The sequence below is a fragment of the Pedobacter sp. MC2016-24 genome, assembly GCF_015223055.1.
Lineage (GTDB): Bacteria > Bacteroidota > Bacteroidia > Sphingobacteriales > Sphingobacteriaceae > Pedobacter.
In genome coordinates this window covers 461,371-519,041 of sequence record NZ_JADFBX010000003.1, presented here as the reverse complement: position 1 = coordinate 519,041, position 57,671 = coordinate 461,371, and the positions used below count along the sequence as shown (strand labels likewise).

Annotated in this window: 45 protein-coding genes and 2 tRNA genes (2 of these 47 only partly in view); 16 read left to right on the top strand and 31 right to left on the bottom strand. The window is 41.5% G+C overall.

Features of this window, described 5'->3' with window-relative positions:
- The 6 genes from IM797_RS10500 to IM797_RS10475 all read right to left on the bottom strand — a co-directional run.
- Window positions 1–369, bottom strand: partial view of a SusC/RagA family TonB-linked outer membrane protein gene (locus IM797_RS10500; RefSeq protein ID WP_194127060.1) — the 5' end (the start) only. 3,084 nt of this gene lie to the left of the window's left edge; only the first 369 of its 3,453 coding nucleotides appear in the window; its start codon is at window positions 367–369; the stop codon falls past the left edge of the window.
- 97 nt (window positions 370–466) lie between these two features.
- Window positions 467–1,483, bottom strand: a complete 1,017-nt coding sequence (locus tag IM797_RS10495; protein ID WP_194127059.1) for a FecR family protein — start codon at window positions 1,481–1,483, stop codon at window positions 467–469.
- A gap of 96 nt (window positions 1,484–1,579) precedes the next feature.
- Window positions 1,580–2,134 carry a sigma-70 family RNA polymerase sigma factor gene (locus IM797_RS10490; RefSeq protein ID WP_194127058.1) on the bottom strand — a complete coding sequence of 185 codons (555 nt, stop codon included), beginning with the start codon at window positions 2,132–2,134 and terminating at the stop codon, window positions 1,580–1,582.
- Window positions 2,135–2,216: 82 nt separating this feature from the next.
- A complete protein-coding gene (locus IM797_RS10485) occupies window positions 2,217–2,585 on the bottom strand; it encodes a hypothetical protein (protein ID WP_194127057.1) in 369 nt (122 codons plus the stop codon).
- A 142-nt stretch (window positions 2,586–2,727) separates the two neighbouring features.
- A tRNA-Asn gene (locus IM797_RS10480) sits at window positions 2,728–2,801 on the bottom strand.
- A 112-nt stretch (window positions 2,802–2,913) separates the two neighbouring features.
- Window positions 2,914–2,987 (bottom strand) — tRNA-Asn (locus tag IM797_RS10475).
- A 141-nt stretch (window positions 2,988–3,128) separates the two neighbouring features.
- Here IM797_RS10475 and IM797_RS10470 point away from each other — a divergent pair.
- A complete protein-coding gene (locus tag IM797_RS10470; RefSeq protein ID WP_194127056.1) occupies window positions 3,129–4,049 on the top strand; it encodes a PfkB family carbohydrate kinase in 921 nt (306 codons plus the stop codon).
- 78 nt (window positions 4,050–4,127) lie between these two features.
- Here IM797_RS10470 and IM797_RS10465 read toward each other — a convergent pair whose 3' ends face one another.
- From IM797_RS10465 to murB, 3 genes are all read right to left on the bottom strand, one after another.
- Window positions 4,128–4,364, bottom strand: a complete 237-nt coding sequence (locus IM797_RS10465) for a cytochrome b5 domain-containing protein (protein ID WP_194127149.1) — start codon at window positions 4,362–4,364, stop codon at window positions 4,128–4,130.
- A gap of 94 nt (window positions 4,365–4,458) precedes the next feature.
- A complete protein-coding gene (locus IM797_RS10460; RefSeq protein WP_194127055.1) occupies window positions 4,459–4,989 on the bottom strand; it encodes an RNA polymerase sigma factor in 531 nt (176 codons plus the stop codon).
- Window positions 4,990–5,157: 168 nt separating this feature from the next.
- On the bottom strand, window positions 5,158–6,177 hold the full coding sequence (gene murB / locus IM797_RS10455) for a UDP-N-acetylmuramate dehydrogenase (RefSeq protein ID WP_194127054.1): 1,020 nt from the start codon (window positions 6,175–6,177) through the stop codon (window positions 5,158–5,160).
- A 152-nt stretch (window positions 6,178–6,329) separates the two neighbouring features.
- On the opposite strand from murB, the gene IM797_RS10450 reads away from it, so the two are divergent.
- The 5 genes from IM797_RS10450 (at window position 6,330) to IM797_RS10430 (ending at window position 13,282) form a co-directional block, all read left to right on the top strand.
- Window positions 6,330–6,953, top strand: coding sequence for a TetR/AcrR family transcriptional regulator (locus tag IM797_RS10450; protein ID WP_194127053.1), 624 nt, complete (start codon window positions 6,330–6,332; stop codon window positions 6,951–6,953).
- Between the two features lie 102 nt (window positions 6,954–7,055).
- Window positions 7,056–7,667 carry a TetR/AcrR family transcriptional regulator gene (locus tag IM797_RS10445; protein WP_194127052.1) on the top strand — a complete coding sequence of 204 codons (612 nt, stop codon included), beginning with the start codon at window positions 7,056–7,058 and terminating at the stop codon, window positions 7,665–7,667.
- Window positions 7,668–7,673: 6 nt separating this feature from the next.
- Window positions 7,674–9,014 carry a TolC family protein gene (locus IM797_RS10440; protein WP_194127051.1) on the top strand — a complete coding sequence of 447 codons (1,341 nt, stop codon included), beginning with the start codon at window positions 7,674–7,676 and terminating at the stop codon, window positions 9,012–9,014.
- Window positions 9,014–10,081, top strand: a complete 1,068-nt coding sequence (locus IM797_RS10435) for an efflux RND transporter periplasmic adaptor subunit (protein WP_194127050.1) — start codon at window positions 9,014–9,016, stop codon at window positions 10,079–10,081. Before IM797_RS10440 ends, IM797_RS10435 begins: the two co-directional genes overlap by 1 nt.
- A 6-nt stretch (window positions 10,082–10,087) precedes the next feature.
- Complete coding sequence (locus tag IM797_RS10430; protein WP_194127049.1) at window positions 10,088–13,282, top strand: efflux RND transporter permease subunit; 3,195 nt, start codon at window positions 10,088–10,090, stop codon at window positions 13,280–13,282.
- Window positions 13,283–13,354: 72 nt separating this feature from the next.
- On the opposite strand, the gene lpdA is transcribed toward IM797_RS10430, so the two are convergent.
- A complete protein-coding gene (lpdA, locus tag IM797_RS10425; protein WP_194127048.1) occupies window positions 13,355–14,758 on the bottom strand; it encodes a dihydrolipoyl dehydrogenase in 1,404 nt (467 codons plus the stop codon).
- 146 nt (window positions 14,759–14,904) lie between these two features.
- Between lpdA and IM797_RS10420 the strand changes: the two genes are divergently transcribed.
- Entirely contained in the window at window positions 14,905–16,782 is a 1,878-nt protein-coding gene (locus IM797_RS10420) for a CocE/NonD family hydrolase (RefSeq protein ID WP_194127047.1), read from the top strand.
- A 1-nt stretch (window position 16,783) separates the two neighbouring features.
- Window positions 16,784–18,442: a M1 family metallopeptidase gene (locus tag IM797_RS10415; protein WP_194127046.1), complete on the top strand. Its 1,659-nt coding sequence runs from the start codon at window positions 16,784–16,786 to the stop codon at window positions 18,440–18,442.
- On the opposite strand, the gene IM797_RS10410 is transcribed toward IM797_RS10415, so the two are convergent.
- The 5 genes from IM797_RS10410 to IM797_RS10390 all read right to left on the bottom strand — a co-directional run bounded on the left by IM797_RS10410 (window position 18,439) and on the right by IM797_RS10390 (window position 25,692).
- Window positions 18,439–19,149, bottom strand: a complete 711-nt coding sequence (locus tag IM797_RS10410; RefSeq protein WP_228098792.1) for a DUF2490 domain-containing protein — start codon at window positions 19,147–19,149, stop codon at window positions 18,439–18,441. The genes IM797_RS10415 and IM797_RS10410 overlap by 4 nt on opposite strands.
- Before the next feature lie 100 nt (window positions 19,150–19,249).
- Window positions 19,250–20,479 carry a 2-oxoglutarate dehydrogenase complex dihydrolipoyllysine-residue succinyltransferase gene (gene odhB / locus IM797_RS10405; RefSeq protein ID WP_194127045.1) on the bottom strand — a complete coding sequence of 410 codons (1,230 nt, stop codon included), beginning with the start codon at window positions 20,477–20,479 and terminating at the stop codon, window positions 19,250–19,252.
- Between the two features lie 19 nt (window positions 20,480–20,498).
- Window positions 20,499–23,294: a 2-oxoglutarate dehydrogenase E1 component gene (locus IM797_RS10400; RefSeq protein WP_194127147.1), complete on the bottom strand. Its 2,796-nt coding sequence runs from the start codon at window positions 23,292–23,294 to the stop codon at window positions 20,499–20,501.
- Window positions 23,295–23,360: 66 nt separating this feature from the next.
- Window positions 23,361–24,239 (bottom strand): MerR family transcriptional regulator, encoded by an 879-nt coding sequence (locus IM797_RS10395; protein ID WP_370583076.1) that lies wholly within the window; start codon window positions 24,237–24,239, stop codon window positions 23,361–23,363.
- 160 nt (window positions 24,240–24,399) lie between these two features.
- Window positions 24,400–25,692, bottom strand: coding sequence for a DASH family cryptochrome (locus IM797_RS10390; protein WP_194127044.1), 1,293 nt, complete (start codon window positions 25,690–25,692; stop codon window positions 24,400–24,402).
- Between the two features lie 192 nt (window positions 25,693–25,884).
- Here IM797_RS10390 and IM797_RS10385 point away from each other — a divergent pair, with 192 nt between their 5' ends.
- Both IM797_RS10385 and IM797_RS10380 read left to right on the top strand, forming a co-directional pair.
- Window positions 25,885–26,793, top strand: a complete 909-nt coding sequence (locus IM797_RS10385; RefSeq protein ID WP_194127043.1) for a TIGR01777 family oxidoreductase — start codon at window positions 25,885–25,887, stop codon at window positions 26,791–26,793.
- 31 nt (window positions 26,794–26,824) lie between these two features.
- On the top strand, window positions 26,825–28,129 hold the full coding sequence (locus IM797_RS10380; protein WP_194127042.1) for a deoxyribodipyrimidine photo-lyase: 1,305 nt from the start codon (window positions 26,825–26,827) through the stop codon (window positions 28,127–28,129).
- Window position 28,130: 1 nt separating this feature from the next.
- On the opposite strand, the gene IM797_RS10375 is transcribed toward IM797_RS10380, so the two are convergent.
- From IM797_RS10375 to IM797_RS10335, 9 genes are all read right to left on the bottom strand, one after another.
- Complete coding sequence (locus tag IM797_RS10375) at window positions 28,131–29,066, bottom strand: FKBP-type peptidyl-prolyl cis-trans isomerase (protein WP_194127041.1); 936 nt, start codon at window positions 29,064–29,066, stop codon at window positions 28,131–28,133.
- Window positions 29,059–29,511, bottom strand: coding sequence for an FKBP-type peptidyl-prolyl cis-trans isomerase (locus IM797_RS10370; protein WP_194127040.1), 453 nt, complete (start codon window positions 29,509–29,511; stop codon window positions 29,059–29,061). The genes IM797_RS10375 and IM797_RS10370 overlap by 8 nt, the downstream gene beginning before the upstream one ends.
- A gap of 194 nt (window positions 29,512–29,705) precedes the next feature.
- Window positions 29,706–31,496, bottom strand: a complete 1,791-nt coding sequence (locus tag IM797_RS10365; protein ID WP_194127039.1) for an acyl-CoA dehydrogenase family protein — start codon at window positions 31,494–31,496, stop codon at window positions 29,706–29,708.
- Between the two features lie 4 nt (window positions 31,497–31,500).
- On the bottom strand, window positions 31,501–32,679 hold the full coding sequence (locus tag IM797_RS10360; protein ID WP_194127038.1) for an acetyl-CoA C-acyltransferase: 1,179 nt from the start codon (window positions 32,677–32,679) through the stop codon (window positions 31,501–31,503).
- Window positions 32,680–32,699: 20 nt separating this feature from the next.
- Entirely contained in the window at window positions 32,700–35,060 is a 2,361-nt protein-coding gene (locus tag IM797_RS10355) for a 3-hydroxyacyl-CoA dehydrogenase/enoyl-CoA hydratase family protein (protein WP_194127145.1), read from the bottom strand.
- Window positions 35,041–35,499 carry a MarR family winged helix-turn-helix transcriptional regulator gene (locus tag IM797_RS10350; RefSeq protein ID WP_194127037.1) on the bottom strand — a complete coding sequence of 153 codons (459 nt, stop codon included), beginning with the start codon at window positions 35,497–35,499 and terminating at the stop codon, window positions 35,041–35,043. Before IM797_RS10350 ends, IM797_RS10355 begins: the two co-directional genes overlap by 20 nt.
- Window positions 35,500–35,629: 130 nt before the next feature.
- Window positions 35,630–36,955, bottom strand: coding sequence for an OmpA family protein (locus IM797_RS10345; RefSeq protein ID WP_194127036.1), 1,326 nt, complete (start codon window positions 36,953–36,955; stop codon window positions 35,630–35,632).
- A gap of 127 nt (window positions 36,956–37,082) precedes the next feature.
- Entirely contained in the window at window positions 37,083–38,798 is a 1,716-nt protein-coding gene (gene ggt, locus IM797_RS10340; protein WP_194127035.1) for a gamma-glutamyltransferase, read from the bottom strand.
- Window positions 38,776–40,548: a long-chain fatty acid--CoA ligase gene (locus IM797_RS10335; protein WP_194127034.1), complete on the bottom strand. Its 1,773-nt coding sequence runs from the start codon at window positions 40,546–40,548 to the stop codon at window positions 38,776–38,778. Before IM797_RS10335 ends, ggt begins: the two co-directional genes overlap by 23 nt.
- 220 nt (window positions 40,549–40,768) lie before the next feature.
- Here IM797_RS10335 and IM797_RS10330 point away from each other — a divergent pair, with 220 nt between their 5' ends.
- Window positions 40,769–41,248, top strand: a complete 480-nt coding sequence (locus tag IM797_RS10330; RefSeq protein WP_228098790.1) for a hypothetical protein — start codon at window positions 40,769–40,771, stop codon at window positions 41,246–41,248.
- Window positions 41,249–41,530: 282 nt separating this feature from the next.
- The gene (locus IM797_RS10325; protein ID WP_194127032.1) at window positions 41,531–42,301 is read left to right on the top strand and encodes an NUMOD1 domain-containing DNA-binding protein; all 771 of its coding nucleotides are present in this window, start codon (window positions 41,531–41,533) and stop codon (window positions 42,299–42,301) included.
- 85 nt (window positions 42,302–42,386) lie between these two features.
- Here IM797_RS10325 and IM797_RS10320 read toward each other — a convergent pair whose 3' ends face one another.
- Window positions 42,387–44,162 (bottom strand): M61 family metallopeptidase, encoded by a 1,776-nt coding sequence (locus IM797_RS10320; protein ID WP_194127031.1) that lies wholly within the window; start codon window positions 44,160–44,162, stop codon window positions 42,387–42,389.
- Between the two features lie 450 nt (window positions 44,163–44,612).
- Here IM797_RS10320 and IM797_RS10315 point away from each other — a divergent pair, with 450 nt between their 5' ends.
- From IM797_RS10315 to IM797_RS10300, 4 genes are read left to right on the top strand one after another with little or no spacing between them, the layout of a single operon-like run.
- Window positions 44,613–45,704, top strand: a complete 1,092-nt coding sequence (locus IM797_RS10315) for an efflux RND transporter periplasmic adaptor subunit (protein ID WP_194127030.1) — start codon at window positions 44,613–44,615, stop codon at window positions 45,702–45,704.
- A complete protein-coding gene (locus IM797_RS10310) occupies window positions 45,701–48,805 on the top strand; it encodes an efflux RND transporter permease subunit (protein ID WP_194127029.1) in 3,105 nt (1,034 codons plus the stop codon). The genes IM797_RS10315 and IM797_RS10310 overlap by 4 nt, the downstream gene beginning before the upstream one ends.
- Window positions 48,792–50,102: a TolC family protein gene (locus IM797_RS10305; protein ID WP_194127028.1), complete on the top strand. Its 1,311-nt coding sequence runs from the start codon at window positions 48,792–48,794 to the stop codon at window positions 50,100–50,102. Before IM797_RS10310 ends, IM797_RS10305 begins: the two co-directional genes overlap by 14 nt.
- Before the next feature lie 18 nt (window positions 50,103–50,120).
- Window positions 50,121–50,975 carry an N-acetylglucosamine kinase gene (locus IM797_RS10300; RefSeq protein WP_228098789.1) on the top strand — a complete coding sequence of 285 codons (855 nt, stop codon included), beginning with the start codon at window positions 50,121–50,123 and terminating at the stop codon, window positions 50,973–50,975.
- Here IM797_RS10300 and IM797_RS10295 read toward each other — a convergent pair whose 3' ends face one another.
- From IM797_RS10295 to IM797_RS10270, 6 genes are all read right to left on the bottom strand, one after another.
- Window positions 50,976–51,131: a hypothetical protein gene (locus IM797_RS10295; protein WP_194127027.1), complete on the bottom strand. Its 156-nt coding sequence runs from the start codon at window positions 51,129–51,131 to the stop codon at window positions 50,976–50,978. It lies immediately after the preceding gene.
- On the bottom strand, window positions 51,128–54,214 hold the full coding sequence (locus tag IM797_RS10290; RefSeq protein WP_194127026.1) for a LamG-like jellyroll fold domain-containing protein: 3,087 nt from the start codon (window positions 54,212–54,214) through the stop codon (window positions 51,128–51,130). Before IM797_RS10290 ends, IM797_RS10295 begins: the two co-directional genes overlap by 4 nt.
- Window positions 54,215–54,444: 230 nt before the next feature.
- Window positions 54,445–55,191, bottom strand: coding sequence for a DUF1080 domain-containing protein (locus IM797_RS10285; protein ID WP_194127025.1), 747 nt, complete (start codon window positions 55,189–55,191; stop codon window positions 54,445–54,447).
- 84 nt (window positions 55,192–55,275) lie between these two features.
- Window positions 55,276–55,788: a GAF domain-containing protein gene (locus IM797_RS10280; RefSeq protein WP_194127024.1), complete on the bottom strand. Its 513-nt coding sequence runs from the start codon at window positions 55,786–55,788 to the stop codon at window positions 55,276–55,278.
- 188 nt (window positions 55,789–55,976) lie between these two features.
- A complete protein-coding gene (locus IM797_RS10275) occupies window positions 55,977–56,159 on the bottom strand; it encodes a hypothetical protein (protein WP_194127023.1) in 183 nt (60 codons plus the stop codon).
- A gap of 118 nt (window positions 56,160–56,277) precedes the next feature.
- Window positions 56,278–57,671, bottom strand: partial view of an OmpA family protein gene (locus tag IM797_RS10270; RefSeq protein WP_194127022.1) — the 3' portion only. Its footprint extends 607 nt past the window's final position; only the last 1,394 of its 2,001 coding nucleotides appear in the window; its start codon lies beyond the right edge, outside the window; its stop codon occupies window positions 56,278–56,280.

Below are 57,671 nucleotides of genomic sequence, written 5' to 3'. Positions count from 1 at the left end.
CACACGCATCGCTTTTTTAATGATGACCTGGTTGTTCTGAACCTGGTAAGTGAGTTGAAGAGGAGTCAGTATCCGGTTAAGTAAACTGCTAACCAACTCATTGTCGGCCCTAACCGTTTCAACCTTCCGGTTCAATACCGCGTCGTTGTTGGTGTAAACAAAAGACAGACTGGTTTTCTTTTCGATGTTTTTAAGTAATTCGGTCAGCGTACCATGTTTAAAGCTGAAACTGATCCTGCTGTTCAGATCCTGTGCGTGTACAGGAGAGGCTTGCCCTGTAAAGAGCATCACAGAAATAAAAAAATAGATCAGGGTAAAAAAACGCATTACTTTATAAATTAATTGATTAGTCACTGCGGACTTTTTCATAACTTTGAGTGTTTTAATCATTGATGGGTTAAAATAAAATTGAAATTCTTAGCCGAAAGCGTGCGCCAACATGCTTCGGCTATTTTTGTATAGGTGTCTAATTACATTTACCTCCTTTTATATAAATTGTCTGTTTGTTGATGGTGTAACGGATATCTAAAGTCATTTGAATGGTTTTTAACACTTCATTAATGCTGACGTTATCAAACTTTGCCGTGAGCTTACAAGCTTTAAAAGCCTGATCTGTTACAATCTTAACCCCATAGCGGCGTTCTATCACTTCAAATACGGTTGTTATTGGTGTTTGATCAAAAGTCATTTTGCCTTGCGTCCAACCAATGGCCAGCCGGGCGTCTTCTATATTTTCCAGATGCAGTAGGCCCGATCCTAAATCACAAATACCTTTTTGATTGGGTACAAGATGAATGGCTTTAGACTGTACTCCTGCAGAATCCCTTGATACAGCAACCTTACCTGTAAGTACGGTTACTTCGGGACTGGAATTTTTCCAGGCCCTGATGTTAAAGCTTGTACCCAACACACGGGTCTGGATATTTAAACTCTGAACAATAAAGGGATGTTTTGGATCGCGCTTCACTTTAAAGAAGGCCTCTCCATTTAATTTAACTGTTCTAAAAGATGCCTGCCTGATGTTATCAGGGAAGCTGATACTACTTCCTGCGTTTAACCAAATCTCGGTGCTGTCAGGCAATAGGATATTGGTAATCTTACCGGGATTTGAAGTTTTGGTAATCCAGGTTATCTGATCAACAGGTAAAGCGGTTTGCCTGCTCTTATTCAATACAACAAACATCGCCATTATGGCGATAACGGCCGCTGCAGCCGACCAGATTAAAAATGCCTTATTCTGTCTGGGCTTTTCTGACTGCAGCGAAATCTGAATATGGTCAAAACTCTCTTTCCATTCTTCGCTATCAGGTAGTATAGCTGTTTGTTCCCACAACCTCAATGCCTGATCTAAGTCCTGCTGGTGCTGGGGATCCTTGCGAAGCCAGTCCTGTAAACGCTCCTCCAGATCTGCCAACTCCCTAGCCTTACCTTGCTCCTTTGCAGATAAATAATCGAGTACGAGCTTCCAGGTTTCTTGGTCCATTGTTATATTTCTTTTTTATAACTACAAGACAAGATTCAGGCTGCGATTACGGGTCGGTAAACGTTAAGGTTCTATTAAGAAATGGTTAAGTAAAATTTATCGAAACTCAGCCTCATTTTTCAGGACCCTTTCCTGCAAAAACTGAAACCCTTTAACCAGGTGATCTTCGACTGTGCGAACAGAAATATCCAATAACGCGGCGATTTCCTTGTAGCTGAAACCTTCAATCCTATACATGTAAAAAATGAGACGCCTGCGTTCAGGCATCTGGTCAATCAGATGGTAGAGCATACGTGCTCTGTCTTTATACATATACGTTTGGAAAGGATCAGCACTTACATCTATGACTTCCTGAACTTCATCATCTTCAAGGTGCTGAAAATTTGATCTTGAAATTTTATGATAATTATTAGCACCGTTTTTTACAGCCCGGAACAGGTAAGCTTTTTCATTGATGAGCAGAATCTTATTTTTCCAGATGGCAATAAATACATCATTCAAAATTAGCTGTGCATCTTCAATATCCTTTACCAGATATATTGCATACTTTTTCAGCGTAGGATACATGCGACGGTAAAGATCCTCGAATGCTTTGTCATCGAGTGTACGTACGTCATCTTCGTTAAACCCGGCAGTATTATTTTCGCCCATAAAATATGGAGCAAAATTAGAACCACCACATGACGCATATATTAACAAAGTATTAAATCTACTTTGCCTATTGCCAACGACACTACTGTGATTTTGCTGCCTTCTCAAACAATTCATCATGATCAAGACAGCTGCACCGTTCCTGTAAAATCGGATCTGTTTTTTTCAGATGATTAAACCTGATGACTTCGATGCAATAATCTTCCTTTTTCATCAGACTGGAAAAGTAGATCACTGGTATTGCGAAGATGAAAAAACCAATAATTGCAGGGATCATATACACAAATGATTTAAAGGCGATACCATTCACACTGACGTGTTTACTTCTTTCGATGCCTTTGGCGATGGGTTTTGAAATTTTTCTTCCCCAAAGAAACATCAAATAAGCCCCAATAGGAAGAATAACAATTAAAGAAATGTAGAATAAGATATTAATTGTCGTATGTGTCATTGCCTGATAGATTGATTTGATTTACATCAGCAATAACCTTGCCTTTTACTTTAATCCTCCATCAAAAAATACAGGAATAAAAAACCCCATCTTATTAACTAAGATGGGGTTTTCACATGATTTTCAGACTTGAAAATCTTTGCTCCCTCTGCTGGGCTCGAACCAGCGACCCTCTGATTAACAGTCAGATGCTCTAACCAGCTGAGCTAAGAAGGAGTGCTGGTTTAAAAAATATCGCTTTTTAAATTTAGCGTAAAATAAAGGGCAACACCCTCTACTTTAATAGTAAAGCCTTTCAGCATAGACTGAAAGGCTTTTTGTTACTCTGCTCCCTCTGCTGGGCTCGAACCAGCGACCCTCTGATTAACAGTCAGATGCTCTAACCAGCTGAGCTAAGAAGGAGTACTCGCTACCAAAACGCACTTTTTGAACTCTTAAAGAACATAAAGTCTTGTTCGTTTTGGGAATGCAATATTAGGGCTTTTAATTTATTTATGCAATATTTGCAGTGAAAAAAATTAAAAAAATATTCAAATAAATCATATGAGCCTGATAATCATAGGAACTGTAGCTTTTGACGCTATTGAAACACCTTTCGGAAAAACAGATAAGATCGTTGGCGGAGCCGCGACATACGCAAGTTTGGCTGCTTCTTACTTTTACGATAAGGTAAAAATCGTTGGAGTTGTAGGTGATGACTTCCATAAAGAAGACATTGACACTTTTAACGCACATGGAATTGATACTGAAGGTTTGCAAATCAAAGCCGGAGAAAAATCATTTTTCTGGTCTGGAAAATACCACAACGATATGAACAGCAGGGATACATTGGTTACCGAGCTGAATGTGTTGGCTGATTTCGACCCGATCATTCCGGAAAGTTATCAGGACTGCGAATTCCTGATGTTGGGTAACCTGACGCCAATTGTTCAGCAAACGGTAATTAACAGGCTTCACAAAAGGCCAAAACTGATTGTTTTAGATACCATGAACTTTTGGATGGACATCATGATGCCTGATCTATTGGAAACCATAAAGATGATCGATGTACTAACCATAAATGATGAAGAAGCACGTCAACTATCGGGCGAATATTCATTGGTAAAAGCTGCAAAGAAAATTCTGGCAATGGGTCCGAAATACCTGATCATCAAAAAAGGCGAACACGGCGCCTTGTTGTTTCATGAAGATAAAATATTCTCTGCCCCTGCTTTACCTTTAGCAGAAGTTTTTGATCCAACAGGCGCTGGTGACACTTTTGCAGGTGGTTTTATTGGTTATATGGCCAAAGTAGGAACAGTCAATTTCACCAACATGAAAAACGCAATCATTTTCGGATCAGCATTAGCTTCATTTTGTGTTGAAAAATTTGGAACTGAAAAAATCTTAAACCTCACAACCGAAGAAGTTTCGGCCAGGGTACAGGAATTTGTTAATTTAAGCTCGTTTACCATCGAGGCTTAATTTTAAGGCGTTATTTTACGAATACGATGTCATCCAGCATTGGCTGAGATGGCTTCGTATTTCGCATCAGCAATTCTTTTATATCAATACACCTATTACTGTAAATTTCTCAAAAACGGTCTCCGTATGCGGTGCATCAGCCAGTTCTTCCGTCAGATCTTGTCCAGCCCAGTGTTCATAATGTTTTCCATTACGCCACAAACGGCTTTCCGTCACTTCATAGATCAAACCTTTATACGCTACCCAAATCTGAGGTTTATCCTGGCCATTGCGTAGGGCCAGCTGTTGCTTGGTATAAGTCGTCAGGCTGCTCATCACATCATCTTTAATTGTCCCCAAAATTAGGACTTTAATTCTGCTGTGCAACAAAAAAGGCGCCCTAAGGCGCCTCTCTCTCGGAATAGATGGTTTACATGACCTCTGTACCCAAAATATCTTTAGAATAAGTTTTCAAGTATTTTTTAAGAATCTGGCGTGCAACGTGGATCCTCGTTTTTACTGTACCTATTGGAATTTCAAGCATTTCAGCTATTTCATGATATTTGTAACCCTCAAAATATTTGATAAAAGGCACATAATATTCTGGCTGCAAAGTAGATAAAGCTTTATTGATATCTCCTATAATGAATTTACTGCCACTGGTATTCTCCGATGCACTATAATGAAGATTTGCTGAGGAAATATCTTCAGATTTGGTAATCAGCGCATTCGTTTTTACCAGACGTCTGTAATTGTTGATAAATGTATTTTTCATGATGGTAAATAACCATCCTTTTAAATTGGTACCTTCTTTAAACTTACCATAATAGGTAACAGCCTTTAACATCGTGTCCTGCACCAGATCGTTTGCATCTTCAATGTCTTTGGTAAAATTTAAAGCGAATGACTGTAAAGATACCGAGTGGTCGTGCAGCTGAAGGTTGAACTCATTTTTTGTCATAATGTTTTAAGTTTTAGGGTTAAAAAAAGCAAACAAAAAGCTATCAGAGTGGCGCTCAACAATTTGTTTAATCTTACACACTAAACTCTATACAAGTTATGTACCAAAAAATTGGATTCCATGTTAAGAAATTAATTTTTCAGTCTGAGGGGATTAAAGAACCTTATGTCATAACAAATTTACTTCTCTTTCTAAAATAACGTCAAATTTGGCACGCACAGCTTGAATAATATCTTCTGAAAAACTATACACCTCTTGTCCTGTAGCACCACCATGATTAACCAATACCAGGGCCTGATTTTTCCAGGTACCAGTCTGCCCCACTACCTTCCCCTTGAATCCGCACTGTTCAATCAACCAGCCTGCAGCAAGCTTAACCTGATTACCAGGAACCTCATAATAAACCAGTTCCGGAAATTTAGCGGATACAGCCTCAAACTTTTCTCTATCCACAACCGGGTTTTTAAAAAAGCTCCCGGCATTACCTATTGTTGAGGGGTCAGGCAATTTACTCACCCTGATGGATGACACCACATTCGAAATATCTGCAATTGTTGGCTGCGCAATTCCACGATTTGCCAATTCAGATTGAATGGCCCCATACTGGATATTGGCATTAGCTTCAGTACTCAAATCAAACCTTACTTCAGTAATGATATATTTGCCTTTCAACTCATTTTTAAAAACACTATCCCGATATCCAAATTTACAATCCGCATAAGCAAAGGTTCTCATTTCTCCGGTAGCAATTTCATAAGCACGACAGCTGTGAAAAACATCTTTCAACTCTACACCATAAGCACCAATGTTCTGAATCGGTGAAGCGCCTACCGTACCAGGAATTAAACTCAGATTCTCTACACCAGCAAAACCCTGCTGAACACAATACATCACCAGGTCATTCCAGACTACCCCTGCACCTGCTGTTACCAATACGCGTGTTCCTTGCTGTTCCGCCGAAATACCAGGAATGCTAATTTTAAGCACCAAACCTTCAAAATCTTTAGTAAAAAGCACATTGCTGCCACCGCCCAAAACCAATAGCGGTTGTGCTTTAGCGCTGGCATCCTGAAGTATGGCACCCAAATCTCTTTCTGAAAAAATTTCGGCAAAAAAATGTGCATAAACAGGTATACCAAAAGTATTAAAGGGCTTCAAAGAAGTATGTTCCTGCAGAACTGCTGTCATAAATGATATGGATTAATTGTAGCTACAAAGGTAATTGATCCGAGTTGTAATAAATATGTTAAAAATAATATTTAAAATTTTGACTATTTTTCGGCTCAATTGTTAAACCATATTAAGCAATTTATTTAGTAGCGGGAGAACAGAAATATAGTATGGAAAATCAGGATAAAAAAAAGGTCTTAATTATTGAAGCGGCACTCAAGAGATTTGCGCATTACGGATTGTCAAAAACTACCATGACAGAAATCGCAAAAGACATCTCCTTTTCAAAAGCCCTGCTTTATTATTATTTCCCCGACAAGCTGAGTCTGTACGTCAGTGCCATTGAATATTTGATGCAAATCATTAGCCGTGATCTGGTTAAGTCTATTGAAAAAACCAGCTCATCCACTGAGGGCATCTTTAAACTGCTACAAAAAAGGCAGGCCTTCATTCAGAAGTATTACAATTTATTAGAATCCAGTCAGATTATAGGCAATGAATTGCCAGATGACCTCTACAAAAAATTCAGTAAAGCCAGGGCTTTCGAGACCATCATTATTGGCTCACTATTTAGTCGCGGAGTAACCAGCGGAGAGTTTGAAATGGAAGACAGCAAGCTTGCCACAGAGATATTCATCGATGCCCTTTCGGGAATTCATTTCAACATCATGTCCAAAGACAAAAATATTTTCCCTGGAAAAGAGCAGTTTAAAAAGATCTTTCTCAAAGAAAAAACCTTTGCTGAGATCTTCTTATCAGGATTAAAAACAAAAAAACCAGAACAATTGTCATAAAATTGTAAGTTTAACTAGAATTCTTATGTAAAATTCTTATTGCCGGAATATGGCAGTATTTTTGACCTTGTAAATAAAAAAGTCAGAAAGTAGAAAAGTAGAATGATAGAAACAGATAAAAAAAGAGATGCGATTATAGAGGGGGCGATCAAGCGTTTTATGCATTTTGGAATCAACAAAACCACGATGAATGAGATTGCAGAAGACCTTTCCGTATCCAAACCCTCTTTGTATTATTATTTTCCGGATAAGAATAGCCTGATTCTAGGTGTGATTGATAAAATATTCAATGATTATTTTGATGCCATAGCTAAAGATCAGTTTAACCAAATGCCTTTGGAAACCTGCATGGCGAATTTTGTAGAAATCAGGCATAAGTTTTTTCAAAAGTATTACATGCTTCATTTGTCAAGCGGCAGTCCGGATTCCTCACTGAACTCTGATGAGCTAAAAGCTCATTTCATGAAAATGAAGGATAAAAATATCACGATCCATGCAGAGATATTTGAGAGAGCAATCCAACGGAACGAAATCGCGCCAATGGAAGTCGTAAAAATTACGGAACTGTATCTGGATAGCCTGGCCGGAATTACCTCCCTGTGTATCATGCATGGCAATAAGGAACTTTTCCCAAGTAAGAAAGAAATGAAAAACATATTGGAGAGACAACTCAGCTTATCCACCATATTTATTAGAGGACTAAAACAACAATAACTATATATGAATACTTTAATTAAACAGATAAGAACAATTCCGCTGCTCCTGCTGGGATTACTATTATCCAATACTGTTGGCGCTCAGCAAACGCTTACCTTGAAGGAGGCTTTGAACTATGCCGTGCAAAATAGCACGAAAGTGCGTAAGGCCAGGCTGGATATTGATGGCGGAAAATATAAAACACAAGAGGTAAGAGCCCAGGCATTACCTCAACTTACTGGCAATGCAGGTTTGACCTATAATCCGATTATTGGCCAATTGGTCGCAAATTTCGGAGGTCAGACCCAGTCTATCCAGTTGGGTCAAAACTGGAATTCATCTGCTGGTGTTCAACTTTCACAGCAATTATTCAATCAGCAGGTATTTACTGGTTTACAAGCAGCCAGATCCAGTGAAGAATATTATAATCTTACCGCTCAACTAACTGAAGAGCAAATCATAGAATTGGTTGCCAACAACTATTACCAGGTATTGGTAAACAGGCAACAATTAAATGTGGTAGACAACAACATCAAAAATGTAAAGGTGACTGAAAAGATCATCTCCAATCAGTATGAAAATGGATTGGCTAAAAAAATTGATGTAGACCGGATCAAAGTGAAACTCACCAATTTATTGACACAACGCGAGCAAACTTCAAATGCCATTACCCAATTAGAAAACCAGTTAAAATTTGCAATGGGCATGCCAGTAAGTACGGCCATTGATTTACCAAAAACAGAGCTGACAGAAGTTACCAGGTTACCGGCCCTAGCAGATACCATCGCCTTGGACAGTAGAACGGAGATTAAGATTTTGAACAGTCAGGACAAGTTGTTGGCCTTGCAACGCAAAGCGTATGTTGCTGAATATTACCCAAGCCTGGCCTTAACCGGAAATTACACCTATTCGAGTCAGAGTGGAGGATTCGATTTCCTAAGCTCTAACGCTGCATCTATTGGTTACGGTGCATCCGCCATTGGCTTGACCCTAAAAGTACCCATCTTTAATGGTTTTTTAACCCGTTCAAAAATCCGTCAGGCCGATGTTAACATCAAAAAGGCAAATGAAGACAGAAGAGAATCTACAAACTCTTTAAACATGGCTTACGAGAACGCTAAAATCCAATTAAAAAACAGCTTAAATACAATCACCTCCCAAAAGCAAAATGCACAACTGGCTGAGGAGATCTACAACAGCACACAAAATAATTACAACAACGGTTTAGCAAGCTTAACAGACTTACTGGATACAGAAACTGCATTGACAGAAGCGCAAAACAGCTATAACCAGGCACTATTAAATTATAAAATTGCCGAAATTCAATTAATCAAATCAAACGGAAATATAAAATCACTATTATAATGAAAAGAGGAATAATTATAGCCTTAGTAATCATACTTGCCCTGGCGGGAATCGCTTACGTGCTAAGCAACAACAAGAAGAAAAATGAAGCAAAAACTGCGTTTATCGCAGAAGGCGGTGGTGCTGTTGCAGTTCGTGTTGCAACAGTAGAGAAAAAAGTAGTTGACCTTGATTTCAGTACCAATGGTAACTTTATCCCTAAACAAGAATTGACTTATAAATCAGAAAATGCTGGTCGGGTAAGCAAAATTCTGGTAGAAGAAGGCGACCGCGTAACCAAAGGACAAGTTTTGGCGCGTATTGATGCAGAAATCATCAATACGGACAGAGAAACCGCAGAAGCAAATTATCAGAATGCATTGAGGGATGAAGCAAGATATGCCAGTTCATTCAAAACCGGTGGTGTGACCCAACAACAATTGGATCAGGCCAAACTGGCAACGCAAAACGCAAAATTACGTCTGCAGGCTTCACAAAGAAAATTAAGTGATGCCAACATCAAAGCTCCGATTAACGGAATTATCAATAAAAAGTTCATTGAAGTTGGTGCTTTTGTGAACACCCAGGGAACAGATATGTTCGAAATCGTAGACGTATCCAAGTTGAAACTAAAAGTAAACGTAAACGAATCACAGGTGGCTAACCTTAAAGTAGGTGACAAGTTACAGATTAAATCATCTGTTTTCCCTACAGAAACATTTAACGGAAAAGTAACCTTTATTGCAGCTAAAGCTGACGCAAGTTTAAACTTTCCTATTGAGATTGAAGTAGACAATAACGCTAAAAATGGGCTTAAAGCAGGTATGTATGGAACAGCAGTATTCAACTTCCCTAAACAAGCGCCAAGCATTTTAGTTCCACGTACCTCTTTTGTTGGGAGTGTAAGTAGCAACCAGGTATTTGTTTTAGATCCTGCAAACAACACTTCTAAGCTACGCAAGGTAATTGCAGGTCGTATTTTAGGAGACTCAGTTGAAATTCTTGACGGATTAAAAGAAGGAGAAACTGTAATTACAAGTGGACAGATTAACCTCGCTGAAGGCACTGCCGTTAGCATTGTAAAATAAAGAAAAATGAAGATAACAGACATATCTATAAAACGGCCCTCTTTGGTAATTGTGGTGTTTACCGCACTGACCTTACTGGGGCTATTGAGTTACTTTTCGTTGGGTTATGAGTTATTGCCAAAATTCTCAAACAACGTAGTATCTATTTCAACCATCTATCCCGGTGCTTCACCAGCCGAGGTAGAGAACACCGTAACCAAGAAAATTGAGGATGCGGTGTCTTCCATGGAAAACATCAAGAAAATTAATGCGGTTTCATTTGAGAGCTTATCTACAGTAACCATTACCTTAACGGATAAAGCGAATATTGACATCTCGTTAAATGATGCGCAACGTAAGGTAAATGCCATCCTTTCAGAGTTACCGGAGGATGTTAAAACACCTTCATTGAGTAAATTCTCCCTGGATGACTTACCGGTAATCACCATGTCCGCCTCGGCAAAAATGGATGATGTTACTTTTTACGATTTGATTGATCAGCGGATTGCCCCGGTAATTTCAAGGGTAAGTGGTATCGCACAAGTGAACCTGATCGGTGGTTCTGAAAGAGAAATCCAGGTTTCTCTGGATGCCAATAAATTACAGGGATATAATCTTTCTGTACCTCAGGTACAGCAGATGATCTTAAGTTCCAATCTCGATTTCCCTACCGGAAGCGTTAAAACAGAAAATCAGGACGTTTTAATTCGTTTATCCGGTAAATACAGAAACCTTGACGAATTGAGGAACCTTGTTTTAATAACCTCAAAAGCAGGTGCACAAATCCGTTTGCGTGATGTAGCCGATGTTCAGGATTCTCAGAAAGAAACCGAAAAATTAGCACGTATCGACAGAAAAGGCGCAATCGCCATTCAGATCATTAAACAAAGTGATGCGAACGCGGTAGAAGTAAGTAAAGGTGTTCATAAAATCATTGAAAAACTTAAAACAGAATATGCAGCCAACAATCTGGATATTAAAATCGTAAACGACAGTTCCATCTTTACATTGGAATCGGCAGATGCGGTTATCCACGATTTAATGCTTGCCGTAGTATTGGTGGCATTTGTAATGCTATTCTTCCTGCACAGTTTAAGGAATGCATTAATTGTCATGGTATCTATTCCAGCATCATTGATTGCTACGTTTATTGGTATCAGCTTATTTGGCTTTACCCTGAACTTAATGTCTTTATTGGGTTTATCACTTGTGGTAGGTATCCTTGTGGATGATGCGATTGTGGTACTGGAAAACATACAGCGACACATGGAGATGGGTAAAAATAAAGTGAGAGCAGCATCTGATGCGACCAGGGAAATTGGCTTTACCGTTGTATCCATTACCCTGGTAATTGTGGTGGTGTTCTTCCCTATCGCAGTAAGTACAGGCCTGGTGTCTAACATTTTGAGACAGTTCTGCGTGGTGGTAATCATCGCAACCATGCTTTCATTATTGGCTTCATTTACCATTGTACCGCTACTTTTTTCCAGGTTTGGTAAATTGGAACACATTGAAGGCAAAAATATCTTCGGACGCTTTATCCTATGGTTTGAAAAGCAATTGAGAAAATTCACACTGTGGGTTACCAAAATCTTAACCTGGTCGTTAAATCATAAAAGACGTACCATTGCAGCAGTTGTAGTGTTGTTTGTAGCGGCCATGTGGCTTGCAGGAGCCGGATTTATCGGATCAGAGTTTTTCCCTAAATCGGATAAAGGAGAGTTTTTAATTCAAATTGAATTGCCAAAAGATGCCCCTTTAGCACAAACCAATTTTTACACACAACGTGCTGAAGCATTCTTAGACAAGCAACCTGAAATTACCCAGTTGATCACCACAGTTGGACAAGCCAGTGGAGATTTCGGTGGAACTCAGGCTACAGCCTATAAATCTGAGATTAACGTAAAACTGGTCGACCGAAAGGAACGTGAAGGTGTCTCCTCAGATATTTTCGCAACCAAAATGAGCCGCGCCCTGTCCAAAGAGCTGGTAGGTGCAAAAGTAAAAACTGTACCGATCAGTATTTTGGGTATTGCAGAAAATGCACCAATACAATTGGTTGTCATGGGCTCAGACCTGGATAGCGCATTGAAATATGCAGAGGGTGCACAGAAAGTATTGGCATCTATCCCAGGTGCTACCGAGATTAAATTATCTGTAGAAAAAGGAACACCAGAGATCAATGTTCAGGTAGACCGCGATAAAATGGCAGCCCTTGGCTTAACCCTGTCCACCGTAGGTTCTACCATGCAAACCGCTTTTGCCGGGAACACGGATGGTAAATACAGAAAAGGGGAATACGAATATGACATCAATATCCAGTACCAGGATTTCAACAGGAAAAATGTAGATGACGTACGTAACCTGATCTTTATCAATGATAAGCAGGAACAAATTAAATTGTCACAATTTGCAGCCATTACTGAAGGCTCCGGACCAAGTCAGCTGGAACGTTTAAATAAATCGACCTCAGTATCTGTTAAAGCACAATCGATCGGTAGACCAACAGGAACCGTCGTAGCAGATTTCCAAAAGAAGCTGGAAGAGCTGCAAAAAAATGGTAAACTAAAAACTCCTGTTGGGGTAAGTTATACCTGGGCCGGGGATCAGGAAAACCAAAGTGAAGGTTTTGGTACGCTAGGTATCGCCCTATTGGCATCGATCATCCTGGTTTACCTGATTATGGTGGCCTTATATGATAGTTTTGTGTATCCATTTGTGGTAATGTTCTCACTGCCGCTGGCATTGATTGGTGCCTTCTTAGCGCTGGCATTAACCAACAACTCCATCGGTATCTTTACCATTTTAGGATTTATTATGCTAATGGGTTTGGTGGCCAAGAATGCGATTATCCTGGTCGATTTTACCAACCACATGAAAGCAGAAGGAAAATCAACAACTGAAGCCTTGATCTTAGCAAACCACGCGCGTTTACGCCCGATTTTGATGACTACGATCGCCATGATCTTTGGTATGCTTCCAATTGCCCTGGCAAGTGGTGCCGGCGCCGAATGGAAAAACGGTCTGGCCTGGGTTATTGTGGGTGGATTGACCAGTTCATTATTTTTAACACTGATCGTTGTACCGGTTGTTTACCTGATCTTTGACATCATCTTAGATAAGTTAGGCTTCAACAAAAAAGGTAAAACAATCGATGAGTTACTGGAAGAACCATATGACCATAAAGATGTTTTAGAATATGATCTTGATGAAAGCCATTAATATTTAAAAGCAAATCAACAAAAAAGCCCGTCTCAAATGAGACGGGCTTTTTTGTTGGAGCTCAAGAACGTACTAAATATGTATCGCTCTGTTTTCTGTAGCAGCCATAGCTGCTTCTTTCAATGCTTCTGTATAAGTCGGGTGTGCATGACATATTCTGGCAATGTCTTCCGCAGATGCACGGAATTCCATAGCAACCACCGCTTCTGCAATCATATCAGCTGCACGTGGGCCAATCATATGTACGCCTAAAATTTCGTCAGTCTGAGCATCAGCCAATACTTTCACAAAACCGTCTGTATCCATACTTGCCTTAGCCCTTCCACTCGCTTTGAATGGGAAAGATCCAGCTTTATACTGAACACCTTTTTCTTTCAGCTGCTCTTCAGTAAATCCTACAGAAGCAACTTCCGGCCAGGTATACACGACACCCGGAATCAGGTTATAATTGATGTGCGGTTTTTGACCGGCAATACGTTCTGCAACATATACACCTTCATCTTCCGCCTTGTGTGCAAGCATTGCACCTTTGATGACATCACCAATCGCATACACACCAGGAACGCTGGTTTCCAAATGATCGTTTACAGGAATTTTATTTCCACGTTCTTCTGTCTTGATGCCAATGTTTTCCAAACCTAAGCCTTCAGTATATGCTGTACGTCCAACTGCAACAATACAGTAATCGGCTTCCAGAGAAACTTCTTCACCTTTGGCATTGGTTGCACTTACCGTTACTTTTTTACCTTTAGTTACTGCACCTGTTACCTTGTGGCCCATGAAGAATTCCATACCCAAAGATTTTTTCAACACACGTTGCAGTTCTTTACCCAAACCAGCATCCATTGTACCAATAATCGACGGCATAAACTCAACAACAGATACTTTAGTACCCAAACGTGCATATACTGAACCAAGCTCCAGACCAATTACTCCGCCACCAATCACAATCATTTGTTTTGGCACTTCTGTAATATTCAAAGCCTCAGTCGAAGTGATGATTCTCTTTTTATCAATAGGCAAAAATGGCAAAGCAGTCGGTTTTGATCCCGAAGCGATGATTACATTTTTTGCAGTAATGGTTTCTTCTTTACCATCTTTAGTAATTTTGATGGTGTTTTTATCTACAAAAGATCCAACACCTTCAAAGGAGTCAATCTTATTCTTTTTAAACAAGTACTGAATTCCGGCTGTGTTTTGAGCGACAACGTCATTTTTGCGTGCAATCATTTGCGGCATATCAACTTTCAGATCTTTCAGGTTGATCCCATGCGTCTGGAAAGTATGTGCAGCATTATGAAAGTGCTCAGAGGAATCTAAAAGTGCTTTTGAAGGAATACATCCCACGTTTAAACAGGTTCCTCCAAACGTTTTATACTTTTCTATCACTGCTGTTTTTAAGCCTAACTGAGCGCATCTGATTGCTCCAACATAACCGCCCGGGCCCGAGCCAATTACAACTACATCGTATTGCATATTAAGGATTTTTTTGTGCAAAGTTAACAAACCTTATCCTAATAATCGGCTTAATTCCAATTTCTTTACTCAATTTTAGCAGGCTACAAATCTGTTTCAGCAATCAATTTCCTATATTTATCCATAAAAAAACTGACCAGCTTATTATGAATTCCATAAAACTTCTGCGCCTGGCCCTGATCTGCCTCTTTGCAAGTTCTGCCGCTTTTGCACAACAAACAGATTCGGCATACGTACGTGACAATTACACCAAAATTGAACGGCTGATTCCCATGCGTGATGGCATCAAACTATTTACTGCGATCTATATTCCAAAAGACAGTCAGAAAAAATATCCTTTCCTGATCAATCGTACTCCATATACCGTTTCCCCCTATGGCGAATCCAATTATAAAACCAGTCTGGGTAATTTTCCTGCAGAAATGCGTGAGGGATTTATCTTCGTTTACCAGGATGTACGGGGAAAATGGATGAGCGAAGGTAACTTTGAAGACATCCGGCCACAAATTACCAGTAAGAAAAGTAAAAAAGACATTGATGAGAGTTCAGATACTTATGATACCATTGAGTGGTTGGTTAAAAACATCAAAAACAACAATGGTAAAGCCGGTATCTACGGCATTTCTTACCCCGGTTTTTATTCCACCACTTCCCTACCCGGTGCACATCCTGCATTAAAGGCAGTATCTCCCCAGGCTCCTGTGACCGATTGGTTTATTGGCGACGACTTTCACCACAATGGCACTTTATTTTTAGCTGATGTGTTTAGTTTCATGAGCACCTTCGGCGTACCCAGACCTAAACCCATTACCCCGGACAAAGGACCTAAAGCTTTCAAATTCCCCATTCAGGACAACTATCGTTTCTTCCTGGAGTCAGGTTCAGTTAAAAACCTGAAAGAAAAATATTTTGGCGACAGCATCCGCTTCTGGAACAATCTATTCGAACATCCTAACCTCGACACCTTTTGGAAAGCCAGAAATATTCAACAACATTTAACTCAGGTAAGGCCTGCTGTAATGGTTGTTGGTGGTTTCTTTGACGCAGAAGATGCCTATGGTACCTTTGCCACCTACCAATCTATAGAAAAACAAAATCCAGGCGCCAACAACATTCTGGTAGCAGGCCCCTGGTTTCATGGCGGCTGGGTACGTAGCTCCGGCAGCAGTTTTGGCGACATCAGTTTCGGCCAGCCAACCAGCACTTATTATCAGGAACACTTCGAACTTCCATTCTTCAAATATCACCTGAAAGGTGAAGGCAGCTTTAATCCTGCTGAAGCCAATATCTTTGTTACCGGTAGTAACGAATGGAAAAAATTCAGTACCTGGCCCCCAAAAGAAACTGAGCAAAAAACCTTGTATCTGCAACCTCAGGGAAAACTGAGCTTTGACAAAATACAACGCACGGATAGCTGGGATGAATATGTCAGTGACCCGAACAGTCCGGTTCCTTATCAGGACGGCATACAAGCACGCAGAACACGTGAATATATGATCGATGACCAGCGTTTTGCATCCCGCAGACCGGATGTAAAGGTATACCAGACCGAGGCACTCACAGCAGACATGACACTCACCGGTCCCGTACTCGCTAACCTCGTTGTTTCCACAAGCGGAACCGATGCTGATTATGTAGTTAAGCTGATTGATGTATACCCCGAAGATGAGCCGGCGCCTGTTCCTAATCCTAAAAATCTGATTATGGGTGGTTACCAAATGCTGGTTCGCGGAGAAATTATGCGTGGCAAATACCGCAATAGCTTTGAAAACCCTGAACCTTTTGTTCCCGGAATGGTCACCAAAGTAAACTACACACTTCCTGATGTAGCACATACCTTCAAAAAAGGACACCGCATCATGATACAGGTCCAAAATTCCTGGTTCCCCCTGGCAGATCGGAATCCGCAACAGTTTATGGACATTTACCAGGCTGAGCCTTCAGACTTCAAAAAGGCGACGCACCGAATTTTCCACGATGTAAACAATGCTTCGGCAATCCTCATTAATGTTTTAAAGCCCTAACATGAGATCTTTATGGATAGGCCTCCTGGCCGCGCTGTTAGCCATACAAACGGCCAATGCACAATTGATGCAGGGCAAACAAAAATTCAGCCGGGCAGATACATTACGCGGCACCTTAAGTCCGCTCAGAACTTGTTACGACATCAATTATTACCACCTGGATATCCAGGTTGATATTGACCAAAAGTTTATCAAAGGCAGCAATGAGTTCAAATTTACAGCCACCCGAAACTTCAGCAAACTTCAATTTGACCTGTTCAATAATTTAAAGGTCGAAAAAATCATTTACCAAAATACCTCACTGCCATTCAGCGTTGAATTTAATGCTGTATTTGTCACCTTTCCTAAAGAAATACAGAAAGGCACTAAAGACCAGTTTACCGTATACTACTCCGGCAATCCGGTAATCGCCAAAAACCCACCATGGGATGGTGGCTTTATTTTCACCAAAGACAAGTCTGGAAACCCCTGGGTATCTGTCGCCTGCCAGGGATTTGGTGCCAGCAGCTGGTGGCCCAATAAAGATCACCAAAGCGATGAAGTTGACAGTATGCTGATCAGTATAACCGCACCAAAAGCGCTTCAAAGCATATCCAATGGCCGCTTGAGAAGCACTATAGACAAACCAGGTGGATACCGGCAATCCAACTGGTTTGTAAGCAATCCCATTAACAATTACAATGTAGCTTTGTACATCGGAAAATATGCCCACTGGTCGGATACCTACGTCGGAGAAAAAGGCAAATTGAGCCTCGACTACTGGTCGCTCAAAACAGACAGCACCAAAGCCCGCCCACACTGGGATGCCGATGTTAAACGCATGCTAAAATCTTTTGAGTACTGGTTTGGCCCTTATCCTTTTTACAAAGATGGTTATAAACTTGTCCAGGCTCCTTTTCTAGGCATGGAACACCAAAGTGCTGTAGCTTATGGAAATGGGTTCAAAATGGGTTATGCTGGCAGCGACCTTTCCGGATCTGGCTGGGGACTCAAATTCGACTTCATCACCGTACATGAGAGTGGTCACGAATGGTTTGGTAACAACATCACCACCAAAGATGTGGCGGACATGTGGGTTCATGAAGCTTTCACCAATTATTCTGAGGCGCTATTTACCGAAAGTCAATACGGAAAAGAGGCCGCTACAGCTTATGTAACTGGCATCCGGCACAACATTAAAAATGACATTCCAATCATTGGCCCATATGGCGTAAATCAGGAAGGATCGGGCGACATGTATTATAAAGGTGCAAATCTGGTACACCTGATCAGACAATTGATTCATGACGACAATAAGTTCAGGATGATATTAAGAGGCTTAAATCAGACCTTTTATCACCAGACTGTAACCACAGCCCAGGTGGAAAACTATATGAGCAGAGAAAGCGGCCTTAAACTGGATAAAATATTTGATCAGTACCTACGTCATACCCAGATCCCAACTTTTGAATATCAAATCAACAATGGACTGCTTAAATACCGTTGGATAGCTGATGTCAAGAATTTTGACATGCCCGTTAAAGTTACATTAAGCGCAAATAGTTATACATTAATTTATCCTTCTGCAAACTGGCAAACGATAAAAATTGCAAAAAACATCAGCAACAAAATGTTTCAAACAGATCCTAATTTTTACATCAATGTAAAACAAGCCGATTAAAAACGGGTATAAAGCGCCAGCTGAACAATATTATTCATCGTATTGTTGCTGGCACCTTTAATCATCTGGTTCATGTATCCTGCTTCAACATCCACTTTTTTGCTAAAGCGATAACCTAGAGCAGCATAGGCCCTATTCTGATCAAAAAAGTGATCGTTTAGCTTTGATCTGTTTTGTATATTGAAAAACAATTCATTTTGCAAGGCCACAAATGCACCTTTGGTAAAGGTTTCCTGAGCTTCGCCCAAAGGCAACACGCCTCTTATAAAATAACGCAGCCGCTGGGCAAAAATATCCTCAGCACCGGCATCAATAAAGCGCTGCTCCAATCTGAATCGATGTTGCAGATTCAACGTTTTAATTTTATGTGTAATGATGTATTGCTCCCAGATGCGATGCTCTGCGGTATGGCGATCCGCTGCACCTTCGACCTTATGAAAAGTACTCGCCAGCAAATAGCCCAGTGTCGCATTGCTGTTTTTGTTGATGTAATACGTTACTCCAGGTCTGAATAAAAAGTTTTTTACACCATCCAGATCGTCATGCGATCTCAGTTGTACATCCAGATGCATCCCCCACTTGTCACTAAATTTAGTACTGTTCAGCAAAAAAAGCCAGCCAGAAGTCTGCTGCGTGGTTTGAGAAAAGGCCTGTGAGCCTAAAAAAAGAAAAAGTGCTAAAGTAAAGCCAAATTGTTTCATGCGCATATCAGTCGGTTCGTCTAAATCGCTAAAATACAAGAATTGGTATAAAAAAAGGCTTCGAATCAATTCCGAAGCCTTTTTTATATTAAATTTTTACAATCTATTATACACCTAAAAGTAATCTTGCAGGATCTTCCAACAATTGTTTCACGCGAACAAGGAACCCTACTGACTCCCTGCCATCAATGATACGGTGATCATAAGATAACGCCAGGTACATCATCGGGCGGATCACAACCTCTCCTTTTTCAGCAATCGGACGCTCAATGATATTGTGCATACCCAAAATAGCCGATTGTGGCGCATTGATGATCGGTGTAGACATCATTGAACCAAAAACACCACCATTCGTAATGGTAAAGGTACCACCAGTCATCTCATCAATTGTCAATTTGCTGTCTCTCGCTTTTGTAGCCAGTTCAATTACTGACTTTTCAATTTGGGCAAGACTCAGGCTTTCTGCATTTCTAATGATTGGTACTACCAGTCCTTTTGGTGCAGAAACAGCGATGGAAATGTCTACAAATTCATTGTATACCAATTCATCACCTTCAATACGTGCATTTACTGCAGGAAAATCTTTCATTGCTTCACATACCGCTTTGGTAAAGAAACTCATGAACCCTAAACCTACACCATGCTTTTCTTTAAACTGATCTTTGTATTTACCACGTAAATCCATGATCGGCTTCATGTTAACCTCGTTAAAAGTTGTCAACATTGCCGTTTCATTTTTAACTGCAACCAAACGTTTAGCAACAGTTTTGCGCAATGGCGACATTTTCACCCTACGCTCTTCTCTCGCACCAGCAACCGGTGCCGGAGCTGCCGCCGCTGCTTTAGCAGGAGCAGCTGAAGCAGGCTGTGCTTTCTCCGCTTTTATTGCATCTTCCTTGGTAATACGGCCATCAACACCAGTACCTTTTACAGCAGCAGCGTCTACACCTTTTTCAGCAAGAATTTTACCTGCAGCAGGCGAAGGTGTGCCTGTTGCATAGCTATCCCCAGACTTTTCTGCCACCGGAGAGACAGCCGCTTTTTCTGCAACTGCAGGAGCTTGCTCAGCAGGAGCCGGAGCAGCTGCTTTAGGTGCAGCGCCACCATCTTCAATTTTACAAACTACAGCGCCTATAGCCAAAGTATCACCTTCAGCCGCTACTGTTTTTAAAGTTCCGGCTTGTTCCGCAGTTAACTCAAAGGTAGCCTTGTCAGATTCTAATTCCGCAATTACCTCATCCATTTCTACTGCATCACCATCGTTTTTCACCCAACGGGATAAAACAACTTCTGTTATCGACTCGCCAACTGGCGGAACTTTTATTTCTATACTCATAACTGATGTATTATTTTTTCTAATCTACATTATAAACTTTACTCACCGATTTTTTAGCTATTTTTTCATCGACTGCCGTAACGGTCATCTCAAAAGCCTTAGCTAAAATATAAGCTTGTTGATCTGCGTGTTGTTTTGCATAACCTGTAGCTGTACTGCTGCTTTCTTTTCTAGAGATCACTTCAATATCATGGAAAGCTGTCTTTCTCAGTCTACGCAACAGGTAAGGCCATGCCCCCATGTTTTCCGGCTCTTCCTGAACCCATAATGCTTCCTTAGCATTTTTATATTTGCTGTAAACCGCTTCCATTTGTTCCAATGGCGTAGGATACAATTGCTCCACGCGAACAATCGCAACATCTTTAATCTCTTCTTTTTGTTGTTTCTCCAGCAATTCGTAATAAATCTTACCGCTACAGAACAATACCCTTTTTACATTAGCGGCCTTTACGTTATGATCTGCAATGACTTCCTGGAATTTACCTTCTGTAAAATCTACTAAAGGTGAAACACACATCGGATGGCGCAATAAACTTTTTGGCGTAAACACCACCAAAGGCTTTCTAAAATCACGTTTGAACTGCCTGCGCATGGCATGGAAAAAGTTTGCAGGTGTAGTACAATTCGTTACCTGCATGTTGTAATCTGCACAAAGCTCCATAAAACGTTCAATCCTTGCAGATGAATGCTCTGGACCCTGACCTTCATAACCATGAGGCAATAACATCACCAATCCGTTTTCACGTTGCCACTTCGTCTCCGCACTGGCAATATACTGATCCACAACAATTTGAGCTCCATTAAAGAAATCACCAAACTGAGCTTCCCAAATCGTCAAAGCATTCGGATTCGCCATAGCATAACCATACTCGAAGCCTAAAACGCCATATTCAGACAAGTGTGAATTGTAAATGTCAAAAGGCGCCTGCTGGTCTGATATATTTGCCAATGGGATATATTCTTCTTCAGAATCTTCTAAAGTCAATACCGCATGGCGATGAGAGAACGTGCCGCGCTCAACATCCTGTCCGCTTAAACGTACTCTTTTACCTTCTGCAAGTAAAGTACCATAAGCAAGCTGCTCGCCCATTGCCCAATCAAATACATGGGTGGTATTGGCCATTTTACTACGTTCTTCAAAAAGCTTCTCAATTTTCTTAAAGAATTTCTTATCTGCAGGTAAAGTGCTTATTCTTTTAGCAATCTCTAATAAGGTGGTCTCTTTTACTGCTGTACTTGGCGAGCTTTCGAAATCCTGAGGCGTAGCGATGCGCATGTCAGACCAGGCACCACCAAACTTTACGTCCTGATAAGTAGAAGTAATGGCTTTGGCTTCAGTCAAGCGTTCCTGCAATAATGCACGGAACTGTTTTTCCATTTCTTTTGCTGCACTTGCTTCAAGAGAACCTTCTTTCACCAGTTGATCAATATAAATATCTCTCGAATTGGCATGCTGTTCTATTGCTTTATAAAGCAAAGGTTGGGTAAACTTAGGCTCATCAGATTCGTTGTGCCCAAACCTGCGATAACATAAAATATCAATAAATACGTCATTTTTGTATTTCTGACGATATTCCATAGCCAGGTTAATGGCATAGACCAAAGCCTCTACATCGTCACCATTTACATGGAAAACCGGCGATAAGGTTACTTTTGCAATATCTGTACAGTATGTACTGGTACGTGCATCTTTAAAATTTGTCGTAAAACCAATCTGGTTATTAATGATCAGGTGGATGGTACCTCCTGTTTTATAACCGTCCAGACCCGCCATTTGGATCACTTCATATACTATGCCTTGTCCGGCAACCGAAGCATCACCATGTATCAGAATAGGTGCAATGCGGGCATTATCACCACCATATTTAAAATCTATCTTAGAGCGGGTCATGCCTTCAACTACCCCATTCACTGTTTCCAGGTGAGACGGATTCGGGCAAAGACTCAAATGGACATTCTTGCCATCATTTGTCGTCACATCCGTAGAATAGCCAAGGTGATACTTCACGTCACCCCCAAATGGAGAATCGGCACTGTAAGCCTTACCTTCAAACTCAGCAAAAATATCTTTATAAGATTTCTGCATGATATTGGCCAGCACGTTCAAACGTCCGCGGTGCGCCATACCGATTACAAACTCCTCAATTCCAAGATCAGCCCCTTTTTCAATAACAGAATCCAGTGCAGGAATTAAAGCTTCAGCACCTTCTAATGAAAATCTCTTCTGACCAAGAAATTTGGTACCCAAAAAATTCTCAAAACTAACTGCTTCATTCAGTTTGGTTAAAATACGCTTCTTCTCATCGATAGAAAAATTAGGCGTATTGCGCACACTTTCCATTTTTTGTTCAATCCAGGAAAGTACTTCGGGTGTACGCACATATTTATACTCAGCACCAATAGAGTGGCAATAAGTTTGCTTTAAAAAGGCCACAATATCACTCAGCTTAGCTGCACCGATCCCCAACTCGACACTTGCATTGAAAACAGTGTCCAGATCAGATTTCGCCAATCCGAAATTCTCCAGATCAAGCGTTGGCAGGTGCTGCCTGCGTTCCCTAACCGGGTTGGTATGGGTAAACAGGTGGCCGCGCTGGCGGTAACCGTTGATCATGTTTAAAACATTGATCTCTTTCAAAAAATGCTCTGGAGCTTCTGCGTTTACAGATGCACCTGAAGCCTCTCTTCCGAAGTCAAAACCTTCAAAAAATTTTTGCCAGCCAAATTCAACAGAATTTGGGTCCTGATTGTAAGATTGATATAAGGACTCTACGTACTCGGCATTAGCGCCGTTGAGATAAGATAAATTATCCATCATGTATTAAATATGCTATAAGTGATGCAAAATTAGGATTTTACCTTATAAAACAGGCAATTTTCTTTATAATTCTTCAAGAAATTCGACCATGTCACAGACATTTTTCAAAGGGGTCAGGTGATCCTGCACAACAATGTCAAATTCGGCAATTAAACTACCGGCGACCAATAGTGGCACGCCGAGTCCATCCATTACTTTGCCAATAATTTTATTGACATCTTTTCCAAGATTTAACGAAGTCAGCACCATGAAAGCATAATCCGGCTGATAAGATTTAATCACTGCCCGCAGGTCAGCATATGGAATTTCAGACCCAAGGTAAAGCATTTCATGTCCGCATTTTTTCAGCAGGTACCGGGTAAACAGTAAGCCGGTCTCATGCATTTCATTTTCCGGAAGAAAAAGCAAAAATCGTTTGGCATCTTTCTTAATCTTCTTTTCAATTTTATCGATTTCCACAATGATCCGTTCACGAATCAGGTTCGATGCAAAGTGTTCCTGGGAAGGGTCAATCGTACCTGTTTGCCAAAGCATTCCAACCCTTTTCATAAAAGGGAACAGCACGATATCCATGGTTTTAATCAGCCCCATTTCATCTATACATCCAGCAAGAATTTTGGCAAATTCATCTTCATCATAAGCCATCGTGGCATTAGATAAATTCAACAGCTGAACAGATTCATTTCCCCAATCTGCATTCAATTGCAACACCAGATCAGTGATTTGCTGATGGCTCATCTTTGCAATTCTACTGATTTTATAGCCGTTTTGATTGAGTGTAACAATATTGAGCAGCAACTTCAGGTCCTCTTCCGCATAATAACGGATATTGGTAGCCGTACGCTTGGGTGGAACAAGGTTATAACGTATTTCCCAGGCCCTTATGGTATGGGCCTTGATCCCGATAAGGGCTTCGATATCACTGATTGAGTACTTCTTCACACTAATTGAATATAACAAATGTTAAACAACTTTGTTTAAAAACCAATTTTTGTTTAACATTTATTTCAAATGGAAATTAAAACAAAACAATTATAAAGCCATACTGCTTAATCAGAGCAAGGTAACAATTGAAATAAAAAAATCCAAAACAATCAGATTATCAAGCAAATGAAGGACTATCTGAAATAGAAATTTCCAGAATTTTCATTTGCTTATCCAGATCAAAAGTATTTTTAGATTTAACATCTTTACCAATCCCCGCCACATTGGCCCAATTCCCCCAGTTACTGGCAGGCGCATAGTCAATCAATTTCTCTTCAAAATAGGCTGCGCCGTAAATCCAATGAATTTTTAAGACATAAATTAAATAAGTTGCCACCAGCATTCGACCTACATGCGGGATAAATCCAGTTGTATTGAGTTCCTCCATGTAACGATCAACAATTGGATGTCCGGTAATTGCCGCCTTCCAGTTCTCTAGCTCAGGTATTACCGCGGCCCCGTCCATATTTTTAAAGACGTTTTCAAAATCAGGTTCATCAAAAAAACCGATTCCATGCTTTTTAAACATAAACCTGAAATAATCGCGCCACAATAAGCCCAATAACATATGGTTAAAATTGGCATTTGTTCCATGCCTGCCTTCTGCGGCTTTAACCATCCAGTACACTTTGCGTGGAGACACACAACCAATTGCCAACCAGGCTGATATTTTAGCTGTAAAACCGGGTTTGTCTGCTGTAGGTTTAGGTATAGGCTTCTGATAAACAGCTGATCCCTCCTGCAATAAAATTTCCAGGTGTCTTAAACCAGCTTCCTCACCGCCATCCGCATAATTATCCAATTTAACACCATCCCATTCAAAACCCAGTTGCTTCAGATCCGGAATCTGGCCCCAGTCTTCCACTTCCACAAAAGCAATCTCTTCAGGTATCAGAAAGCAGGTTTTCACCATCGCATCCCGCTCCGTTTTCTTTTTAAACTGAGCAAAAACATCCGGAATATCTTTAATGGGAAAAGGCAGGTCTTCCTTATTATACAAGGTATGACCGATAAAATGCTTCAGATTAATTTTCAACGTCCAGAGCAAATCTTCAACGTGTGTAGAAATCAGGGTTTCTTCGGGCCCCACTTCACGGTGGTGGTACACTTCAGTAATTTCAAACTGCTCCGCCAGTTGCTTGATATGATCTTCAGGTTTGCCATAAACCAATAGCATATCGCCTCCCAGTTTTTGAAAAGCAGTCCTTAAAGCAGCAACACTTTCCAACAAAAACTGTCCACGTGCTACACCAGTTTTCAAAGCTCCAACACGAGCATCTTCAAAATAACGTGGGTCAAAAAAGTAAACGGGTAAAATACTGTCCGATTTAGCAACCGCTTCAACAAGCATTTCATTATCGTGCAAGCGAAGGTCATTTCTAAACCAAACCAATATTCTTTTAGTCTTCATTAATTACGGCTGAACTTATATGTGGTAAATCTCAAAAATATGCCATTTTTAATCTTAAAGCTAATTAACAACCTAATATTTACATAAGCAGAACAAAAGATTGACGATAATAAGATAATTTGACAAACTAAACGGCCGGCAAACAGTTTATATTAAAAGTAAAACGGTAGATTACTCAAAGATCAGAACAAGATGAACAAGCAAATTTTAATCACCGGTGCCACAGGAATGGTGGGCAAAAAACTAATTTTCAGATTGCAAAAAGCGGGGCATCAGGTCTCCATACTTTCCCGCACACCTAAAAAAATAAAAGACGTCAGGGTGTTTTTATGGGATGTTTCCAAAGGAAGCATTGACAAGGATTGTTTAAATGGTATCGATACCATTGTACATCTTGCCGGTGAAAACATAGCTGGAAAACTCTGGTCTGAAAAACAAAAAAAAGAAATTATCGATAGCCGCGTACAGTCTACAGCATTACTTTATCGTGCCATCCAGGAAAGCAAATCATCAGTTAAAAACTTTATTTCAGCCTCGGCAGTGGGATATTATGGCGATTGTGGAGATGAAATTTTAACAGAGGAAACCCCAGGTGGCTTTGGTTTTATGGCAGAATGTTGCCGTTTATGGGAACAGTCTGTTGACGCAGGCAAAGTGCTTGGACTTCGGGTTGTCAAACTCAGAATAGGTATTATTCTGGCAAAAGATCAGGGAGCCCTCGCCGCACTGGCTAGACCCATTCGTTTCTTTGCCGGCGCCCCACTTGGTTCCGGAAAACAATGGATGCCCTGGATTCACCTGCACGACATTGTGAGCTTATTCGTATCAGCCATTGAAAACCCGATTATGCAGGGTGCTTACAATGCTTGCGCCCCTTTTCCCGTAACCAATACTACATTAACCAAAGCAGTTGCAGCCAGGCTTCATCGTCCGGTATGGCCTATTCATGTTCCGGAAAAAATCATTCGTTTACTTTTGGGTGAGATGAGTAACGTCATATTCATCAGTACCAATACTTCGGCGGAAAAAATATTAGAAACAGATTTTAAGTTTAAGTATACCCAACTTAACGAAGCTTTAACCGATATTTACAAAGCTTAAACGTTACACGAGGTTTATCAAAATCAGCTTAATGAAAAAAGAAATAAGTGTCTGTTGGTTTAGAAGAGACCTCAGACTGGAAGATCATGCCGCTTTATATCATGCACTTAAAGGCCCTTATCCGGTTGTCCCCCTGTTTATTTTTGATCAGAATATTCTTTCCAGATTAAGCAACAAACAGGACGCAAGGCTCACTTTCATTCACCAGACATTAGAAACACTGAATACAAAATTGAATGACCTCGGGAGTACATTTGAGTTTAAATATGGAACTCCAGAACAAGCCTGGGCCGAGATATTAAAAGCATACGATGTAAAAGCAGTTTACGTCAATCACGACTATGAGCCTTATGCCAGGGAACGGGACGATGCTTTGGCCGAGTACCTGCGTTCAGAAAACATCATTTTCAACACTTATAAAGACCAGGTGATCTTTGAAAAGAATGAGATTACGAAGGCCGATCTGAAACCTTATACGGTGTTTACGCCTTACTTTCGTCAATGGCATCAAAAACTAAATCCTTTTTACCTCAAGGCATACCCAGTAGCCAAATACCTCGACAATCTGTTAGCTCAACCAAGCAAAAAGATCATGAGTCTGTCCGACATGGGTTTTGAAAAATCAACACGCCCCTTTCCGTCTAAAGATTTCAGTTCAAAACTACAGGGCTATGAAGACAAAAGAGATTTCCCTGCACAGGACGAAACCACACACATAGGCATCCACCTCCGGTTTGGCACCATCAGCATCCGGGCCGCAGCCCGTGAAGCCATGGCACAAAAAGCAGAAAAATGGCTATCCGAACTTGCCTGGCGTGATTTTTACATGATGATTTTATGGCATTTCCCAAATACTGTAACCCAATCTTTCAAGCCGGCCTACGACAACATCGCCTGGAGAAATAATGAGACTGAATTTGAAGCCTGGTGTAAGGGAGAAACCGGATATCCTCTGGTAGATGCAGGCATGAAACAATTGAATGAAACGGGCTACATGCACAACCGTGTCAGAATGTTGGTAGCTAGCTTTTTAACCAAACATCTTTTGATCGACTGGCGTTGGGGTGAAGCTTACTTTGCCGAAAAACTGCTGGATTACGATCAGGCGAGTAATATCGGTGGATGGCAATGGGCCTGCGGATGTGGCAATGATGCTGCACCCTATTTCAGAGTTTTTAGCCCTGATTTGCAGGCGAAGAAGTTCGATCCTCAAAATGAGTACATCTTCCGCTGGGCACCTGGCTATAAAAACCAAAAGCATGTACAACCTATAGTTGAACATGCTTTCGCCAGAGAAAGGATATTAAAAGTATTTAAAGATGCCCTAAACCCTTAAATTATTTATTTACAATTGCTGTAATCTCGATATCAAAGTCCAGACATGCGTTTGGTGGAATAACATAAGCGCCTGTACTGGAATCTTTACGTCCTTCTTTTCCATAAGCAAGGTAAGAAGGAATTAACAGGCGAATTTTACCGCCTACACCCACTTTGCCTGGAAGTGTTTCGTACCAACCCGGAATATAACGATCCAGAAAACCCGTGATTCCATCGGTACTGGTGTCGAATACAGTTCCATCCAATAACCGGCCAGTATATTTAACCGTAACATAAGAATCCGACTTTAATGTCGCCTTATCTGTTCCTTCTGCTGAAATGATATAACGTACCCGGTTTGGATTTGTCTGCACATTCAATGTATTTGCAGTAACAAACTTATTCAGCATGAAATTATCGATTTCAACCTGGTTGTTATAAGTCAGCCTGTTCAATTGAATCACAATAATTTCATTGGATTCTATGCCAAGTGTGGCATAACCATTTCTACCGAATGCCGAGCTCGAAGGCAATACAATCACTGCAGAACCACCTTTTTTCAATTTCGCCAATGTATATCTAATGGCAGGAAAACTTAAGTTAGAAGCTGGTGCTAAAGGCGCTGAAGGATTAGGAATTGAACTACTGTAACCTAAAAAAGTTTCAGGAAAAACATACTCTGCACTTTTAAAAATTGTGGCATTCGAAGCATGTTTAAACTCATAAGTGTAGTAGATCGAATCCTGGTTACCAGCCACTGTACCAGTAGCAGGATTGGTAATCTGATAAGCATAACCTAAAGTATCTTTTCTTCCGGTAATGTTGTTTTTGGCAATATATGCGTCAATATTCCTGACATCCAATTCTCCTATAGACTCATATTCTTTCTTACAAGAATTGAAAAGAACAAGGCAGCCGGCTAAGCCCAGAGTATATAACGATAACTTTTTAATCATGTGGTTTTATATTTAGAGAAAGTATTTCTAATGTATAATCTAATATTGAATTTGAGGGAACAAGAATGCTATCCTTCGCTCCTCCTTTTAAGTACCGCTGTTGGTAAGCTAGGGTCGATGGGATCAGCATGCGTATTTTTCCACCTACTTTAATTTTTTTCGCTCCGATTCTTATGCCTTCCACATAACCCGTAAGTCTAAACGTAAAGGCACTGTCCAAACGTTTATCATAAGCGGGTTTAGTTAAAACCTTAACCATGTAATTTGCATACATCAATGTAGTATCGGTAATTATACCGGTATCGATCCCTCTTCTCTGGATCTTATAATACAATCCAGAAGGGTCTTTTACAAAACCACTATCCTTCAAGTTGCTATCCACAAGATATTTTGTGATAATGGCATCGTCAATTTCCAGTTGCGCCTGACTGTTATAAGGCTCCATTTTTTTGCACGCAGTATACCCTGCTGCAATCAAAATTAGCCCAAACAAAATCCTGGATTTTAACATAATGCACAAAAATAGTCTTTTATTGCCGATGGCACAATTTTTAACCAATTTTAACAATTAAAGGTAGCCAAACAAAAAACGCCCGCAATCAAATTACGGGCGCCCAGTTTTAATTATGAATCGTTGTCTTAATAACAATATTTATTCGCAGCAATCAATTGCTGTGCTACCTTTTGACGGGCTTCCTTCACGTTAAATGCTTCCATTTTCGTAAATCTTCTCAGGCCCACCATCATCATCCGTTGCTCATCACCTTCAGCGAAAGCCCATAAAGCTTCTTTTCCGGCTTTTTGCACCGCATCAACAGCTTCTACAAAATAAATGCGCATCATATTCAGCTGACCTTCGCAGGCTGCCTCACCGCGCAGATTCACCAATTTCTCGGTTCTCAGCATAGCCGATTCTGCTACATATACATAACTGGCCATATCGGCAATATTCATCAAAATCTCCTGCTCTTTAGATAGGCTCATCATCAGCTTTTGTACCGCTGCACCAGCCACCATTAAAGTCGCTTTTTTCAAATTTTGAATGATCTTTTTCTCTGCTGCAAACAAAGTGGTATCCTCCTCACCGAAATCAGGAATGGACATCAGCTCAGCAGCTACGGCAGTTGCAGGCGTCATCAAATCAAGTTCACCTTTCATCGCGCGTTTCAACATCATATCTACCGTAAGCAAACGGTTAATCTCGTTGGTACCTTCAAAAATCCGGTTGATCCTGGCGTCACGGTAGGCCCTGTCCATCGGCGCTTCTGCCGAAAAGCCCATCCCACCATAAATCTGAACACCTTCATCCACCACATAATCCAATGCCTCGGATCCCCATACTTTCAGTATGGCACATTCCACAGCAAACTGCTCTGTCGATTTTAACTTCGCTTTACTCGCATCCATTCCACCGGCAACCAATGCATCGTAAGCATCATCAATATTCTGACCAGCCCTGTAATTTGCAGACTCTACAGCATACACTTTAGTGGCCATTTCAGCCAGCTTGTAGCGGATTGCTCCATATTTTGAAATCTGTCTGTCAAACTGAATCCGCTCATTGGAGTAATTTACCGCGGTATCAATGACAGATTTAGAGGCACCAATAGCTGCCGCTGCTAATTTAATCCGGCCAATATTCAGGATATTTACCGCGATCTTAAATCCATTCTGACGCTCAGACAACATATTTTCTACCGGCACCGGACAGTCGTTAAAGAACACCTGTCTGGTTGAAGAACCCTTGATACCCATCTTATGTTCTTCAGGATTCATAGTAATTCCGCCAAACTCACGTTCTACTATAAATGCAGTCAGGTTTGCATCATCATCAATTTTGGCAAATACTATGAATACATCTGCAAAACCACCATTGGTAATCCACATTTTCTGACCATTGATCAGGTAATGTTTACCATCTTCAGCAAGTTTTGCCTTGGTTTTTCCAGAATTCGCGTCCGATCCGGAATTTGGTTCAGTTAAGCAATAGGCTGCTTTCCATTCACCCGTTCCTAACTTAGGGATATATTTGGCTTTCTGCTCCTCATTACCATAATATAAAATAGGTAAGGTTCCGATACCTGTATGCGCCGATAATGCAACGGCAAATGAATGCCCCGCACCGATCACATCAGCCACCAGCATGGAAGTATTGAAGTTCTTGCCAAAACCACCGTAAACCTCAGGAATAGAAACGCCTAAAATTCCCAGTTCACCTGCTTTATCCATTAATGAAGGCATCAGGCCTTCTTCCTGGGTATCGATACGGTCAAGGTTCGGATAAACCTCGGCAGCTAGAAAATCGCGACAAGTCTGAGCGATCATTTGCTGCTCTTCATCAAATTCTTCAGGGATAAATACATCCTGATAAGTGGTTTCAGTTATTAAAAACTCGCCACCTTTAATCGTTTTTTTGTCTGTAGTTTCCATAATATTATAGCATTTCAAAAATCCCTGCTGCCCCTTGTCCGCTACCCACGCACATGGTTACCATTCCGTACTTCTGATCTCTTCTTTTTAATTCGTTAAATAACTGAACCGTTAATTTTGCACCTGTACAACCCAGGGGATGCCCCAAGGCAATGGCACCACCATTTACATTTAATATTTCTTTGTTGATCCCCAATTCCCGCACAATAGCAAGCGATTGAGAAGCAAAAGCTTCATTCAATTCAATCAACTGAATCTGGTCCAGGGTCATACCCGCCTGTTTCAAGGCTTTGGGAATTGCATAAATCGGCCCGATTCCCATAATACGCGGTGGTACACCGGCAATACCGTAACTCACCAAACGCGCAATAGGATCAACCCCCAGCTCTTTCATTTTTTTCTCCGAAACAACCAGTACAAATGCAGCACCATCTGAAGTCTGAGAAGAATTACCTGCCGTGATGCAACCATCCGCAGCAAAAACCGGTTTTAACTTCGCCAGCTTTTCTATCGAAGTATCCGCTCTGGGCCCTTCATCGGTATCCACCACATAACTGCGGGTTTTTCTTTTCATAGCTGCGTCCAGGTAATTTTCTGTTACCGTAATGGGCAGTACACCTGCTTTCAAATGTCCATTTTTAATTGCCTCTACCGCTTTCTGGTGCGACTGATAAGAAAATTCATCCTGGTCTTCGCGACTTACGTTATATTCTTTGGCTACGGCTTCGGCAGTTAAGCCCATTCCCCAATACCAGTCGGGATTATTTTTAGCCACTTCCGGATTTGGAACAACTTTCCAACCGCCAAATGGCATACCAGACATCACTTCCACCCCACCTGCAATGATACAGTCGGCCATTCCACTTTTAATTTTAGCCACCGCGGTGGCAATGGTTTCCAGTCCTGATGCACAATACCTGTTCACCGTAACACCCGGAACCTTGTCCGTATCCAGGCCCATCAAAGAGATCATCCGGCCAACATTCAAACCTTGCTCTGCTTCAGGTGTAGCATTACCTACAATGACGTCGTCAATCTGTTCTTTATCCAGGTTAGGAACCGAAGCTACTAAGGCCCTGATTACTTCAGCAGCCAAATCATCGGCTCTTGTAAAACGAAATACACCACGAGGGGCCTTGCCCACTGCAGTACGATATCCTGCTATAATATATGCTTCTTGCATGTCTATATCTATTAAATAGCTTAGTTTCTAAGCGGTTTACCTTTTGTAACTATACTCTGAATGCGTTCTAATGTTTTCCGCTCACCACATAGCGATAAGAAAGCTTCTCTTTCCAGGTCAAGCAAATACTGCTCGGTAACCTCTGTGGGAGAAGACAGGTCCCCACCACACATGACCCAACCCAGTTTCTCCGAGATTTTCTTATCATGCTCAGAAATGTAATGCCCCGAATACATGGTATTTGCACCGGCATAAACAATACCCAGACCTTGTTTACCCAATACCTTGATATCTTTACGTCTAACCGGTTGCGTATAACCCGCATCTGCCAGTTCAATTGCTTTAGCTTTGGCATCTGCAATTAACCGGCTCCTGTTCATACTGATCGAATATTTATCTTTTTGCAGGTACCCCAGTTCAAAAGCCTCCACCGCAGAAGTTGAAACCTTAGCCATACCGATGGTGAGGAAACGGTCTTTCAATACATTTTGTACAATCTGATCTTCATGATATTCATCCGACGCACGTAAAGCAAACTCTTTAGTACCGCCGCCGCCAGGAATAACCCCAACACCAAACTCAACCAATCCCATATAGGTTTCTGCGTTTAACTGCACATGGTCTGCGTGTAAACTAAATTCACAACCACCACCAAGCGTCAGGTTATGTGGTGCTACAACCACCGGAATAGAAGAATAACGGATGCGCATCGAGGTGTTCTGGAACATCCGGATAGCCAGATTCAGCTCTTCCCATTCCTGTTCCACAGCCATCATGAAAATCATGCCCACATTGGCTCCTGCCGAGAAATTTGCTCCGTCATTACCAATTACGACACCTCTGTAATCTTTTTCGGCCATATCAATGGCTTTATTGATGGCCTGTAAAGTATCGCCACCAATGGTATTCATTTTTGAATGGAATTCCACATTGATAATTCCATCACCCAGATCTATAATAGATGCTCCGGAGTTTTTCCAAAGTACTTTATTGGCCCTTAAATTATCCAGTATAATGAATGCATCCGCACCAGGAATGGCCTTATAGCTTTTGGTCGGAATATCATAATATTTACGAACGCCATCTTCTACTTTATAGAAAGCGGTATGCCCTGCAGCCAGCATTTCATGAACCCAGGCCGCAGCCTCATGTCCATATTTCTTCATGCCCTCAAGAGCCTCGGCCACACCAACGGCGTCCCAAACTTCAAACGGCCCCAAATCCCAGCCAAAGCCGGCGCGCATTGCATCGTCAATCCGGTATAGTTCATCAGAAATTTCCGGAATCCGGTCAGATACATATTCAAATAAGCCGAAGAAAGAAGCCCTGAACAACTCACCTGCTTTATCCTTTCCTGCAGCAAAAACCTTCATCCGGTCCCGCACATTTTCAATTGGCTTGGTTAAATCGAGCGTAGCTGATTTTACCTTCACCTGCGGACGGTATTCCAGCGTTTTCAGGTCTAAGGCTAAGATCTCAGTTTTACCTTCTGCATTTTTTGTCTTTTTATAAAAACCCTGTCCGGTTTTATCACCCAGCCATTTGTTGGCTTCCATTTTTTCTACATAATCCGGAAGTTTAAACAAATCGTGTGCTTTATCGTCCGGACAATTGTCATAAAGTCCTTTCGACACTTTAATCATGGTATCCAGCCCCACGACATCCGTAGTACGGAAAGTGGCCGACTTTGGCCTTCCCAATGCGGGACCAGTAAATTTATCGACTTCCTCTACCGTCAGGTCCATTTTTTGTACCAGATGCAATAAGGCCATGATCGAATATACACCAACCCTGTTGGCAATAAATGCAGGTGTATCTTTACATAAAACCGTAGTTTTACCTAAAAACTTATCACCGTAATGCATTAGAAAGTCAACCAGCTCAGGTTGAGTATACGGTGTTGGAATAATTTCCAACAACCTGAGGTAGCGTGGCGGATTAAAAAAGTGTGTGCCGCAAAAATTTGCCTTAAAATCTTCAGAACGGCCTTCTGCCATTAAATGAATGGGAATGCCTGAAGTATTAGAGGTGATTAAAGTTCCTGGTTTACGATACTGCTCCACTTGCTCAAACACCTTTTTCTTGATGTCCAGGTTTTCCACCACCACTTCAATAATCCAATCGTAACCACCAATCTTAGCCATGTCATCTTCAAAATTCCCGGTAGAAATTTTGCTCAGAACCTTTTTAGAATAAACGGGCGAAGGATTTGTTTTAACTGCTGTCTGTAAAGCATTATTCACGATACTGTTGCGGTCTCCTTCTTTAGCAACAATATCGAGCAAAAGTACCTCTACTCCAATATTAGCAAAGTGACAGGCAATACGAGAGCCCATAATACCGGAGCCCAATACCGCTACTTTATTTATTTTTTTGTTCATCATTTTCAACGGGAATTTTATATGATAAGGTAAGTTTATTCACTTTCTGCAAGGTTACAAGCAAGTTGTTTTTTTCGGTACTACTCAAGTGCTGATTCAAGTACTCATTAAAAGAAATCACCACACCTTTGGCCATCTGTCGTTTCTCATAACCAAAATCAGTCAGGAATACTTTTACAGAACGCTTGTCGCCTGCAGAAGTTTCCCGATATATTAACCCAGATTCCTCCATATTGTTTAACATTCTCGACAAACTCGTGGCTTTTACACCGAGCAAACCCGCCAGCTGCGAAACAGCAGTTCCTTCTTTGTCAATATTGATCAACACATAACCAATGGCCTGTGTGATTCCAAATCCCGAAGCAATCTGGTTATAGGTGTTGGAGACGTTCTGCCAAACTACCTTTAAAAAATAATCTATGGTTTCCTGCTGTTTCATTAATTGCTATGCTTGCATAACAAAGCTATCGAATTAAAAAGTATAATGCAAGCGCAAAAGCAAATTATTATCACAAAAAAAAGCCCCTCTAAAAATTAGAGGAGCTTTCTTGAAAAGGTTTATAATCAGACTAGTAAAGTGTAAACTCTACCCTTCTGTTTTGCTGACGACCAGCTGCAGTTTTGTTAGATGCAATTGGTTGGTTCATACCGTAACCAGTAGCTTCAATTCTTGAAGCGTTAGCACCTTGAGAAACTAAATAAGCTTTGATCGATTCTGCTCTTTCTTTAGACAATCTCATGTTTAAAGCAGCAGAACCTGTATTGTCAGTATGACCAGCTAATTTCAAGCTAAAGTCTTTTTCTACCAACAAAGCAGCAACTTTATTTAAAGTTGGATAAGATTTAGCGCGGATGGTTGATTTACCTAAATCAAATTCTAAGTTTTTAATGGCATCAGCAACTACTCTACGGTCAGATTCAGTAACAATTACTTTCTCTTTAATTACCGGAGCAGGTACTTTTAAAGGACAACCAGAACCGTCAACAACAGTTCCTGCTGGTGTACCTGGACATTTATCCAATTTATCAGCAACACCATCGCCATCGCTGTCTTTCAACAGGTCATTCATTTCTGATCTTAAACGTGCATTATCAGCTTTAGCAGCTTCTAAATCACCTTTTAATGCATTAGCAGTTGCTTTAGCCTGAACAGCTTCATCATAAGTTACAGCAATTGGATTAGAGAATGCCAATTGTTTTCCTTTTCCTAAAGCAAATTCTAAACCTCCGTAAGCATAGTTATATTTATCGTTGTTCGTTCCTTTGTAAGTACCGTCCAGATTATCACCATCAACAAAAGTTACCGTCCAGCCTAAGTCTAAATTCACTTTCTCAGAAAGTTTGAATTTAAAGCCCATGCCAACAGGAACGATCAGTTCGCTGATTGTTTTACCACCAGCATAATCAGTCAAAGCACCAGATCCAGCAGCAGTTTGTACTTTGTAACCAGCTAAACCGGCACCACCTGAAGCATAAAGCGTCACTGCACTGGTTTTGTGAAATAAATCCATGCTGAATACGTTCACTACTGCATTTAAACTTCCTGTATAAGAAAGATCTGTTTCAAAGGCACTAACAGGTCCAGATCCTGGTACTCCACTTTTGTAAGCTTCAGAATTATCGCCTTTTAATTTACCGCGCATTCCATCTAAACGCAATGCGAAATAAGGTGTAATTTGTTTCTTGATGTACAAGCCGTAACCCAACTGGCTTTTGTAGTTAGAAAAGTCATTCTTACCACCGAGAGGAGAGATCGGAGCAAGAACGCCGGCATTCAAACCGATAGACCAGGTGCTTTGCGGATCGCGGGCACCCCCGTCTTGAGCCTGAGCGGCACCACCAATAAACAGAGCGGCTACAGCCACTGGTAAACATTTTAGAAATCTTTGTTTCATAATATAAAGCATTAATAGTTTTTCTTAAACCTGATTAATTGAACATCATAGTCAATACTCAGGCCAATTCCCAAAAGTAGTACTAAATTGCTTTATAACAAATTCATGGACAGCAATTGTATAGAATTTACCAGGCCGCCGCAGCATCATCTCCACGGGGATCTGCCCCATATTGATAATAGCCCCATTTCGTTTTTAAAATGGCATCCACACGTCCGATCGGCCCCCGCACTTCGATCACATATCCCTTCTTTTTCAACTGAACCGCTGTTGTACTATCTAAGGCGCCGTCTTCCACATATACTACATCAGGCAACCATTGGTGATGAAATTTTTTAGCGGCAACTGCTGTCTGCATCTTTTGATTAAACTCAAGCACATTCAATATGGTCTGAAAAACAGACGTAATGATCGTAGAACCTCCCGGAGTGCCCACAATCATAAACAATTTCCCCTCTTTTTCTATAATAGTTGGCGTCATTGAACTCAGCATCCGCTTTCCAGGGGCAATGGAATTGGCTTCACCGCCCACTAAACCATACATGTTGGGTGCACCAGGTTTAACAGAAAAATCATCCATCTCATTATTCAGTAAAAAACCAGCACCGCTAACCACCATCGCAGCACCATAAGATCCATTCAGCGTGGTTGTTAAAGATACCGCATTCCCATACCGGTCAACAATAGAAAAGTGAGTCGTTTCTTCATGTTCTGCTGCCGTCAGATCGCCGGCCCTCAGGGCCGAACTTGGCGTGGCCTTATTCCAATCCAGACTGTGCATCCGGGATTTGATATAAGCTCCTGCCAGTAAGGATTTCTCCGGAATTTTCACAAAATCAGGGTCTCCCATATACTCAGCACGGTCTGCATAAACCCTGCGCTCGGCCTCCACCATCACCTGAACTGTCGAATCCCGGTTAAAGCCCCATCTTTTCAAAGGGAAAGGCTCAACAGATTTCAACAATTGCAACAAGGCGATTCCTCCACTTGAAGGCGGTGGCATGGTGATGATTTTGTAGGCTTTATAATTACCCAGGATCGGTGTTCGCCAAACCGCTTTATAATTTTTTAAATCTGCTTTCGTGATAATCCCCCCGCTACGTTGCATCTCCGCAACCAGACTATCGGCCACAGCACCTTCATAAAAACCCGCTGCTCCTTTATCACGGATTTGTCGCAAGGTATTGGCCAATTGTTCCTGCACCAGCACATCACCTTCAACCCAATCCCCTTTAGCTTTCAGCAATGCTGTTCCGCGAGGGTTTAAGCTGACAAAACGGGCTTTCAATTCATTTAGTTCATGTGCCTGTGCCGCACTGATCTTAAATCCATCCTCAGCTAACCTGATCGCAGGATTCAACAACACTTCCCATTTCAAGTGCCCATATTTCTCATGTGCCGCAACCATACCGGCAACAGAACCTGGTACACCAGCTGCCAAAGAACCATATAAACTTTTATCAACAACCGGATTTCCTGCAGCATCCAGATACATATCCCTGGATGAGCCGGCAGCGGCCTGCTCTCTAAAATCAAGCGTATTGCTGCGCCCATCAGCTGACCGGTAGACCATAAATCCACCACCACCTATATTTCCTGCACCAGGATACACTACAGCGAGGGCAAATTGAACTGCTACAGCTGCATCAATCGCATTACCACCTTTTTTTAAAATATCCAAGCCAACAACAGAAGCTTCCTTCTTTGCTGAAACAACTACGCCATTCCGATATTCTCCACTGTTGTTTTTCCCCAGTTGCCCGCTAACGCAACCTGTTAAATGGCCGGCACCAACCAGCCATACCAGTAAACCTATAAAACTAGGCTTTATACGTTTCCGCATCTTTATATATTTTTTCTATCACTGCCGCGTTTTTCTCCAGAACCACTTTCCTTTTCAAGCTCAGTTTCGGTGTCAGTTCTCCGCCATCAATACTGAATTCCTTAGCCAGCAAAGCAAAACGTTTCACCTGCTCCCAATGTCCAAATTCTTTAGAACTAAAGGCAATGATCTGGTTATACTTTTCAATTACCTGTTCGTTTTTAATCATCTCCTCGTTGGTCGTATAGTTGATTCCTTTTTTTCCGCACCAGGCCTTCAAAGCCACAAAATTAGGGACAATCAAAGCCGAAGGAAATTTCCTGTTTTCGCCCAGCACCATGATCTGCTCTATCAATGGGGATTCTTTGTATTTATTCTCCAGCATTTGAGGTGCGATATATTTACCCCCAGCCGTTTTAAAGATTTCTTTTTTGCGATCGGTAATTTTAAGAAAACGACCTTCCACGATCTCTCCGATATCACCGGTATGGAACCAGCCTTCTGGATCAATATTTTCCGCAGTCAGGTCAGGCCTGTTGTAATAACCTTTCATGATGTGATGTCCGCGCGTCAGGATCTCTCCATCTTCAGCAATTTTGATTTCTACCCCTTCAATTGTTGGCCCTACGGTACCAAACATGGTCGCACCAAAATGGTTTACAGTGATCACCGGTGAGGTCTCGGTCAAACCGTAGCCTTCAAATACAGGCATACCTGCGGCCCAGAAAATCCTGGCCAGACGCGGATTGAGCGCCGCACCACCAGACACCACCACTACGATCTCACCTCCAAGGGCTTCCTGCCACTTTTTAAACACCAGTTTGCGCGCAATCCCCAGTTTAAAGTTGTAAAACCAACCCTTGTTAAAATCATACTTTTCAGCCAAAGCAACTGACCAAAAGAAAATTCCGCGCTTGATACCAGTAAGCTCTTTTCCTTTTTCCATGATCTTGTCGTAAACTTTCTCCAGTAATCTGGGTACCGTAGAAAAAGCATTTGGCTTTACGTATTGAATATCTGCGACAATGGTATCCATACTTTCCGCATAATACACCGATATATTGGTGTACAAATACAAATACACAATCATGCGTTCAAAAATGTGCGACAAAGGCAAAAAGCTCAGGCCTTTCTTAATTCCGTCTGGCAATACCACGGCCGAATTCACAAAGTTTTGAACCAGGTTGTCATGCGTCAGCATTACCCCTTTAGGTGTACCAGTGGTACCAGAGGTATAAATCAGGGTCAAAATATCGTCTGGTTTAACCGCAGCCCGATAGGGTTCCAAATCAATATCCTTTTTTTCCTGTCCCAGCTTAACCAGGCTCTGCCAGTTTTCTACACCTTCAATTTCATTGAAAGCATAAATCTTAATGTCCAGGCCAGATTCGTCACAAGCTGTTTTAAGTTTGGTATATAGCGCCTCTTCAGCAACAAAAACCACACTCACTTCAGCGTTTTGTAAAATGAACTTGATGTCCTGTTCAGCCATCGTAGGGTACAGTGGAATCTGATAGGCCCCAATCTGTACAATTGCAAAATCAGTAATGTTCCATTCCGGGCGATTGGCGGACATGACCGCAACTTTCGATCCCTTGCCCAGTCCACTTTCAATCAATCCACGACTCAATGCATCTACAACATCACAAAATTCTTGTGTGCTATAGCGCAGCCACGCACCGTTCACTTTACCACTAATAAATTCCTGTTTTGGAAATTGTTCTAAATTATATTGAAGTAAATCAAATACTCTTGTTACCGTTACGCCCATACACGATCAGCTTAATTATAGGATGTTGGTTAATTAAAGATACATGGACAACCCCCAGTGTACCCCTCTTGTTTCCCAAACTTAAATAAAAATAATCAATTTACGCGGGATCTTAAGCCAGCGAATTGTCCTCTTTTTATTTGACATTGAGATGATATCGGCACAATAGTTGTTAAGGTTGTTTCAATTACAAAAAAATACAAATACATTATTTATGATTATGAAAAAATTACTTTTTACTTTAATTGGTTGTGCAGCTATTTTTGCGATGAGTACCAACAGCGCTAAAGCCCAAAGCTACGAACACGCGATCGGTGGTCGTTTCGGTTCTGCAAACGGTGTAAGTTTCAAAACCGGATTAAACAAAGGTGCAATGCTTGAATTGATTGGAAACTTTAGAAGCAACAGTGGTGCTACCTATGCAAACCTGACCGGCTTATACGAAGTTTACAACCCAATTCAAGGAGCTGATGGCTTAAACTGGTACTATGGTGCTGGAGCAACCATTGGTTCTTACAAAATAAAACACGGTGGTGGTAGTGATGTTTATCTTTCTGCAAACGGTGTTTTAGGATTAGATTACAAAATTAAAAATGCGCCAATTAACTTCTCCTTAGACTGGGTTCCTGCTTTGCAATTGACACCGGATACAGGATTCTGGGGTGGTGACGTAGGTTTAGGCGTACGTTTTACTTTCTAAGCTATTGCGAATTAGCCTTTAGCGAGGCATCAAATAAAGGGGCAGTTGATGGTAAAATTACTTGATACTGCCTTTTTTGTTCTAGTTTTAATTTGTTAGTTTTAAGCAAGATAATTAATTACTTATGTAAGTTTATAATTTATGATGTATATATTCGTTTATTATAAATAAGCTGCGAGCGCGAAGGGGTCAGGATGATGAGCTATTACGATAATAAACTATTTTGAACCAGATATAATTAACGGATTTACAAGACACAACACTATATATTAACCCTCAAATATGTCAAACATTGATTTTCCAACCCAAGAAATTTTACTAACGGATTCTGCTCCAAAAAGAAAAACAACAACTTACAACGTAAGCCGTTACTCATTATCCGGAAAATTGCTGGAAACTTATCCCAATGCCAAAGTCGCTGCACAAGCAATGAATACTGCCCAGGGATACATTTCCGTAGCAGCCAGAGACAACAACAAGATATTAACTGCCTGTGGCTATTTATGGAGACGCGGCAATGCTCCTGAAATTGACGTAACGTCTATATTAAAAGAAAAGTGGCATGGCCCATCTCCATTGTCCAAACAACAACAAACTGTTGGCCAATACGACCTGGAAGGCAACCTTGTGCACACATACATCAATACCGTTGAAGCTGCGAAAGCAGTTGGTGTTCACAAAAATGGTATCCGCGACGTGATTAACGGTCGTGGTATGACTTACGGTGGATTTATTTGGAACAAAAGTCTAAAAAAGAAAATTCCGGTAGATCCAAGAATTACAGAAAGACAAGCCGGAATTTCCAAATACGACCTGGATGGTCGCTGGATCCGGTCTTTCAAAAACTGCTTCGAAGCAGCAAGGGAAACCCAAATTGACAATGGTCACATTCACCATGTGGTAAATGGCCATATGCTAACCGCAGGTGGTTTTTTATGGCGCAAGGGACAACAATTGCGCGTAAACATCAATGAATTACGACGCCACCCACATTACCAGGGATCATTGCTGGAAAGCCATATGAAAAAGAAAAGGCAACTGGCTGCTAAATAATAGCAACCAATTGCCTTTTATATTTCGACAATCTTTAAAAACGAGAGATCCCTTGACCAATACGACCAAGAGATCTCTCTCTTTTTTAAAACCAGCGTTTTCTTACTTTGAGCGCTGCATCAGATGCATTGCCATCCAATTCAGCAACAAGTTTTACACTAGTACCTGCTTTTAAGGTAACTTTAAAATCTCTGACAATACCGTCTCTCAATACCCGGATGGTCAAGGTGTCCCCTACTTTTTTATCACCAAGATCTATTGAGGATTGAACAGGCACTCCATCAACACTGATCAGCTCATCGTTGACATTGATGCCATCCACCCATGCTGATGAGTTCCTGGCAATTCCCGAAACAATGATCTTACCTTCCGTTTTTTTCGACGACAAGCCTAAATAAGGAATGCTTTTTCCCGCATTTTCATCTTTTACCCGGATACCTGCATAACCAAAGTACTTTTCATATTCTATTGGTCCGGTTCCATTTACATATTTATCCCAGAATGATGTAAAGCTTTTTCCACTTACCTGCTCCACCATCGCTTTAAATTCTGCATCTGTATAGCCTCTTCCAAGCTTTTTATAGTATTGATTGTACATTGCACGCATCACATCGTCCAGGCTTTTTGCACCTTGTGTAGCTTGCGCAATTTCAATGTCCATCAGTATGCCCAATACTTCACCTTTGGCATAGTAAGAAACTGTGGTGTTGGCAGAGTTCTCATTTGGCCTGTACAATTTAATCCAGGCATCGTAACTTGCTTCTGCAACCGACTGCACTTTGGCGCCATGGGTATTGGAAACATTATTTACAGCGGTAACCAATTGATTCACAAAATCAGTATCGCTGATAAAACCAGCACGACGCATCAGTTTATTTTCATAGTAAGCTGTAAAGCCTTCTGCTACCCATAAATTGGTAGTATAATTTTCATTGTCATAATCAAAAGGACCCAATGCAACAGGGCGTAAGCGCTTCACATTCCATAAATGATAATATTCATGCGCAACCAGGTTTAAAAAGCCGTTATAACCCTCTTTACTTGCATAACCATTTCGGCTTGCGCCTAAAACCGTAGAGTTTAAGTGCTCTAAACCACCGCCCCCTACCGAAAAATTATGTACGATAAAGGTATAGTGCTTGTTCGGATTTTCACCATAAATTGCAGTTCCCTGTTCTACAATTTTTGCCATATCCACTTTCAAACGTTCTTTATCGTAATTACCACCGCCATACATGGCCACTTCATGTTTAACACCAGAAGCCATAAATTCAAAAACATCCTGATTACCAACTTCAATCGGACTATCGTATAAGATATCAAAGTTAGCAGCCGTGTATGTAAAGGCCTGCCCTGCGACAGGTTCTAAGCCGGTAGATACTTTATTCCAGGTTTTGAAAGGAATAATTTTTACAGTACTTGGTTGTTTCAACATACCATCAGGATACATGAATACACCAGTACTGGAAAGAAATGCGTGGCTATCGTCGATAAATGAAGTTCGCACAGAAACTTCAAATGCATACAAACGGTATTTGATTTTGACATTGGAAGCTTTTGCGGAGTAAACCCTCCAGGCATTTTTTCTTACTTTTTCATATTTTACAGGCTTTCCATTGGCAGTGGCGTTAAAGCCCTCGACACTTTTAGAAAATTCGCGAACCAGGTAAGAACCTGGTGCCCATACCGGCATTTTAACATCTACATAGTCCTTAGTCAGACCGGATATATTCATTTCCACTTCGGCATAATGTGCCTGAGGTTCTTTAAAGGATACCTCAAATCCTATTTTAACTTGTGATTTGGCTGTCATACCTACTGATAGTAATATTACTAATCCCAATAACGATGCTTTTTTCATCCTTAATTTTTTGTTTCAATGTGTTTATGATGGGTATCGACCGGGCAATCCAATCAAAACCGGAATAATATGTTGTTAAACTGAGCCAAACTTAGAGAATTTTGATTCTTAAAGCAATTTTAAGCTTAAAACAATCGCATCAGGTTGTAGGTGCCTGCATTGTAAGTACCGGCAAAACACAGCTAAAGTACAGTGCTGCTATGGCCCCGCTCCGCTCCCGCCATACCCCTGCTCTACCCTAAGGGTATAGCAGGGGGTATAGCAGCCCTAAAGCGGGGGTAAAGCAGGGGTAAAGCGGGTCTGTACTTTAGCTGTATTTTACCTATAGAAATCTGGTCTTCATATTGAACCATTTCAGACCTGTAACACACTTAATACAACCTGTTACGGGCTTTTTAAATATTTTTGTGTTTATGTCATAACCGGCACAACCTTCAACCAAAACTACAAATGAAGATTAGATACCTTATTTATGTCCTGATTGCTTTAGGAATTGCTTACTTGATTTACTACAGGATTTCAGCCAATAAAAAAATTGCTGAGGAAGGCTCAGGAATGAGCAAAGGCAAGGGCGGTGCCCCCGGAAAAGGACTGCAGGTGGATGGAATCGTTGTCCAAAAAGGCGACTTTAACAACAATCTGGAAGTTACCGGAACGATCGAAGCCAATGAATCTGTGGAGCTGCGCAGTGAAGTATCTGGTCTGATAACAGCCATAAACTTCAAAGAGGGTTCGCAGGTAAGCAAAGGCAGCTTATTGGTCAAAATCAACGACCGCGATATACAGGCTCAATTGCAACAGGCCATCACCAAACAAAACCTGTCTGCAACCAACGAAAACCGCTCTAAGCAATTGCTGGCCAAAGGTGCAATCAGTCAGGAAGAATACGACACTTCATTGGCCGACCTGCAAACACTTAAAGCAGAAAGCCAGTTGATTCGTGCACAACTGGCAAAAACAGCCATATATGCACCTTTTAGCGGAAAAATTGGTTTGCGCGCCATTTCAACCGGAGGATACATCACACCAAGTACTCCTATTGCTACCCTATCCAGTATCGATCCCCTGAAAATCAGCTTCTCGGTACCTGAAAAATATATGGGACAGATTCAGGTTAATTCAGAAATATCATTTACCACTGCCGGATATCCTAAAACCTTTACCGGAAAGGTATTTGCGCTGGAACCAGGTATCAATACCCAGACCAGGACTTTACAAATCAAAGCCCTGGTGCCGAATGCAGACGGGAAGTTGTTACCCGGGTCTTTTGCTCAGATCAAACTGGCTTTGAGTACGCAAAAAGATGCCATTCTGATTCCAAACGAAGCAATCATTCCGGTATTGAATGGCAAAACGGTATTCATCAGTAAAGACGGCAAGGCCATGCAGGTTCCTGTAGTGGCAGGAACCAGGACGGCCGATCGCATTGTGATCGTATCCGGATTAAATTCCGGTGATACCGTTTTAACAACAGGCGCCATGGCATTAAAGAAAGACGCACCTGTAAAAGTAACCGTGGTTAAAAACAAAACTGCTTTATGAGTATTTCAACCACCAGTATAAAAAGGCCGGTCCTGGCCATTGTAATGAACCTGGCCATCCTGCTTTTTGGGGTGATCGGTTACAATTTTCTGGGCGTTCGGGAATACCCCAATATTGATCCAACGGTAGTGTCTGTACGAACCTCCTATCCTGGAGCTAATGCCGACATTATTGAATCCCAGATTACAGAGCCCCTCGAAAAGTCTATCAATGGAATAGATGGGATCAGGAATATCTCTTCTTCCAGTAACCAGGGAAGCAGTAACATCACCATTGAGTTTAACCTGGATAAAAACATAGATGATGCTGCCAATGACGTGCGCGACAAGGTGTCGCAGGCGGCAAGAAGCTTGCCTAAAGACATTGATGGCAATCCGGTAGTAAGTAAGGCGGATGCCAATTCTGATGCGATCATTACCATGACCATACAAAGTGACAAGCGCAATGTGATGGAATTGAGTGATTATGCCGAGAATGTGATTGCCGATCGGCTGCAGACCATTACAGGGGTAAGCAGCATACAGATTCAGGGACAAAGAAAGTATGCCATGCGAATCCGCATTGCGCCGGATAAACTGGCGGCATACGGTTTAACTTCACAGGACATCGTTGCCGCGTTGGATAAGGAAAATGTGGAATTACCTTCAGGTAAAATTACCGGAGCCAATACAGAACTCATCATCAAAACATTGGGAAAACTGACCAATGCCGATCAGTTCAACAACCTGATCCTGAAAAGCGATTCTGGTAATGTGGTTCGGTTGAAAGACATTGGTTATGCCGATTTAGGTTCTGAGAATGAAGAAACGATATTGCGTGAATCAGGTAAACCGATGGTCGCCGTAGGTTTAATTCCGCAGCCTGGGGCCAATTATCTGGACATTTCCAAAGAATTTGACAAGCGTTTTGCGCAACTGGAAAAAGACATCCCGCAGGATATTAAACTGAATATCTCCTTAGACAATACCAAATTTATTAAAGCCTCGGTCACAGAGGTGGCAGAAACCATTATCCTGTCGCTGGTATTGGTGATCATCATCATTTATCTGTTTTTCAGGGACTGGGCTATTGCCATCAGGCCACTTATTGACATTCCGGTATCGCTGGTGTTTACTTTCTTCATCATGTATATTTTCGGTTTCTCGATCAATGTACTTTCGCTCCTGGCCATAGTATTGGCTACGGGACTGGTGGTGGATGACGGGATTGTGGTTACCGAAAATATCTTTAAAAAAGTAGAGGAAGGATACTCACCGTTTGAGGCCGCCATTAAAGGAGCCAACGAGATCTTTTTTGCGGTAATTTCGATTTCCATTACCCTGGCAGCTGTATTTTTACCGGTGATATTTTTACAGGGTTTTGTGGGCCGGCTATTCCGGGAGTTTGGAATTGTAATTGGGGCTGCAGTATTGATCTCCGCATTCGTATCGCTGACCTTAACACCCATGCTGAATGCTTACCTGATGAAAAAGACAGGGCATAAAAAATCCAGGTTTTATGAAATGACTGAACCGTTTTTTGTGCGTCTGAACGAGGGTTATGCAACCAATCTAAATAAATTTTTAGACCGGAAATGGCTCGCCATTCCAATTATTGCAGTCTGCGTAGGTTTCATTGTGCTGTTCTGGAAAGTTTTACCTAAAGAAACGGCACCTTATGATGACCGCAGCGCGATCAACATGAACCTGACCACACCAGAGGGTTCATCTTTTGCTTACACCGATCGTTTCATGATGAAGGTACAGCAAATGGTTCAGGATTCTGTACCAGAGAAAAAAGTGAACATTACCATTACCTCCCCTGGTTTTGGTGGTGCAGGATCAACGAACAGCGGTTTTGTAAGAATGGGCCTCGTGGATCCGGGCGACCGGACCAAGAGCCAGGCAGATATTGCAAACAGACTGACCAAAATCACCAGAAAATTCTCGGAAGGAAAAGTAGTGGTTACCCAACAGCCGACCATTTCTGTTGGTCGCAGGGGCGGTTTGCCGGTCAACTATATCATCCAGGCACAAAACTTTGAAAAACTAAGAGAAAAAGTTCCTTTGTTTATGGATGAGGTTTCGAAAGATCCCACATTCACCACTTCCGATGTGAATTTGAAATTTAATAAACCGGAGATTGACCTGACCATTGACCGCGACAAAGCGAAAAATCTGGGGGTATCGGTTTCGGACATTGGTACCGCTTTACAGTTGGGTTTGAGTGGACAACGCTTCTCTTACTTCTTTATGAATGGAAAGCAATATCAGGTAATTGGACAGTTTGAAGTGGCAGACCGTAAAGATCCTCTGGATTTGAGCTCGGTATATGTTAGAAATAATAAAAATGAATTGATCCAGCTGGATAATCTGGTTACTGCGAAAGAAGAAAGCAGTCCGCCGCAGTTATACCGTAACAACCGTTTCACAGCGGCTACCGTTTCTGCCGGACTCGCTCCGGGAAAAAGCATCGGCGAAGGCATAGCGGCCATGGACAGGATTTCTGAAAAGATCCTCGATGAGTCATTTTCTACTGATCTTGGCGGAGAATCCAGGGATTTCAGGGAGAGTTCCTCCAATACCTTGTTTGCATTTGGACTGGCTTTACTACTGGTTTACCTGATTTTATCTGCCCAGTTTGAGAGTTTCATTGATCCGATCATCATCATTCTGACTGTACCTATGGCGGTTGCGGGGGCATTTTTGTCACTCTGGCTATTTGGGCAAAGCTGGAATATTTTTAGCCAGATCGGAACGATCATGTTGATTGGCCTGGTAACTAAAAACGGTATTTTGATTGTAGAATTTGCCAACCAGTTGAAAGAACAGGGAAAAAGTGTACACGATGCGATCAGAGAAGCTTCTGTATCCAGGTTAAGGCCAATTCTAATGACGAGTTTGGCTATTGCCATTGGTGCCCTACCTATTGCGATGGCCCTTGGAGCAGCAGCGAAAAGCCGCATGGGTATGGGTATTGTCATTGTTGGTGGAACTTTATTTGCCTTGATTTTAACCCTATTTGTGATTCCTGCTATTTATTCCTATTGGTCTAAAGAACACAAAGAAAATACAGAACTGGAACTTTCATTAAAAGCAGCTTTAGATCATGAAAAGTCTTAATTATATCGTAACAGCGCTTTTGTTGGGCAGTGTACAACTGGGCATGGCCCAACAAAAGCTGAGTCTGGAGGAAGCTGTTTCCATTGCTTTAAAAAACAACTACGACATTAAACTGGTCAACAACGAGGTACAGATCGCCAAAAACAATGTCAATCCTGGAAATGCAGGTTTGCTGCCAAGCCTTGATGGTAGCTTCAGTGATGGTGGAAGTGTACAAAAAACCACCAGAACACAGAGTAACGGAGCAGAGCAAACTTTAACTGGCGTAAAAAACACCAATATGAGTTATGGTGTAGCACTGGGCTGGACCATTTTTGACGGTTTGCAGATGTTTACCAATTATGAACGCCTGAAAGAACTGCAGAAACAAGGCGAAGTCAATGCCCAGGGCACGGTGCTGAGTACCATCAGTAACGTAGTAAATGCTTACTATACCGTTTTAAAGGAACAGAAACTGGTGTTAGCGCGGGATAGTGCATTGGATGTATCCAAACTTCGGGTGAGTATCGCCAACAATAAGCTAGCCATCGGACGTGGTTCTAAACTGGATGTATTGAGTGCGACAGTAGATTACAACACCGATACTTCGGCTTATTTAAAAGAGATCAATTTGTTAAAAACGGCTAAAATATCACTGAACCAAGTCATGGCTCGTGACCTGAATACAGATTTTAGCGTAGATCAGCAGATTGACATCAATAGCGGGCTGAATTATGCTGAACTGGATGCTAAAACACAGCAGTTGAATCCGGATCTTCAAAATGCGTTTCTGAATAAAAAGATTGCGGAGCTGAATTTAAAGCAGATCAAGGGCAAACGCTATCCCGTTGTTGGTGTAAATGGCGGTTATGCCTTTCAGAAAAGCGCGAGTCCGACAGGCTTTAACACCCAGCAGCAAACGAATGGCTTTACTTACGGCCTGACCGCGAGCATGAATATCTTTAACGGCTTTTTACAACGTCAAAATGAGCGCAATGCCAAGATTCAGATCAATTCTTCGGAATTGACTTTGGATAAAACCAGACAGGACATCAGTGCAACTTTAAGCAGTACCTATCAGAATTACCTGACGAATCTGGATTTGCTGAAAATAGAGCAGCGCAATGTGGATATTGCGCGGCAAAACCTGGACATTACACTGGAGAAATATCGTTTGGGCAGTATCGCACCTTTGGAGCTTCGGGAGGCGCAACGGAATGCTATTGATGCAGTTACCCGGTACCTTGAAGCACAATATCAGGCAAAATTGACAGAAATTAGCTTAAAAGAAATCAGTGGTACTTTGAATATTCAATAAGATTACTATTTTTAGCGAATGATTCTAGTAGCAGACAGCGGTTCTTCAAAAACAGATTGGATGGGTTACAGTCCGGAGGGGGAAATAAACTTCAGCACCCAGGGCATCAATCCTTATTTCTTAAACGCTCATGATATTTTTAAGCTCTTTTCTAAAAAGAAAGAAATTGCAGCTTATGCAGACCTGGTTAAAGAAGTTTACTTTTTTGGCGCTGGTTGCTCTTCTCCAGACAAAGTAGAAATTATTTCCAATGGGATTTCTTCTTTTTTCAGACATGCTTACGTTTCAGTAGAACACGATTTGATGGGTTCTGCCTATGCGACCTGTGGCGATGAGCCTGGAATTACCTGCATCCTGGGTACCGGATCTAATATTTCCTATTATGATGGCAAGACCTTACATGCCGGAAATCATGGCTTAGGCTATGTTTTAGGCGATGAGGGTTCGGGAACTTATTTTGGCCGGAAGATGATCACCACGTATTTGTATAAACAAATGCCAGCTGATTTGAGTACTGCCTTTCAGCAGGAGTTTCCTTTAGACAAAGAAACTGTGATCACCAATATTTATCAAAACCCCTATCCAAATACTTACCTTGCCGGAATCAGCAGGTTTATGGCCGACCACCGCGAGCACCCTTTCATTATTGACATTTTACGTGAAGGATTTCAGGAATTTGTAGACAGTAATGTTAAAGATTATAAAAACTACAAAAGCCTGAATTGCCACTTTGTTGGATCAATAGCTCATTTTTACCGGGATATTCTGAGCGAAGTCTGTCTGAACAATGAGGTAAAGCTGGGGCATATCTATCAAAAACCGATTACAGGAATTTACAACTACATTTTAAGAAAAGAAGGTATTTTAGCCTAATCAATGTGCGGATTTTTTGATTTTGTAGCAACCATAAATGGCAGCCAGCAAAAGTAAAAAAAGCAAGCCCTGATCAATCGGAGCATCCGGATCACCACCTGGCAACCCAGGGTTACCTTCTTGTAAGACAAAATTCAATAAATAGAAATGGCTCATGGCGTTGTTTTTATCAGTTTACGGGTGATGGTTATTTTGCCTTTATCCAGATCCAGAACCGATAGGATGTAAACCCCATCGCTCAGCTGGCCAGGTTTGATCTCTATGGCCTGCCCGGCTATCAGGGGCGCGGTTGATGTGCTCAAGACTGTTTCGCCCATGATATTCCTGATCAGCAGCTTAGGTCTTTTGATTGTAGTGTGCTTTGAGCTGATGTAAATGTGATCGGTAAAGGGGTTGGGATATATAGACCAGGTTTCACTTTCCAAGTCATTTTCTGGTGCATTGATTTGCCGCCGTAAAAAGATAGAAAATCGCTTAATCTCCCCGCCTTTAACCTCCCCTGCATTCAGGTCGAAATTGTAAATGTGGTTTCCATCGGTAATTTCCCGGCTTATGTTGAGCAAATGATCAACAAGCGTGACCTTTGCATTTAAGTCGGCTATCCCAGTAAAAACGAGTTTACATGGGCCTTCAGCCCAAACCTGAATGGATAAGTTGATCGTATCCGCATTCACAATTTCAGCCCGGTCTTCTATGGCGAGCCTTTGCTGATCTGTAGTGATGGAAGATATACTCAAGTAGCCTGGGCCGATTTTTAAGGCATCCGCATCTGTGACCTGATTGTTTCCAGACGCGCTGTACCTAACCGTATAATCATCGGAGAGTTCTGCTTTGCTGATCTGGACACTTAAGCGCTTTAAGCCAGTGGGCTCCTGTTTAAGTATGGATTGTATTTTTGCCGCATCTTTAACTGAGGAAGCTTCAATATATTTTGCTTGTTCAGTAAAGGTTAAACTGCCATTTGTATTACCCTTGTTGAGCCGTACAAAAAAACCAGTTCCTGCCGGAATTAAGAAATTGGGATCATCACTCACCTGATAAGCATTGTTTTTGGGGTCAAAAGTCCAGACAAACGGTCCAGTATTCACTTTTGACAATCTGGACCAGACAATTGGTGCAGCATAAGGATTGCCTAAAAGGTTAAAGCCATCGCCCGGATTGTCTGTATTTCTACTTTCCAGGTTGATCATCATTTCACCGCTAAACAAAAAACCTTTGTAATGAAGTATATAAGCTTCAGGATTGATAAAAACTGGACCTTGTATTTGTTTAGCGTAAGCATCTGGCATAGACCGGCTTCCTCTTGAAAATACATAGATCCCCCGCCCTACAGGAATCTGCACAGCGGTGTTGGCTATTCCGACGTATTTTTGGGATAGCGTTCCTGGCAATGCCTGATTGTGCGTGTATATGGTACTGGAATTATTTGAAGAAGGATCGAAACCATTAACCGATCCGGATGGGCCGGTAATGAAAACACTTTCCTGAATGTCTTTAATCTGATACCTGTAGTCATTATTTTGGTTGGTGTGGTAAACCGGGACGCTCAGCAATTTCCAGCCCCTTGCTGTTGAAGGCGCATTAAAAGATCCGGCTATATACTGCTGCACATTTGCCATACCAATAAGCGCAGTATTGGTCAGATCTGAAATTGGCCATACCGCAGCAGCATGTTGCGCATCAGCAAGCAGCGTAAGTCTGCCATTGACATTTAAAGTTCCACGGATGATTTTGAGATATTTGCCGACCTGAACCTCGGTTTGTAAAAGTACCACATGCGCTTTATCCGGCAGGTTGACCATTAAATTAGCAATAGCGATTGATCCATTACCTGTGAAAGTTTGCAGATTCTCCAGCCCGGTTAACATAAGCGTTCCCGGTCCTTTGATGCTACCGTTGTTGATTACATCTCTTTTAAACCGAATCTGGCTTTCTAAGGCTAAAGAAATGACTGCTCCCGGCGCTACGTCCGTCTGGCAATGGATGGTCAGCTCAGCTTCTGGACAAAGCATCGCACCGGATTCAAGCACTAATTTATTGATCTGCGCATCAGTACTGGTCCTTAATACTTTATTGGCCTTCACCGTTACGTTACTTAAAGCCGGAGGCACTTTGCCATATTTCCAGTTGGCAGCCTCTGCCCAAAGCTGGTTACCACCCGCAGCGGTAAACTCATAAGCAATTGGACTTTGGGCCGGGTTTTTCTCTTCAGAAGAAATGGCATAAACCAATTCCGGTTCATTTTGATTCAAATATTCTGCATTGATCCAATCATTGCTCCGTAAAACATTTTGTATGCGCACTTCATCGATCTCGCCTTCAAACCATTTATCCTGGGTTTTGCTACAACCAATTCTAACCTGTCCGCCAGCGATCAGGCTCAGGGGGCCAGCACTACCTATGACTTGTGCGCCATTGACGAAAAGTTTCCTTTGGGTCTTACTAAATGAAGCAGCGATGTGATGCCAGACCCCTGGTTCCAAGGGGCTGACACTTGAAGATGTAATTTTTCGGCTTCCATTAATGATCTCAAAGACCAGATATCCGGCAGCATCGAGACTGAGCTGGTATCCGCCCAAACTGTCGTTGCCGAGGATGACTTGTACTTTCCCTGTCAATTTCGGTTTAATCCATGCGGTAATGCAAATGGTTGTATTGGTATCAACAGGAGAAAAAAACGCATCGGAAAATCCATTGAAACGAACTCCAGTACCGATTTTCCCGGCCAAAAAATTAGCTTGCTGAATGCTTGAACTGCCCGTTGCGTCTTTTCCAATCTGCCCATTCGCTGAGCGGAGGTTTTTACCAGCCAGATCGGCATTCATGTGCCAAAGGCGGTCGTAATCCCTGGTCCAGACTGAAGCGCTTCGGGGTTCAAAAGGATCGGCAGTAATATTTGATCCATAATAGAGGTATAATACATTGTTGCCAGCATTGGTTCCGGTAAACAACTGTTCCAGGCGAACCCAGCAAGTCAACCTACCGGTTGCGGGATCATAACTGTCCAGCTGGAAAGCAATTGGAACTGTTGGTTGACTGCCCAAGCAAAACGAAATATCCAATCCACGGGGATCGTTGATTTTCGGATCGCAATGCTGAAGATTGACCAGACTCGGATCAGTGATGGAGATCAGAAAGGGAAAATCAACCAAATTGGTATTTCCTTTAAATCTGGACTTATCAATGGTGATCTTTTTCCTGTAATTATAGCCAGCCAGCCAGGACTGAGCGCGTAGCATCTGGCAAGAAAAACAGGCCAGGCACAGACTTAACCAACAAATTGATTTTGCACTCAAAATTTATTATAAGGTTACAATATAATTATAAAATTAATTAATTAAACTTAAATATAATTAAAGTAACCAGAAAAACAAACAGTCAGTAATATAAAAGTTAAAGAAAAAACAGGCACGACAGGGTCAGACCACGATTAGCAGTAAGCGAAATAATTTTCAGAATAACGGATTAACTATAGATTTCTAATCCATATGTTACGGTAACTAACTTCATCTCCATGATCCTGTAAACTCAGTGGCTCTTTATCACCATGTTTTTCGTAAGAAGGCGCGCCGATATATTGGGTTGAGCCCGCAATCGTAGCATGGTTTTGAACCAACACACCGTTGTGAATGACCGTGATCGTAGCAGGAATTTTTACCGACCCATCTTCATTAAATCGTGGAGCCATAAAAATCACTTCATAGGTTTGCCACGCTCCCGGTCTGCGTGAAGCATTGGCCAATGGAATCAGCTGTTTGTAAATACTACCCGCCTGCCCATTTGAATAAGTACTGTTGTTATAGGAATCGAGCACCTGTAACTCATATTTACCCATTAGGAAAATACCGCTATTGCCACGCCCCTGGCCGTTACCTTTGACTGTTTCCGGTGATCTCCATTCAATATGCAGCTGACAATCACCAAATTTCTCTTTTGTCGTAATTTCTCCCGTACCCTTTACTACGGTGATGCTACCATCAGCAATCTTCCACTTGACAGGCTGTCCGTCTTTGCCAACAAAGGCAGTGGCCTGATTTCCATTGAACAAAACGATCGCGTCGTCAGGTGCCGCTGCAGCCGTGGCTCCCGGGCTGACAATTTTTGGTACAGGCTTCCAGACTTCGGTAAGTTTAGGTGCATCTACTTTTTCCTGAGCATTAGCATGGCCTGCAACAGCAATACTAAGCAGACTAAAACATAAAATATTCTTTTTCATGAACTGTATGGATTCTAATTAATGATTTAAATATATCAATAATTAAAGCCAATGAAATGATCTGATACAATTTCACAGTTATTTTCAGGCACAAAACCGGCCTGCCACACGTCGCTTCATCTCATTTTGAACCAGGCTGGCCATACGGATGAGCTTCGCTTCTTCTTCCGGAAGAAATACCCTTGGATTTTGATCACCAATACAAATCATGCCTACCCGCAAGCCGTTCCCGGTGGTAATGGGTACCGTAGCGTAAAACTGAAGTCCGCACTCTGCGGCCGTTATCGGGTTGATCATCAAATCAGGTTTTCCAGCCAGCTGGGTAATCAGATTCAGATTTTCATGATCAACAGCCATGGAAGATAAAGCAACATCGATTCCGAAAGCACTCGGTAAACCATTGAGCGAATTGTTCCACACGTTATCTTCATCCACAAAATTGATTAGTGCTACGGGCATATCCATTACTTTTGCTGTCATTGCTGCCAGCTGATCAAAGATAGGTTCAGCCCTGTTGTGGTGAATCGTATATCGCTCTAAATTCTTCAATCGGCCAGTTTCATCCGACAGGATATGATAATTTTCAAACTTTTCCATTCTTCAATAAATAGGTGTCTTTAGTTAAGACAATTATTATACCTCGTTTTGGAAATGCGGGAGATGTTGCTTAATGGCATCAGAAACAAACTTTGAGATTACAAAAAAGGGGCAAAAAGCTAAATAATTTCAAAAATAGAAAATTGCCACAGCCCGACAAGGGGGTGAATTTTACACAATTGGGGAATCTAAATGCTGACTTTCTCAGCCCTCAGAAAAGTCCATTCTCCATTTGCAGCTTGTTCATAGTAAACCTTATAACTCTGATTTGGAGGTAGTGTGAAGTGAAAGCTCAGGCTTTTTTGTTCTGGATCTTTAGGGAGAAAGCTGCTTAATAAAGTATTTGCGATGAGTTGAATTTTGTCTTCCATAATTATTTGGGCGTAATTTAAATCAAATGTTCCTGATGCGCAATTTTCAATAAAAAAACCCTGCAAATTCTAAGAAATTCTTAAAATCTACAGGGCTGGATTGGAGGGTTAGTTAATCTTATTTTTTGGTAACCTTAAATTCTGTCCGTCTGTTTAGTGCCCTGCCTTCCGGATTGTCTTTACCATTCGGGAAATTATTCGGGGCAACCGGACGGGTTTTTCCATAACCTTTACTGGTCATCCTTGCACTTGAAATACCTTTTTCAATCAGGTAATCTACACAAGATTTAGCCCTTCTGTTGGATAGATCAAGGTTGTACTCATCAGTACCTTTACTATCGGTATGTGCACTCAATTCAATCTCAATGCTTGGGTTATCTACCATTATGTCATACAAGTGATCAAGTTTTTCTTTAGAATCCTCTGTCAGATCTGCTTTATTAAATTCATATAGCACGTCTTTCAATACAATTGGCTTGTCTATTTCGTACGGAATCAGACACAAATCAGGACTGGTCAAAGTGTCTTTTTGTACCATTTGGTTGTAATTGTAGGCAATGGCTTTACTAAAATACTTGTCTTTATCTGCTGTCAGCTTAAAGTGCCGGTTTGAATTTACCTTGAAGCTATATTTCCCTGTTTCATCGGTTGTCACCTTAAATTCCTGTAGAGAATCAGCTAAAGTAACTAACACTCCGGTTAGCGGCTTTTGCGTATTGCAATCTAAAACCAGCCCCTGGATAACCAGGCTTTGTTTTCTGACATGGAATACCTCCAGACAGCATTGGGACTCGCGGTCTGAACTGATGTAACCCGCACTATCGTCAGTCTCTGTAGTGGTAAAATACATGTCATCTTTAGAAGAATTGAAGGGATAACCCAGGTTATGCGGTTCTGTCCAGGTTACAAAATCACCTTCACTTTCATAGAAATCAAAGCCGCCCATACCTATCCGTCCATTACTGCTAAACAGTAACTTTTTCGTGCTGCTGTTGTAATAAGGTGCCTGATCGTCTTCATCTGTATTGACCAGTTCACCCATATTGGTGGCCAGACCTACAGAGCCGTCTGATTCTATGGCAGCATACCACAAATCGTATTTACCAGATCCACCTGGCCTGTCGGAAGAAAACATCAGGTATTTCCCGTCCCTGGTCACAAATGGCTGCATCGAATTAAATCCATTTACATTGACATTTCCACCAAGGTCTATGGCTTCAGACCAGGTGCCGGCCTTGTCTGCCGCTGCATTTAAACGAACAATTCTCTTTTTACCTTCATTGTTCCAGTTGGTCACATACATTACTTTTCCGTTGGGCAGAAACGAAGCTGCTCCAAGTTCTCTTTCTTTAGCTTTTATCGCTAATTTTTTAACAGTGATGCGATCGGTAAGTGGATTTCCGGAAGCTTCATAAATGGCATTTACGAAGGGACTTTCCTCCCTGGCTACCTTTGCATTGGCTTTGTCTTGTAATATTTCTTTCTTACCACTCGTATTGGTTGGTCTGGAAG

Coding starts and splice junctions, on each gene's coding strand:
- IM797_RS10350 (WP_194127037.1), bottom strand. CDS start 35,499: ATGAAACAGCAGGAAACCATAGATTATTTTTTAAAGGTAGTTTGGCAG.
- IM797_RS10420 (WP_194127047.1), top strand. CDS start 14,905: ATGAATTCCATAAAACTTCTGCGCCTGGCCCTGATCTGCCTCTTTGCA.
- IM797_RS10460 (WP_194127055.1), bottom strand. CDS start 4,989: ATGACAAAAAATGAGTTCAACCTTCAGCTGCACGACCACTCGGTATCT.
- IM797_RS10360 (WP_194127038.1), bottom strand. CDS start 32,679: ATGCAAGAAGCATATATTATAGCAGGATATCGTACTGCAGTGGGCAAG.
- IM797_RS10385 (WP_194127043.1), top strand. CDS start 25,885: ATGAACAAGCAAATTTTAATCACCGGTGCCACAGGAATGGTGGGCAAA.
- IM797_RS10440 (WP_194127051.1), top strand. CDS start 7,674: ATGAATACTTTAATTAAACAGATAAGAACAATTCCGCTGCTCCTGCTG.
- IM797_RS10485 (WP_194127057.1), bottom strand. CDS start 2,585: ATGACACATACGACAATTAATATCTTATTCTACATTTCTTTAATTGTT.
- IM797_RS10470 (WP_194127056.1), top strand. CDS start 3,129: ATGAGCCTGATAATCATAGGAACTGTAGCTTTTGACGCTATTGAAACA.
- IM797_RS10290 (WP_194127026.1), bottom strand. CDS start 54,214: ATGCTACGCGCTCAGTCCTGGCTGGCTGGCTATAATTACAGGAAAAAG.
- IM797_RS10435 (WP_194127050.1), top strand. CDS start 9,014: ATGAAAAGAGGAATAATTATAGCCTTAGTAATCATACTTGCCCTGGCG.
- IM797_RS10445 (WP_194127052.1), top strand. CDS start 7,056: ATGATAGAAACAGATAAAAAAAGAGATGCGATTATAGAGGGGGCGATC.
- IM797_RS10325 (WP_194127032.1), top strand. CDS start 41,531: ATGTCAAACATTGATTTTCCAACCCAAGAAATTTTACTAACGGATTCT.
- IM797_RS10305 (WP_194127028.1), top strand. CDS start 48,792: ATGAAAAGTCTTAATTATATCGTAACAGCGCTTTTGTTGGGCAGTGTA.
- IM797_RS10335 (WP_194127034.1), bottom strand. CDS start 40,548: ATGGGCGTAACGGTAACAAGAGTATTTGATTTACTTCAATATAATTTA.
- IM797_RS10450 (WP_194127053.1), top strand. CDS start 6,330: ATGGAAAATCAGGATAAAAAAAAGGTCTTAATTATTGAAGCGGCACTC.
- IM797_RS10345 (WP_194127036.1), bottom strand. CDS start 36,955: ATGAAACAAAGATTTCTAAAATGTTTACCAGTGGCTGTAGCCGCTCTG.
- IM797_RS10400 (WP_194127147.1), bottom strand. CDS start 23,294: ATGGATAATTTATCTTATCTCAACGGCGCTAATGCCGAGTACGTAGAG.
- IM797_RS10315 (WP_194127030.1), top strand. CDS start 44,613: ATGAAGATTAGATACCTTATTTATGTCCTGATTGCTTTAGGAATTGCT.
- IM797_RS10370 (WP_194127040.1), bottom strand. CDS start 29,511: ATGGAGCCTTATAACAGTCAGGCGCAACTGGAAATTGACGATGCCATT.
- lpdA (WP_194127048.1), bottom strand. CDS start 14,758: ATGCAATACGATGTAGTTGTAATTGGCTCGGGCCCGGGCGGTTATGTT.
- IM797_RS10320 (WP_194127031.1), bottom strand. CDS start 44,162: ATGAAAAAAGCATCGTTATTGGGATTAGTAATATTACTATCAGTAGGT.
- IM797_RS10430 (WP_194127049.1), top strand. CDS start 10,088: ATGAAGATAACAGACATATCTATAAAACGGCCCTCTTTGGTAATTGTG.
- IM797_RS10300 (WP_228098789.1), top strand. CDS start 50,121: ATGATTCTAGTAGCAGACAGCGGTTCTTCAAAAACAGATTGGATGGGT.
- IM797_RS10490 (WP_194127058.1), bottom strand. CDS start 2,134: ATGGGCGAAAATAATACTGCCGGGTTTAACGAAGATGACGTACGTACA.
- IM797_RS10375 (WP_194127041.1), bottom strand. CDS start 29,066: ATGATTAAAAAGTTATCGTTATATACTCTGGGCTTAGCCGGCTGCCTT.
- IM797_RS10310 (WP_194127029.1), top strand. CDS start 45,701: ATGAGTATTTCAACCACCAGTATAAAAAGGCCGGTCCTGGCCATTGTA.
- murB (WP_194127054.1), bottom strand. CDS start 6,177: ATGACAGCAGTTCTGCAGGAACATACTTCTTTGAAGCCCTTTAATACT.
- IM797_RS10330 (WP_228098790.1), top strand. CDS start 40,769: ATGAAAAAATTACTTTTTACTTTAATTGGTTGTGCAGCTATTTTTGCG.
- IM797_RS10365 (WP_194127039.1), bottom strand. CDS start 31,496: ATGGAAACTACAGACAAAAAAACGATTAAAGGTGGCGAGTTTTTAATA.
- IM797_RS10355 (WP_194127145.1), bottom strand. CDS start 35,060: ATGAACAAAAAAATAAATAAAGTAGCGGTATTGGGCTCCGGTATTATG.
- IM797_RS10415 (WP_194127046.1), top strand. CDS start 16,784: ATGAGATCTTTATGGATAGGCCTCCTGGCCGCGCTGTTAGCCATACAA.
- IM797_RS10410 (WP_228098792.1), bottom strand. CDS start 19,149: ATGCGCATGAAACAATTTGGCTTTACTTTAGCACTTTTTCTTTTTTTA.
- IM797_RS10465 (WP_194127149.1), bottom strand. CDS start 4,364: ATGAGCAGCCTGACGACTTATACCAAGCAACAGCTGGCCCTACGCAAT.
- IM797_RS10295 (WP_194127027.1), bottom strand. CDS start 51,131: ATGAGCCATTTCTATTTATTGAATTTTGTCTTACAAGAAGGTAACCCT.
- IM797_RS10280 (WP_194127024.1), bottom strand. CDS start 55,788: ATGGAAAAGTTTGAAAATTATCATATCCTGTCGGATGAAACTGGCCGA.
- IM797_RS10285 (WP_194127025.1), bottom strand. CDS start 55,191: ATGAAAAAGAATATTTTATGTTTTAGTCTGCTTAGTATTGCTGTTGCA.
- ggt (WP_194127035.1), bottom strand. CDS start 38,798: ATGCGGAAACGTATAAAGCCTAGTTTTATAGGTTTACTGGTATGGCTG.
- odhB (WP_194127045.1), bottom strand. CDS start 20,479: ATGAGTATAGAAATAAAAGTTCCGCCAGTTGGCGAGTCGATAACAGAA.
- IM797_RS10275 (WP_194127023.1), bottom strand. CDS start 56,159: ATGGAAGACAAAATTCAACTCATCGCAAATACTTTATTAAGCAGCTTT.
- IM797_RS10380 (WP_194127042.1), top strand. CDS start 26,825: ATGAAAAAAGAAATAAGTGTCTGTTGGTTTAGAAGAGACCTCAGACTG.
- IM797_RS10495 (WP_194127059.1), bottom strand. CDS start 1,483: ATGGACCAAGAAACCTGGAAGCTCGTACTCGATTATTTATCTGCAAAG.
- IM797_RS10390 (WP_194127044.1), bottom strand. CDS start 25,692: ATGAAGACTAAAAGAATATTGGTTTGGTTTAGAAATGACCTTCGCTTG.